At 55.7% G+C, this 57,671-nt stretch carries 44 protein-coding genes (1 of these 44 only partly in view); 15 read left to right on the forward strand and 29 right to left on the reverse strand.

The features are described 5' to 3' along the window. Window positions 1-273: 273 nt before the first annotated feature. The 3 genes from Mal52_RS11645 to Mal52_RS11655 form a co-directional block, all read right to left on the reverse strand. Window positions 274-1,320 (reverse strand): acetyl-CoA carboxylase carboxyltransferase subunit alpha, encoded by a 1,047-nt coding sequence (locus tag Mal52_RS11645; protein ID WP_145376245.1) that lies wholly within the window; start codon window positions 1,318-1,320, stop codon window positions 274-276. Window positions 1,321-1,497: 177 nt separating this feature from the next. After that, window positions 1,498-3,033, reverse strand: a complete 1,536-nt coding sequence (locus Mal52_RS11650) for a serine/threonine protein kinase (protein ID WP_145376246.1) — start codon at window positions 3,031-3,033, stop codon at window positions 1,498-1,500. A 233-nt stretch (window positions 3,034-3,266) separates the two neighbouring features. Further along, complete coding sequence (locus Mal52_RS11655) at window positions 3,267-4,415, reverse strand: efflux RND transporter periplasmic adaptor subunit (protein ID WP_197534842.1); 1,149 nt, start codon at window positions 4,413-4,415, stop codon at window positions 3,267-3,269. Between the two features lie 362 nt (window positions 4,416-4,777). On the opposite strand from Mal52_RS11655, the gene Mal52_RS11660 reads away from it, so the two are divergent. From Mal52_RS11660 to Mal52_RS11670, 3 genes are all read left to right on the forward strand, one after another. Next, window positions 4,778-6,142: a peroxiredoxin family protein gene (locus tag Mal52_RS11660; RefSeq protein WP_197534843.1), complete on the forward strand. Its 1,365-nt coding sequence runs from the start codon at window positions 4,778-4,780 to the stop codon at window positions 6,140-6,142. Between the two features lie 213 nt (window positions 6,143-6,355). Continuing rightward, window positions 6,356-7,555 (forward strand): acyltransferase family protein, encoded by a 1,200-nt coding sequence (locus Mal52_RS11665; protein ID WP_145376249.1) that lies wholly within the window; start codon window positions 6,356-6,358, stop codon window positions 7,553-7,555. A 60-nt stretch (window positions 7,556-7,615) separates the two neighbouring features. Beyond that, window positions 7,616-8,560 (forward strand): 2-hydroxyacid dehydrogenase, encoded by a 945-nt coding sequence (locus Mal52_RS11670; RefSeq protein WP_145376250.1) that lies wholly within the window; start codon window positions 7,616-7,618, stop codon window positions 8,558-8,560. Between the two features lie 146 nt (window positions 8,561-8,706). Here Mal52_RS11670 and Mal52_RS11675 read toward each other — a convergent pair whose 3' ends face one another. The 3 genes from Mal52_RS11675 to Mal52_RS11685 all read right to left on the reverse strand — a co-directional run bounded on the left by Mal52_RS11675 (window position 8,707) and on the right by Mal52_RS11685 (window position 11,196). Next, window positions 8,707-9,912, reverse strand: coding sequence for a lysylphosphatidylglycerol synthase transmembrane domain-containing protein (locus tag Mal52_RS11675; RefSeq protein WP_145376251.1), 1,206 nt, complete (start codon window positions 9,910-9,912; stop codon window positions 8,707-8,709). Between the two features lie 75 nt (window positions 9,913-9,987). Then, window positions 9,988-10,215 (reverse strand): hypothetical protein, encoded by a 228-nt coding sequence (locus tag Mal52_RS11680; protein WP_145376252.1) that lies wholly within the window; start codon window positions 10,213-10,215, stop codon window positions 9,988-9,990. Window positions 10,216-10,425: 210 nt separating this feature from the next. Next, on the reverse strand, window positions 10,426-11,196 hold the full coding sequence (locus tag Mal52_RS11685) for a PIG-L deacetylase family protein (RefSeq protein ID WP_145376253.1): 771 nt from the start codon (window positions 11,194-11,196) through the stop codon (window positions 10,426-10,428). A 406-nt stretch (window positions 11,197-11,602) separates the two neighbouring features. Here Mal52_RS11685 and nagB point away from each other — a divergent pair, with 406 nt between their 5' ends. Beyond that, a complete protein-coding gene (nagB, locus tag Mal52_RS11690) occupies window positions 11,603-13,498 on the forward strand; it encodes a glucosamine-6-phosphate deaminase (RefSeq protein ID WP_145376254.1) in 1,896 nt (631 codons plus the stop codon). A gap of 43 nt (window positions 13,499-13,541) precedes the next feature. Then, window positions 13,542-14,750, forward strand: coding sequence for a TolB-like translocation protein (locus Mal52_RS11695; RefSeq protein ID WP_145376255.1), 1,209 nt, complete (start codon window positions 13,542-13,544; stop codon window positions 14,748-14,750). On the opposite strand, the gene Mal52_RS11700 is transcribed toward Mal52_RS11695, so the two are convergent. Together Mal52_RS11700 and Mal52_RS11705 are read right to left on the reverse strand one after the other, a co-directional pair. Continuing rightward, window positions 14,740-15,114, reverse strand: a complete 375-nt coding sequence (locus Mal52_RS11700; RefSeq protein WP_145376256.1) for a hypothetical protein — start codon at window positions 15,112-15,114, stop codon at window positions 14,740-14,742. The two genes, Mal52_RS11695 and Mal52_RS11700, sit on opposite strands and share 11 nt — an antisense overlap. A gap of 106 nt (window positions 15,115-15,220) precedes the next feature. Then, window positions 15,221-15,742, reverse strand: coding sequence for a hypothetical protein (locus Mal52_RS11705; RefSeq protein ID WP_145376257.1), 522 nt, complete (start codon window positions 15,740-15,742; stop codon window positions 15,221-15,223). Between the two features lie 228 nt (window positions 15,743-15,970). On the opposite strand from Mal52_RS11705, the gene Mal52_RS11710 reads away from it, so the two are divergent. Together Mal52_RS11710 and Mal52_RS11715 are read left to right on the forward strand one after the other, a co-directional pair. Continuing rightward, window positions 15,971-17,116 carry a dienelactone hydrolase family protein gene (locus Mal52_RS11710; RefSeq protein WP_145376258.1) on the forward strand — a complete coding sequence of 382 codons (1,146 nt, stop codon included), beginning with the start codon at window positions 15,971-15,973 and terminating at the stop codon, window positions 17,114-17,116. 441 nt (window positions 17,117-17,557) lie between these two features. After that, the gene (locus Mal52_RS11715; protein ID WP_231962624.1) at window positions 17,558-18,673 is read left to right on the forward strand and encodes a citrate/2-methylcitrate synthase; all 1,116 of its coding nucleotides are present in this window, start codon (window positions 17,558-17,560) and stop codon (window positions 18,671-18,673) included. A gap of 106 nt (window positions 18,674-18,779) precedes the next feature. Here Mal52_RS11715 and Mal52_RS11720 read toward each other — a convergent pair whose 3' ends face one another. From Mal52_RS11720 to thiO, 13 genes are all read right to left on the reverse strand, one after another. Next, a complete protein-coding gene (locus Mal52_RS11720; protein WP_145376260.1) occupies window positions 18,780-19,457 on the reverse strand; it encodes a C40 family peptidase in 678 nt (225 codons plus the stop codon). A 119-nt stretch (window positions 19,458-19,576) separates the two neighbouring features. After that, a complete protein-coding gene (locus tag Mal52_RS11725) occupies window positions 19,577-20,677 on the reverse strand; it encodes a methyltransferase (RefSeq protein WP_145376261.1) in 1,101 nt (366 codons plus the stop codon). A 177-nt stretch (window positions 20,678-20,854) separates the two neighbouring features. Beyond that, a complete protein-coding gene (locus Mal52_RS11730; protein WP_145376262.1) occupies window positions 20,855-21,364 on the reverse strand; it encodes a DUF4184 family protein in 510 nt (169 codons plus the stop codon). Between the two features lie 39 nt (window positions 21,365-21,403). Then, window positions 21,404-26,056: a PVC-type heme-binding CxxCH protein gene (locus tag Mal52_RS11735; protein WP_145376263.1), complete on the reverse strand. Its 4,653-nt coding sequence runs from the start codon at window positions 26,054-26,056 to the stop codon at window positions 21,404-21,406. 702 nt (window positions 26,057-26,758) lie between these two features. Next, complete coding sequence (locus Mal52_RS11740; RefSeq protein ID WP_145376264.1) at window positions 26,759-27,718, reverse strand: SMP-30/gluconolactonase/LRE family protein; 960 nt, start codon at window positions 27,716-27,718, stop codon at window positions 26,759-26,761. A gap of 119 nt (window positions 27,719-27,837) precedes the next feature. Then, window positions 27,838-28,068: a helix-turn-helix domain-containing protein gene (locus Mal52_RS11745; protein ID WP_145376265.1), complete on the reverse strand. Its 231-nt coding sequence runs from the start codon at window positions 28,066-28,068 to the stop codon at window positions 27,838-27,840. Window positions 28,069-28,070: 2 nt separating this feature from the next. After that, window positions 28,071-28,328, reverse strand: a complete 258-nt coding sequence (locus Mal52_RS11750; RefSeq protein ID WP_145376266.1) for a helix-turn-helix domain-containing protein — start codon at window positions 28,326-28,328, stop codon at window positions 28,071-28,073. Between the two features lie 74 nt (window positions 28,329-28,402). Further along, on the reverse strand, window positions 28,403-29,356 hold the full coding sequence (locus Mal52_RS11755; RefSeq protein ID WP_145376268.1) for an alpha/beta hydrolase: 954 nt from the start codon (window positions 29,354-29,356) through the stop codon (window positions 28,403-28,405). A gap of 296 nt (window positions 29,357-29,652) precedes the next feature. Next, on the reverse strand, window positions 29,653-30,582 hold the full coding sequence (locus Mal52_RS11760; RefSeq protein ID WP_145376270.1) for a sugar phosphate isomerase/epimerase family protein: 930 nt from the start codon (window positions 30,580-30,582) through the stop codon (window positions 29,653-29,655). 116 nt (window positions 30,583-30,698) lie between these two features. Then, window positions 30,699-31,457, reverse strand: a complete 759-nt coding sequence (locus Mal52_RS11765; RefSeq protein WP_145376271.1) for an SDR family NAD(P)-dependent oxidoreductase — start codon at window positions 31,455-31,457, stop codon at window positions 30,699-30,701. A 250-nt stretch (window positions 31,458-31,707) separates the two neighbouring features. Continuing rightward, window positions 31,708-32,094, reverse strand: a complete 387-nt coding sequence (locus Mal52_RS11770; protein ID WP_145376273.1) for a hypothetical protein — start codon at window positions 32,092-32,094, stop codon at window positions 31,708-31,710. Between the two features lie 101 nt (window positions 32,095-32,195). Further along, entirely contained in the window at window positions 32,196-33,185 is a 990-nt protein-coding gene (locus Mal52_RS11775; RefSeq protein ID WP_145376275.1) for a Gfo/Idh/MocA family protein, read from the reverse strand. Then, window positions 33,182-34,309, reverse strand: a complete 1,128-nt coding sequence (gene thiO / locus Mal52_RS11780; RefSeq protein ID WP_145376277.1) for a glycine oxidase ThiO — start codon at window positions 34,307-34,309, stop codon at window positions 33,182-33,184. Before thiO ends, Mal52_RS11775 begins: the two co-directional genes overlap by 4 nt. A gap of 345 nt (window positions 34,310-34,654) precedes the next feature. Here thiO and Mal52_RS11785 point away from each other — a divergent pair, with 345 nt between their 5' ends. Then, window positions 34,655-34,942, forward strand: a complete 288-nt coding sequence (locus tag Mal52_RS11785) for a hypothetical protein (protein ID WP_145376279.1) — start codon at window positions 34,655-34,657, stop codon at window positions 34,940-34,942. 93 nt (window positions 34,943-35,035) lie between these two features. Here Mal52_RS11785 and Mal52_RS11790 read toward each other — a convergent pair whose 3' ends face one another. The 5 genes from Mal52_RS11790 to Mal52_RS11810 form a co-directional block, all read right to left on the reverse strand. Beyond that, window positions 35,036-35,794: a succinate dehydrogenase/fumarate reductase iron-sulfur subunit gene (locus Mal52_RS11790; RefSeq protein ID WP_145376281.1), complete on the reverse strand. Its 759-nt coding sequence runs from the start codon at window positions 35,792-35,794 to the stop codon at window positions 35,036-35,038. 2 nt (window positions 35,795-35,796) lie between these two features. Further along, the gene (locus tag Mal52_RS11795) at window positions 35,797-37,728 is read right to left on the reverse strand and encodes a fumarate reductase/succinate dehydrogenase flavoprotein subunit (RefSeq protein ID WP_145376283.1); all 1,932 of its coding nucleotides are present in this window, start codon (window positions 37,726-37,728) and stop codon (window positions 35,797-35,799) included. Window positions 37,729-37,841: 113 nt separating this feature from the next. Further along, a complete protein-coding gene (locus tag Mal52_RS11800) occupies window positions 37,842-38,582 on the reverse strand; it encodes a succinate dehydrogenase cytochrome b subunit (protein ID WP_145376284.1) in 741 nt (246 codons plus the stop codon). 343 nt (window positions 38,583-38,925) lie between these two features. Next, on the reverse strand, window positions 38,926-41,322 hold the full coding sequence (gene rnr, locus Mal52_RS11805; protein ID WP_145376285.1) for a ribonuclease R: 2,397 nt from the start codon (window positions 41,320-41,322) through the stop codon (window positions 38,926-38,928). Window positions 41,323-41,513: 191 nt separating this feature from the next. Next, the gene (locus tag Mal52_RS11810) at window positions 41,514-42,887 is read right to left on the reverse strand and encodes an FAD-binding oxidoreductase (protein ID WP_145376287.1); all 1,374 of its coding nucleotides are present in this window, start codon (window positions 42,885-42,887) and stop codon (window positions 41,514-41,516) included. 639 nt (window positions 42,888-43,526) lie between these two features. On the opposite strand from Mal52_RS11810, the gene sthA reads away from it, so the two are divergent. Beyond that, window positions 43,527-45,005, forward strand: coding sequence for a Si-specific NAD(P)(+) transhydrogenase (gene sthA, locus Mal52_RS11815; RefSeq protein WP_145376289.1), 1,479 nt, complete (start codon window positions 43,527-43,529; stop codon window positions 45,003-45,005). Between the two features lie 21 nt (window positions 45,006-45,026). On the opposite strand, the gene Mal52_RS11820 is transcribed toward sthA, so the two are convergent. Both Mal52_RS11820 and Mal52_RS11825 read right to left on the reverse strand, forming a co-directional pair. After that, window positions 45,027-45,515 (reverse strand): chemotaxis protein CheX, encoded by a 489-nt coding sequence (locus tag Mal52_RS11820; protein ID WP_145376291.1) that lies wholly within the window; start codon window positions 45,513-45,515, stop codon window positions 45,027-45,029. Between the two features lie 172 nt (window positions 45,516-45,687). Next, entirely contained in the window at window positions 45,688-46,683 is a 996-nt protein-coding gene (locus tag Mal52_RS11825; RefSeq protein ID WP_231962626.1) for an RluA family pseudouridine synthase, read from the reverse strand. Window positions 46,684-46,742: 59 nt separating this feature from the next. Between Mal52_RS11825 and Mal52_RS11830 the strand changes: the two genes are divergently transcribed. The 3 genes from Mal52_RS11830 to Mal52_RS11840 all read left to right on the forward strand — a co-directional run bounded on the left by Mal52_RS11830 (window position 46,743) and on the right by Mal52_RS11840 (window position 50,385). Then, on the forward strand, window positions 46,743-47,462 hold the full coding sequence (locus tag Mal52_RS11830) for an alpha/beta fold hydrolase (protein ID WP_145376293.1): 720 nt from the start codon (window positions 46,743-46,745) through the stop codon (window positions 47,460-47,462). 53 nt (window positions 47,463-47,515) lie between these two features. Further along, a complete protein-coding gene (locus Mal52_RS11835) occupies window positions 47,516-48,793 on the forward strand; it encodes a hydroxyacid-oxoacid transhydrogenase (RefSeq protein ID WP_145376295.1) in 1,278 nt (425 codons plus the stop codon). Between the two features lie 74 nt (window positions 48,794-48,867). Further along, window positions 48,868-50,385 (forward strand): cytochrome P450, encoded by a 1,518-nt coding sequence (locus tag Mal52_RS11840; protein WP_145380620.1) that lies wholly within the window; start codon window positions 48,868-48,870, stop codon window positions 50,383-50,385. A 200-nt stretch (window positions 50,386-50,585) separates the two neighbouring features. Here the strand turns inward: Mal52_RS11840 and Mal52_RS11845 are convergent, their stop codons facing one another. Beyond that, entirely contained in the window at window positions 50,586-52,076 is a 1,491-nt protein-coding gene (locus tag Mal52_RS11845; RefSeq protein WP_145376297.1) for a leucyl aminopeptidase, read from the reverse strand. Between the two features lie 242 nt (window positions 52,077-52,318). Between Mal52_RS11845 and Mal52_RS11850 the strand changes: the two genes are divergently transcribed. The 3 genes from Mal52_RS11850 to Mal52_RS11860 all read left to right on the forward strand — a co-directional run. After that, window positions 52,319-55,369, forward strand: coding sequence for a PVC-type heme-binding CxxCH protein (locus tag Mal52_RS11850; RefSeq protein WP_145376299.1), 3,051 nt, complete (start codon window positions 52,319-52,321; stop codon window positions 55,367-55,369). 138 nt (window positions 55,370-55,507) lie between these two features. Then, window positions 55,508-56,155, forward strand: a complete 648-nt coding sequence (locus Mal52_RS11855; protein ID WP_145376301.1) for a 3-keto-disaccharide hydrolase — start codon at window positions 55,508-55,510, stop codon at window positions 56,153-56,155. A 296-nt stretch (window positions 56,156-56,451) separates the two neighbouring features. Next, window positions 56,452-57,671, forward strand: partial view of a WD40 repeat domain-containing protein gene (locus Mal52_RS11860; RefSeq protein ID WP_197534845.1) — the 5' portion only. Its footprint extends 952 nt past the window's final position; only the first 1,220 of its 2,172 coding nucleotides appear in the window; its start codon is at window positions 56,452-56,454; its stop codon lies off the right edge, out of view.

Below are 57,671 nucleotides of genomic sequence, written 5' to 3' on the forward strand. Positions count from 1 at the left end.
AAAATGTTGCCAGCACATTTGGCAGGGGAGTTCGCCGCAAAAAACAACGTCCGCATTTGGCTGGCGAACGAAAGGCTATTCTCGTGAAACCCTTATAATACAGGGTTTTTAGGGTATTGTTAATGAAACATAACGGACATTATCGGACGTTGCGGATATGCTGAAATACTGGTGTTTCAGCAATGCGTACTTAGCTGTTGGGCTGCGACGTTCTCTGGCGACTGTTCGCGCACCGGGCCATCGAGATGATCACTTGCCACTCTGATCGACCGGTTAGCTATTGGCGTCGGGAGTCATCTCAGCATCCGTATCAGCATCAGCGGCGGGGTCGTTGTCGGTGGCCGCGAGCGTTTCCTCAATAGCGGTTTCTTCAAAGACTCCGATGCGGCGGAATTTCTCATAACGCCGATCGAGTAGTTCCTCTTTCGAAAGTCCATCCATCGATTTGAGGCTTTCGGTCAGACTGGCTTTGAGAGCCATCGCCATCCGCCGGTGGTTGCGGTGTGCGCCTCCCAACGGCTCGGGAATCACCTCGTCGACAATCCCCATTCTCAAAAGGTCGGCTGAGGTAAACTTGAGCGCCTGGGCCGCCTTGTCGGCATGTTTCACATGCTTCCATAAAATGCCCGCACAGCCTTCGGGGCTGATCACCGAATAGTAGGCGTGCTGCAAGACGGCAACGTGGTCGGCGATGCCGATTCCCAAAGCTCCACCTGACCCCCCTTCCCCCAGCACGACCGCCGTGATCGGTGTCGGGATGCGCGACATCTCGCGGAGGTTGTATGCGATCGTGTAGGCTTGACCGCGTTCTTCGGCACCGATCCCCGGATAGGCGCCGGGCGTGTCGATGAAGCAGATGATCGGCAGTCCATATTTGGCCGCCATTTGCATCCGTGACAGCGCCTTGCGATACCCTTCGGGATGAGCGCAGCCATAGTGGCAATCGCTTCGCTCCTGGATCGTCCGTCCTTTTTGCTGGCCGATCAGCATGATCTTGCGACCGTTGATTTTGGCCAGTCCGGTGAGAATGGCGCGGTCGTCTCCAATCGCTCGGTCGCCATGCAGCTCGACAAATTCGTCGAACACCAGTTCGATGTAGTCGGGCGTTTGTGGCCGACCGGTCTGTCGGGCCACCTGCACCGTTTCCCAGGCACCAAGATTGTCGAAAATTTCGCGCGTCAATCGCGTGATTTCCAACTTCAATTGGCGGATCTGTTCGGCGTGTTCAGGCGTCGAATTTTCTTGCGCATTGAGATCGGCCAGTTGCTTTTCGAGTTCTTGAATCGGCCGCTCGAACGGGAGCGGTTGATATGTCGCCATCGCTGATTCTTGTTCGCGGAGGGTGAATTGAGTGACATGCCGGATAGGGCGGTACGCCCCAGATGGTCGCGACTTCAACGCCCCAGGTCAAGCAAGCCGCGATTTTCTGTTCGCGCAGTTTTCGATTTGCAGGCTGCTGGCTGCAAACGGACCTGCGACATGAATGGCGATGGCCACTTAGACATCGGGGAGCGTCTTGAAGATATCCTCCATATCGTCGATGCTCATGATCGTTCCTTCAGATTCTTTTTCCGGAGGCTTTTGCTCTTGTGGAGGGGCTGGTTTGGGTTGGGGCGGTTGTGCTTGGCCTGGATCCGGCGCCGGAGGTTGCTGAGTGGCTTGGGGCGCAGTTGGTTGCGGAGGCTGTTGCTGCTGCGGCGGCATCGGTTGTGGCGGCATTTGCGGTGGCTGCATACCTGGAGGCTGCATACCCGGGGGTTGCTGCATACCCGGTTGCGGATACATTTGATTCTGCATGGCTTGCTGGTGCATCATCTGCTGGTAATACGCCTGTTGCTGTTGGAGCATTTGCTGATGCATGGCCATTTGTTCGGGGGTCATCGCCTGCAGCGGCATGCCTGGTTGCGGGAAGGGTTGCGGAGGCTGGCCTGTTGGTTGTTGGGGCGGCTGCTGGGCAGGTTGCTGCTGTGCTGGAGGCGCAGGAGCTTTCGGCTTTTCGATGGGCTCGGCTTTGATATTGACCTTCGATTTGGTTTTCTCAGGGGCTTTGACAGAGCCAGGATTCTTTTTGAGCGCCTCGGTTCGCATCGCGTCCAATCGACTGTCGATGCGTGACGCGATGCCCTCATCTTGATCTTTGAGTTTATCCTCGTTGATTTCTTGTTCCGTCCGTTGCGCCTGCTCGGGGAGAGATTCTTTGAAGATTTGGACGTTACGGAATTCGGACAAAAATTCATCGATGCCGCTTTGACGGTTCTTCGGCAATTTGGCGAGCATCTTCAAAACGATCTGGTCCATTTCCGCCGTAATGTTGTCGTTGAATTCCGAAGGGGGGGCGGGAGTGGTCTTCAGATGGTCCATCAATAGTTCGTCGGGGTGCGGCGAACGAAACGGGGGCCGCCCTGCCAAGATTTCATACACCGTAATGCCGAAGCCATAAATATCGGCGATGGGTGATAACGGCTGATTGCGAATTTGCTCAGGAGCCATGTAAGTCCGCGTACCTTGTACGGGCCCCTTCTTTTTGCGATTGACCATTTTGCCCAACGAACCGGCCGGCCGGCCTGACAATGAAAAGTCAATCAACCGCACCTCGGAGGATTTGTTAATGAGAATGTTCTCTGGCTTAACGTCCTTATGGATCCAACCGCGTTCGTGCATATGGGACAGCGCCATGGCTGTCTGTTCGATCAACTTGCGCGCTCGCCGCTGTATGGAGGCTTTATCGCTGACCAATTGCACCTTGGCGTTGGGAGCGCGAAATAACTCCATGGCGATATAGGCGTGGTTGCGGCTCACAATGCATTCGTAGACCCGGATAATATTGGGATGCTCCAGTGACTTGCCCACCTTGGCTTCCAACTTCAAGATCTGCTTTTGTTCCTTGTCTGCAAATGCCTCGGGGAGCAACACCTTCAGCGCAACGGTCCGCCCACTCCCGGAATCGTTCGCTTCCCAGACTTGGCTGTGTCTCCCTTGCGACAGACAGCTGGACAATTTGTAGTTGTCGATAGATGATTCATTTTCTGACACGGGATACTCTTCCTTCCTTAGTGCCTACTTCAGGCATATAAACTGAGCAACGCATTCCGACCTGCCCTACGGGGTGCGTCGTTGTGCGGAATACAACCTGGAATTCGCAATTGCCCCAACTGCTTGGGCAATTTTCAGCTGTGATGTCGAGTCAGGTTGCGTGAGCGCGAATCCCGCCGTGTTTTGTGCGGACATCGCAGTGAGCCACATGACTAGCACGCGTCGTGACGCTACTACAAACCTCTAGATTTTGTCTTACGCGGCTGCGACTGAAACTGCTTTTTACTCTTTTCGGTTTCTTCAGGTGCGTCGAACTCCTGAACCCACGGACGCAATTTTGTTCCATCGGTCAATTCCATCGACGCGTTGACGATCACTTCGTCGTTTGGTGAAAATTCTCCCGATACATAGATCCGCTCCGAATTGATTTGGGCCAACGGAGATATCTTGATGTCGCGAACGACATACTCTCGAACAACCTGGACCTTCCGCTGCCCGTTGTCAGAATTGGAAATCGCCAAGGCTGGGACCACAGCCACCGGTTCGGTCGGAATCAGATCGACATAGACCGCTTGGCCGGGGTGAAAATTTCCTTCGCTGTTTTGAATTTGAATCTTCGCCATCGAGAGCGAATCGATCAACGGGCGTAATGATTCAAATCGCGGTGGCGGTGCATGGATTGATTCCACGACAGCCGAAGCTGCTTGGTTTTCTACTGTGACCGACATTTTGTCGCCCGCTTTGTATTGTGCTCGACCTGCAGGAATCTCCGCGACCAGACTCGTCAAATCGGCCAATTCCGCCACTGCCTCCCCTGCTCTCACGAATTGGCCCGGGACAACATGCACTTGCAAAATGGTGCCCGCAAATGCGCCGCGAACAACCATTCGATCTTGATTTAGTTCAGCCAATTCGAACGCCGCCCGCGCTGCTTCCAAATTCGCGTCAGCCAAGGCGATTTCATCGGCCGCACCGCTTTTTGCCTCGGCAATTTTTCTTTCAATTTGCCGCGCTGTCACTTCAGCTTTGGCTTTGCGTGTTAATAGTTCCGCACGCGTATCATCCATGCGAACCACGTCAGCTTGCGACGGGATCACATCTCCCGGTTTGACGTGGACACTTCGTACAATGCCATCCACCGGCGCGATGACAGCGATGGAACGGACCGGCTCCAGCCGCATCGGAATTTGATAGGTGCGTGGATCTTCAAGCACCACAGCCCGGCGTTTGATCACCAAAGCCGCGGGGGCTTCTTCAGCGTCTGCCTGTTTCGTAGACCGCCGATTCGAATTCCGGTCTTGTGCAACACTAGCAACAAGTCCCAAACAGGAAATCGTGGCTGATATCGTGATGATTTTGAACGCCATACTTCTCGAATTCACGATATTTGACTCCTGGTTTACTGCGCATGCGCTTTCAGTCACTCCGCGCATGACGCGGAGCCCGGCTGATTAACTCCTTAAGCCGTCTACTTATAGGATACGGGTGCTGGTGAGGGTGTGTCAACATTTGTCACGGTGGCTGGGGCTTCTGGGCAGGGGGCCCCCCGCCCCACTTTGTCGTCAGTGTGTGACGTAGAAATTTCTTCCCCATTGCCCCCTGCTCTCTTTCGCTGGATGGCGAAATCTACTCAGAATATGCTATTCTGAATGGGTTTCGTGGAACTTGGACAAACCGCTATCAAGTGGCGATGTCCCAGGCATGATCTCTGTAATCGATGAATTCGCCTCGGGAGGCGCACGATATGACCGCTTTATTGTCCAACCTCGTCGTCCTGTCTGTTCTCGCGTCCCCCTTGGCCGATTCCAATGCCGTCGAGCTCCGCTATCGCGGTGCTTTGATCGAAACGGGACGAGAATCCAACGGCGACACCGTCAAACGGTTCAATCTCTACTGCCTCGTGAGCAAGGCCGAAGGAGATGGGCAGCGTTTAGCGTTTCTGGTTGATGAAAACGGCGGCGGTTCCTGGGCCTGGCCCGAACAATACGGCCAGATCGATCTCGATGCCGCGCTGCGGCCCACCAATCCGGCTCAAATCCGTCTGCTCTATACGCATGAAGGCGAACCGACTTCGATTCGCGTTCGGCGTCCACTATTTGAACATCACGATAAACTGGCCGAAAATGCCAACTGGACCGTCGGCAATTCCAAGTACTCAGTCGTCGGCTCCGCCAAGGTTCAGGATTGGGACTGCTGGCGCGTGGAGGCGGTCACGAATTTTGGCCTTCGCGAAGAACTTGCCGTAGAAAAACAAACTGGGCTGATCGTCAGTGCCCGTCGCGATTTAACGCGTGGCAAAGGGGTCCCCTTCTCTCTTTCCTTTGAGCTGCAATCGCACAAACCGCTCGAAAAAGCGGATCACGACAAATTGCAAAAGCCGATCAGCACGCTGGCCAAGTTGCAAGCGGACCTCAAGCGTCCGGAAAACGAAATGAATGCCGAATTGACCTCCGATCAACTCAAGGTCACCGAATTGATCGCCGAACAATTGCAGCAAGAAGCCGAGGACACCCCCTATGCCCGACTGGCCGCGTCCATTCGTCGTGATCTCAAGCGTCAGATGCGGCGTTATGATGAGGTCGAGAAACTCTCGGCAAATTTTGTCGGCAAAGCAGCTCCTGAATTTTCTCTGCAGCCACTACGCGGTGAGGCAATTGATGCCGCAGCCATGAAAGGCAACGTGGTCGTTCTGCATTTTTGGGACTACAAATACGACCCGCTCGTCGAACCATACGGCCAAGCCCCCTACCTCGACTATTCATATACCCGATATAAAAAACTCGGCGTGCAAGTTTACGGCGTGGCCGTCAACAGCCTGTTTTCCGACGCCAACACCCGTGGCGCTGCCTTGCAGAGTACGCGAAAATTCAAGTCCTTTATGAATCTCAGTTATCCATTGGCGATCGACGCTGGTGAACTGGTCGCAAAATTCGGTGATCCACGACGCGTGGGTGCGAAACTTCCCTTGTGGGTCGTCATCGGAGCCGATGGCAAGGTGGCGCACTACAGTATCGGGTTTTACGACATCAATCCCGACGAAGGCCTGCGTCCGCTTGATAAAGCAGTTGGCAAAGCAGTTCGAGCCAAACGCGAAGCGAAGAACGACTGACACGCCCACGATCCAGTCGTGAAATCCTAGCGGTTTGTTATGGTTTCTATTTTGCGTTGGGTGCCACTGGCTTTGCTCGTGGCACTTCAAATCAGTGCGATACTCGGGAACGCTGGTAGAGTCAGTGGCACCCTCTTTCTTCGATGAGACGATGCACGAGCCCGTGCGGCGGATGTGCCTGATTTCCCTTACCCAAGGATGACCGATCATCACATGACCACCACGCCAGCCGCCTCGCTGACACCCGCGCCGCGTTTAATCTCGCTCGATGCCTATCGCGGATTCACGATGTTGGCGATGGCGTCGGGCGGATTGGGATTGGCCGAGGTGGCCACGCATCATCCCGACAGTGCCGTGTGGCAGGAAATTGCCCGTCAGATGGAGCATCTGCCCTGGGTGGGCTGTGTGGCTTGGGATTTGATTCAACCCTCGTTCATGTTCATGGTCGGCGTCTCGATGGCTTATTCGTACGCCAGCCGGCAACGCCGTGGCGATTCTTACGGCCAGATGTTTCGCCATGCGTTGTTTCGCGGAATCATCTTAACGCTGTTGGGTGTCTTCCTGCGCTCGAACCACAAACCGGAAACCTACTGGACGTTCGAAGATGTCGTTTCGCAGATCGGGCTGGGGTATGTGTTTTTGTTTCTGCTCTGGGGCCGCTCCGCCAAAGTCCAATTCACCGTGGCCATGCTGGTGCTGATTGGGTATTGGGCGCTGTTTGCCTTCTGGCCGTTGCCCGGCACCGATTTCGACTACGCATCCGCCGGTGTCGATCCCGATTGGGAGTACAACCTCTCAGGATTCGCCGCACATTGGAATAAAAACACGAATGCCGCACATGCGTTTGACGTTTGGTTTTTGAATCTCTTCCCACGCAGCACCGTGTTTCAAAATAACGGCGGCGGGTATCACACGCTCAGTTTTATTCCCTCATTAGCCACGATGATCTTTGGATTGATGGCTGGGGAACTGCTCCGCAGCCCGCGCGGCGGCGGACGCAAGTTCTTGATTCTCGTCGGCACCGGTGCTCTGGCCATGGCGGTCGGTTACGCATTGGATTTCTACGACATCTGCCCAATCGTGAAGCGGATTTGGACGCCAAGTTGGACGATCTACAGCAGCGGGATTTGCTTATTGATCCTAGCGGCGTTCTACGGCGTCATCGACCTGGGTGGCATCCAGTTTTGGGCCTGGCCGGCAGTGGTTGTCGGCATGAATTCCATCGCCATTTATATCATGACTTGGTTGTTCAAAGGTTGGATTCGCGAGACATACCAAACACACCTTGGCCAAGAGATATTCAACATCTTTGGCGAACAGTATGCATCGCTCGTCGAGCATATGGCGATCCTGTTGGCCATGTGGTTGATTTGCCTGTGGATGTACCGCCGTAAGATTTTCCTCCGTATTTAAATCGCCGGCTTAAACGCCAATAACTTTTTGCGAAATAAATTGACAGAACTGGGAATAATAATGACTCAAATCCCCATTATGGGTGACGGATTGCCGCAACCGTTGTTGGAGATGCTCGGCGCGGAATTTGAAGTGCTCCCCTGGGACGACGCTCCTGACTCCCCTGCCCTGGCCCGTGCTGAAGCGGTCATCGCTTACGGACATCCTCCAGTCGATGGTTCCCTGATGGACCGGGCACCCCAACTGAAGGTGATTAGCAATCACGGTGTGGGCGTCGACCACATCGACGTAGCCGCTGCCCTTCAACGCGGTATTCCGGTCGGTAATACGCCCGGTTGTCTCGATGCTGCAACCGCCGATATGACGATGGCGCTGATGTTGGCGACGGCCCGGAACGTGGTGGTTGGCGACAAGTATGCGCGTAGCCCGGAGTTTCTCCACTACGATCCGGCCATTCTCATTGGACAGGAAGTGACCGGCAGCAAGCTGGGGATCATCGGCATGGGCCGTATCGGCAAACAGGTTGCCAAGCGCGCCACCGGTTTCGATATGCAGATCACATACCACAACCGGCACCGCGATTCCGAGGCGGAAAGCGAATACAAAGCGGAGTATCGCAGCTTAGATGATTTGTTGGCTGAGAGTGATTTCGTGGTGCTCAACTGCCCGCTGACTCCGGAAACGACGGGACTGATCTCCGGGCCACAGTTTGAAATCATGAAATCATCGGCCATCTTGATCAACATGGCTCGCGGTCCGGTCGTCGATCCGGCCGCACTCTTTACCGCGCTCTCAACTGGGCAAATTGCCGCGGCGGGAATCGATGTCACTGATCCGGAACCATTGCCGCGTGGACATGAACTGTTGACGCTGGAGAACCTGATCATCACGCCGCACTTGGGCAGCGCCTCGAACCGCACCCGCGAGCGAATGATGCGCATGACGGTGGAGAATCTTCACGCTGGATTGCAGGGGAAACCGCTTCCCTATTCTGTTGACAAGTAGTTTCAAAACCCTCTGACGTGTCCTAACGACACTGATCTGAAAGTCCGAGAACCAGCGCAACCCGGTTTTGAAACTGGTTCGAGCGAAACTACCCCCCTGCCCTGCTGCTGTTGAATCCTGCAATGGGTGCGGTCTTAAACGGGCAATTACGTGGCCGGAGACGGTTCTTGCGGCGGATCCAAGGTTTCGCTGGAGAGCAGGTCTGGCTCCGACTTTGGTTTGGTGAGCATGTAATAGCCGGCTCCCATCACCGCCGTCACGACGCTTGTGACCCGAAATACCAGCGCTGCCGCCACACCGGTGGCTTCCGCGGTTTGCTTGGCGACGTGTCCTACAGCTGTCAAACCATAGAAGAACGAGATCGCGCCTTCCAATGGTCCCACGCCGCCGGGGACCGGAATGACCGAGGCGAACAACTCTGCAGCAGGCATGAAGTAATAGTGTGCCCACAGATTGGGGACCCACACATTCAGCGACCGGGCACAGCAATAAAAGCCCGCCACCAGTCCCGCATGTCCGATGAGGCTGATCACCACAGCTAGGGCCACGACACGCCGTTTGGTTTGATAGAGGGCGATCCCGTTGAGCAGATCTGCCAACGTTTTTCCAACGTATTTCAGTCCGACCAGTTTTTGCAGAATCGGCCAGCGGGTTGAACCGGGCGTGAGCATGATCATCAGGCCCGCAACACCTGCAATTGAACCACCCCACAGACTCCAGCCCACCACCGACATCATGGGCACCGACGCTAAAAAGCCTTGTTCTTGGGACTTATCGGCCGCGGCAGCCGTCGCTGCCGCTTCGTTCAAGGCGGCGGTGTCGAAGTCGACGAAAAGCGTTGCCAAGGCGCCGACCATAAACAGCGCGAGCAAGCCTAAAATGCGATCCAAAACGACCGTAGCGGCAGCAACGGCGCGGCGTGACTGTTGATTGCGAGCGACCATGGCCGCTTTGAGTAAATCCCCACCGACAATGCCCGGTCCGCCGTAGTTGCAAAGCAGTCCAAATCCGCCCAACCGAAAAGCGTCTTTGAGCGTGAAGTCAAACTCCTGCGCCCAGACCAACAGGTACCAACGGACGAACGTTAAAGCAGCGCAGCCGGCGACCAGTGTGAATCCCAAAGCAAAAAAGCCCCAGTCCTTTTGGCCGTGACGTAGCTTTTCGAAATTATCCCAATGTTGAAACAGCAAATAGGCCAGCATGCCAATGGCAAATGGCCATTTGAGTTTACCGGCGATCGCAAAAAGCTTATCCAACGGTCGAGTCTCCTCAGCATCGTGGAATGTCGTCAACAATCCCCAACAAGCGCACATTCGATGCTGCGGTTGGATCTGCTCAATCGTTTCTTGCACGATCGCTCGCTTAAGTCAAGATGGCTTAAGGCGTAACAAGCAATGGAAACGAGTGTTGGTCGATGGAGAGACGGCCTAATTGCTGGTAGAAATCCACCAGGCCCAAAGCGTGACGCACATCATCGCCAACAACGAATAGAAGAAGAAGATCGTCAACATCTTCCCGATATTCGCTGTGACTTCAGTGTCGTCGGAGGAAAAATGAGCGAGTTCTTGGCGGTCGAATTCGCTGCCGGGGAATGTCGAGGCCTCCTCGGTTTCCGTCGAAACGCTCTGCTCTACAGTGGTCGCCTCATCTGACATGACGAAAAAACTCCTGACTTCTGAACTTTCAAAATCCACTGAGAGATGGCCGCGGTAGCGTCACCATTACGTAATACCGAATCCTCGAAGGACGCAGTTTAATTCTTTTGCCCCTATGACTCAATCGATTTTAGGCAGGATTGATCGTCATCGGACAAGAACTACAGCAATTATAGGGCAGTTTTTTAGAATGCGATGCCAGATTTTGCTCTAGGACGAGGAGTTCAGCAACTCCAACAGCCGATTGTCTCCGGGATAGGGATGCCCACTGTGCTGGCGAAACCCTTCGCCGTATGCGACTCCTGCTTGCTGACCGCGAGCAGCGCTCCAGCGACGGCTACTTTCCAAATATTCGTCGATTCCATGCTGACGGAGCAGCCAATTTCGTTGACTTGCATGACAAGCCAGCATCTCTTGCTTCAATTCGATCGTGCGGCTGATGTCGACGATGAAATCCGGCGGAATGTTGTTGCCGAACCAGTCAATTCCCTCCACCGAATCAGTGTAATACAGGTGGGGAATCGCGTCGATCGGAGGGGCGGGATCCCACTGTTCAGTCGAATAATTCGGGGCCGGGGCCATGAAACAGGCGTCCCGCACCAAGCGGCTGGTCATTTCGTGGTCGCTCATATAATCGACCGGCGGCGCCGTCAGTACAATATCGGGCCGCGCGCGACGGACGGCTTCGGTGGTTTTCCGCCGCCCTTCATGGTCGATGATGATGCAAAAGTCACGGAATTCCAGGCACATATAATCTGCGCCCAACAAATCCGCTGCGGCCTGGGCCTCGCCGCGACGGACGCGGGCGATTTCCTCCGGTCCCATCTCAGCGCTCCCACAATCCCCGGCCGTCATGGTGGCAATCGTGATATGGCAGCCCTGCTCTTTGAGCAACGCCAAGGTTCCCGCGCATTGAATTTCGACATCATCGGGGTGGGCATGAATGGCCAAAATACGAGGCGGTCGGTGTTCGTCTGACATCAGTAAACGGATTCCAGGTTGATTGAAGTAAAACGGGTCGACGCGGCCATTGTAGCGTATCGTTTCCGATTCGTCCGGTACGGGCGTAACGTTTGTGTCATTTGTACGGACTAGGTAAAGCTACGTTTATTTCAGGTTGTTTCATGAATTTTGAATAAAGTCTCAAGAAAATCCTTGCCGGTTTTGAGCAAAACACCGCTGTTTTTGGTAAAATCGACTTTCAAGTCAATTCGGAACCCCGGTTTCATCAATTGTGCGCTGCCAACACGATTTGTTATTACTGAGCGGAACGATCTGTCGCGACATCGTTTTCGGACTCGGTTTTCGTATGTCATTCACATACGCGTTGTCAGTTCGCGGCAAAACTGCCCCCCACCACCGTTTATATTGAAGAAGTCTTGATCACATGGACACCAACGTTGTCAAACGTCCGCGCTCAAATCAATCCGCCCAGTATCTACGTCAAACAAAGATTCCCACGTTGATGTTTGAGACGTCGGTTGAAGCCGACAAGCATGTCTCGCTCGTCATCGAGAGTCTCATCCGTGAAAACAATTCCGCGGGAACCCCCACAGTGCTGGGATTGCCGACCGGTTCGACGCCCATCGGTGTTTACCGAGAATTGATCCGGCTGCATAACGAAGAAGACCTCGATTTTTCGCGTGTGATCACGTTCAATCTCGACGAATACTACCCCATGGATCCAACGTCGATTCACAGTTATCGGCGGTGGATGAATGAAACCTTCTTCGACCACGTCAACATTCCCGAAGAGAACATCCATATCCCCAAAGGGGACATTCCTCGCGAAGAAGTGGAAGCGTTCTGCGACGATTACGAACGCCAAATCGAACGCGCCGGCGGCATCGACATTCAATTGTTGGGCATTGGCCGGACCGGGCACATCGGTTTTAATGAGCCGGGCAGTTCGCGGGAGAGTCTGACCCGTAAGGTCACACTCGATCCTGTCACGCGGGGCGATGCGGCTGATTCGTTTTTCGGACTCGAAAACGTCCCCATGGAAGCGATCACGATGGGGGTCGGCTCGATTTTGTCCGCTGGAAAAATCTTCATCATGGCCCTCGGCGAACACAAAGCGCCGGTCGTGAAGCGGGCCGTCGAAGGAGAAATCACCGAAGAAGTCTCCGCCAGTTTCTTGCAAAAACATCCTCAAGCTGTCTTCGTGGTGGATGTTGCCGCCGCGAGCAAACTGACCGCGGTCGAAACCCCGTGGATTGTCGGTCCGGTCGAATGGACACCGGAACTGACAAAACGCGCTGTCATCGGCTTGTCGGAAAAGATCGGCAAGCCGTTGCTGAAATTGAACCGCGATGATTTTATGGGAAACCACCTGCACGATTTGCTCCGCCACAACGGTGAAGCGGAAGCGATCTGCATGAAGATCTTTGATGAGTTCATGCAAGGGATCTGCACGCATCCGGCCGACAAGGAAAAACAAACCGTCATCGTCTTCAGCCCTCACCCGGACGACGACGTGATTTCCATGGGTGGCACGCTGATCACCATGGTCGACCAGGGACACGATGTCTACATCGCCTATATGACCAGCGGCAATATCGCCGTTTTTGATCACGATGCCTTGCGACACATTGACTATGTCGATGAATATGAGGCAACTTTCGGACTCGCCACCGAAGAGACACGCGCCTTCCATCAACGTTGCCGCGACAGCCTGGCGACCAAGCAGTCCGGCGATCCTGATACCGAAGAACTCTTGAACATCAAAGGCTTGATTCGCAAAACCGAAGCGACAACCGCTGCGATTGCGGCGGGTGTTCCGCGTGAAAAATTGCGGTTCCTGGATTTGCCGTTTTATCAAACCGGTAAGGTCACAAAACGGCCTATCGGCGAAGACGACGTGCACATTGTTGCCGATCTGTTGTCCGATTTGAATCCGGGACAAATCTACGTGGCGGGCGACCTGTCTGATCCGCACGGCACACACCGCATGTGCGCCAAAGCCATTCTTGCCGCTCTGGAAGAAGTCGGCGAAGCGGTCAAGCCGGAAGTCTGGTTGTACCGCGGTGCTTGGCAGGAATATGATCCGCACGAAATCGACCGCGTTGTGCCGCTCAGCTTCGAGTTGATGCATCGCAAGAAATTGGCAATCTTCCGGCACGAGTCACAAAAAGATGCCGCTCGTTTCCCCGGTTCGGACAAACGAGAATTTTGGTTGCGTGCCGAGGAACGGACGAAAAAGACCGCCGATGTTTACAACAACCTCGGGCTGCCTGAGTTCTACGGGCTGGAAGGTTTTGCCCGCTGGCGTGGGCAGCTTTAGTCTTAGACCATAGGCTGTAGACTTTAAGCCGTAGGAGTGGTTTGTGGAGCGTCTCTCTTTCGCTGGGCGATCGTTGCTTGCCGCTGCAGTTTTGCTCTGCGCCATTTCTTCGGCGGTCAGTGCCCAGGATGCGACTCCTGCAGATTCGCTGATTGGCTATACGCAATTGCGTGTGAATCTTCCCGGCGGCCGACACGCGAATGCTTCGACAATGCGAGCGCATGTCGTACGCGGCGACGGCAGCGCTCCGCGCGAGGTGGCTGCCGAATTAATTCCCAATGCCGACACCTGGACGCAGTTCGCCGGGTGGTCTCCCGACGGAGAGACAGCCATCATTGGCTGCGGCTGGCAAGATCCCGAAAATGCCGTCTGGGAAGAAGAACACAAGACCTTCCGCATGGCGAACGGTGGCTGGACGTACGACATGCATACGCTCGATCTGCCGACCGGCAAGATCGTCAACGTCACAGCCGTTGAGCGCGTCAGTCCCTACAATTCAGGCTTGTTCTACTGGCCCAACAATTCCGCTCAATTCGGCTTTCAAGCTTTGATCGACGGCGTTTCGCATCCCTACCGCATGGACCGGGATGGCCGCAATAAAGTCGATCTAAGCAGCGGAGCGGACGGCTTCACGTATGGGTTCAATGCCTCCTCCGATGGAAAGCGGATTGCCTATCACAAGAACTACCAGATCTATCTGGCCGATGCTGATGGCTCGAACGCGGTTCACGTCGAAACCGGGAATCCATTCAACTTCGCCCCCACCTGGTCCCCGGACGGTCAGTCGCTCGTGTTTGTCTCAGGCGAGCATTATGACTGTCATCCGCACATTGTGCGGCGGGATGGAAGTGGGCTGAAAAAAATCGGCGATCGCAACGGGTATCGCGGTGTAGTGACGATCTTCGATGTGTTCGATTTCCACGGCGGCAGCAGCGACTTGCCGGTCTGGAGCCCCGACAGCCAGTCGGTCATTTTTGCCAGACAAACCGGTAAAGCGGAAACACAATTATTCCGCACAACGCTGGATGGAAAAACCAAACAGCTCACGCATTCCAAGCCGGGTACGCTGAATTACCACCCTGTGGTCCACCCCAGTGGTGAACGGATTGTGTTTGGCTCAACGCGTAGCGGGACGCGGCAACTGTATGTCCTGGACTTGGAGAGCGGAAAAGTGCATGCGGTCACCGATGTCCCCGTCGGGCACGGGGCGATGTGGCCGCATTGGCAACCGCGCCCGTCGGTCACTCGCTAGCTTCGCGTGCTTTACGGCGTCGCCGGGCATCGATGAACGACTTGACGCACAGGGCGACAAAAATTGCGCTAATCACCGCCAAAGCCGATTGCTCCAGAGGCGCGGCATCCGTGTTCCCTTTAAGAACTTTAGGGATTCCCATTGCTCCTCCGCCAGCCAAGCCAATAAGGCCCAATAGCACTGCAACATGCATGGCGTGCATTTTCAAACTCTCCTTCATCTCAGCTAATATGCCACATAGTATTACTGGGATGCCAAGAAAAGTAGGAATCAGTGCAGTCACGCTTTTCGAGCCTGTTCCGATAAACCAGCCGATTCCCATTACGACAAGAATCAGCCCATATCCAATTGTGAGTTTGCCCACGGTGTTTTTCTCCTGGTAGTTATTCGTTTTTTCAGAAACGGCGCTTCACAAGCACCGCAATTGTTTTAGATATCCTCCTCTCCGGAGGCAAGGCGCACTTGCAAACTTAATTATGGCCAATCACGACCATCCGACGACTATTCGCCGTTTTGGCGATAAGTGTGCAGTGCTTCGTTCGCCCGTCGGCAAATAATCCGCGAATCGGACAATCCGCAGCTGCTATTGGGCAACGAAAATCGCAGTCTACCGAGCCGTCGCTACGAACCTTGCGAGCAGCGGGATGATCAACACAAATGTGAAACGTGCGGATCGTGGCTTCGGTGGGGATGATCATTTCCTCGTGATCGAGCAGATGCTGAAAAAACTCCAATTGCTGTTGTTTCGTTTCGTCCTCGTCGTCATCGGCAGGCCAAGGCTCGTCGGCTAGTGGCAAAGTCCGCCACTCCGCGACGCTCCCGTCCTCCGCCGCGGCGAAAACGAACGCTCGCGCATCCTGCCGGCGGTCCAACAACACGCAGACGGAATTTCGCGAATCATCGCGTAGTCCGCCCCACCACGATTGGACTTCGGCACGTTCATCGTCATTGCATTTTTCTAAAAACTCAGCCGGCAGATCAGGAGTGTGCATTGCCGATCCTCCGAAGGTAAATAGGTATCCACTTTCCCCTGGTTCCTATTTGGGAAAGTTAATTTCTCGAAGCTTCACTTCCAGTCCAGCGCTTGATTACCGCTGCGAGTTGCATACGTTATCATATCAGTGAAGCAGAGCTTCGCGAAGATGCGTTCCCACGCGGAGACTGGGAACGAGAAGAAATAGTCCGCCCCTCTTTGATTCGCCGTGGGAGAAAATCACAGAATGTTCGACCGACTCATCTGCCGATGCCTTTTCAGTGCTGCCCCCCTGCTCTGTTTAATTGGGACGCTGCATGCTGCCGAGGACGCCTCACCGGTCCGTAAACGCTCCGATCCGCCCGCCATTCACTCCTCCTGGGATGATCTCTTAGACGGAATTAAAACCCCGGAGCAATGGTTGGCGCACAAGAAGATATTGCGGCAACGTTATCTGGAACTACTCCGCGACGATCAAAAACCGGACAAACCGACGCTTGACTTGCAGGTCCATGAAACGGTGGAGGTGGATGGCAAGTACATCCGCAAATTGATCAGCTACAACGTCGAAGCGGACGAACGCGCACACGCCTATTTGGCAATCCCGCTCGGACTCAGCGAACCGTCAGCGGCGATAGTCGCCTTGCATGGCACATTTGCACAGGGGATGAAACGAGCGGCCGGGCTGGTCGACGATCCCGACAAGGCATACCTCGATCACCTCGCACGCCGCGGATACGTGGTCATCGCGCCGGAACATTTTGTCTCCGGTAAGAGGATTCCTGAGAAAGGGTCCTACGAGACCGAGGCATTTCACAAAAAACATCCTGAGTGGACAGCTGTCGGGAAATTCACCTACGAGCACTCGATCGCTGTTGACGTGTTGCAGTCGCTGCCCGAAGTCGACGACGATCGCATCGGAGCATTGGGGCATTCGCTGGGGGGGCATGGCACGTTTTTTCTAGCCGCCTACGACGAGCGCATCAAGGTCGCTGCTTGCAATTGCGGCGCAAGTTTTTTCCGCCACAATCCAGCCGTTGAAAAATGGTCCCGCAATAATTGGTACGTCTACTTTAAGCACCTGCGGCCCGAGTTGCTGAATGGGAACTTGCCGCCGATCGATTTTCACGAAATCATCGCCCTGATCGCCCCCCGCGCCTTTTTGGATGTCTCGGGGCTCAATGATGGCAGCCCGCCAGTTCAGCGGCAGCGTGTGTTGATGAACCTGAAGATCATGGAGGTGTTTGAGTTGGAAGGTGTTCCGCAGAATTTTGGGTTTTACGTACATGGCCAAAAGCATTCCGTGGAGCATGCCTCCCGTGCATTGATTTATGCCTGGATGGACAGCCATCTGCGCCCCGAAATCACAACCACACACCTCGTCCAAGAATGACCGGAACAGGGGCCGTTCAACTCTTGCGGTACATGAATTTCCGGCAATTTACCGGCTAGATTCTTGGACAATCCCACTGCGACTGCACCCCTTAGGCAATCGTTGAACTCCCTGCTCAGGTTGTTATAATGCGGACGCGTGTTGCGAACGCTTTTGCAGGTCCAACGTGTTGACACGGTAGACGAGCAGGTTGGGTCAAAAACCTGCAAAACAAGCGGGTTCAGCAGTTTTGACTCCTGCGGCCGTCCGCCACCGGCTGGATGATGCGAGTTCAATGGTCCAGTGTGGGATTGGCTGAGTGGCCCCCTGCGAAAAAGATTCCGGCGGTGTTGATGCGCTCCAGGCGACATCTTCGGAATACGTTGCAACCGAATCGTTGTCGGCAGCCGCGCAGAGTATCAAATGAATGGGTGTTTTATGGAAGTTCTGAAAGGGAAATCAGTGTCGACTAAAGGTCTTAAGGGCATCATTGCAGCCGACAGCTCCATTTGTAAGGTCAACGGCCTGGAAGGCCGATTGATGTATCGCGGTTATAACATCCACGAACTGGCTGAGCACAGCAGCTTTGAAGAGGTTTCCTACCTGCTGCTCAAAGGGGAACTCCCCAATACCGAACAACTGACCACCTTTTCCAAGATGTTGGCCGACAGCCGCGAAATCCCGGCCTCCACACTGGAACTGATCAAATCATTCCCCAATGACATTCCGCCGATGACGGCATTGCGCACTGCCATCTCAGCCCTGGGAATGGCCGATCACGATGCTGAAAATAACGATCCGGAAGCGAACTTTGAAAAATCAATTGGCCTGATCGCCCGCCTCTCTTCGGTCATCGCCGCCATTCACCGCGTTCGCCACGGCCAAGAACCGTTGGCGCCCAAACCGGAACTCAGTCATGCCGGGAACTACATGTGGCAACTCAACGGACGAGACCCCTCGGCCGACGAGACGAAAGCCATGGATATGATTTTGATTTTGCATGCCGAACACGGGCTCAACGCCAGTACGTTTGCCGCACGCGTGATCATTGCGACACTCACCGACATCTATTCCGCCGTCACCGGCGCCATTGGCGCATTGAAAGGTCCACTCCACGGCGGTGCCAATGTCGAGGTGCTCAAAGCCCTGCATAAAATTGACGACGTTGCCAATGTTGCCAAATTCGTGGAAGATGTCCGTGAGTCCAAAGGCAAATTCATGGGCTTCGGGCACGCCGTCTATCAGGTCGAAGACCCCCGCGCGGCGCATCTCAAGGAACTCTCCCGCCGCTTGGGCATCGAAAAGGGAGAGACGAAATGGTACGACATTTCGATCGAGCTCGAGAGCCAAGTCAAAGAAGCCATCAATAAAAATTGCAACGTCGATTTCTATTCGGCGAGCTTGCAACACTACATGGGAATCCCTGGTGATATCTTCACCTGTATCTTCGCCGCAAGCCGCATTTCTGGATGGTGCGCACACATTCTGGAACAATTGTCCAACAACAAAATCATCCGTCCTTCGGCCAATTACATCGGAAGCGAAGAACGCTCCTACGTGCCGATGAGCGAACGCTAACGGATGCACTCGTAGCTTAAACTGTGCATGACATTTTCATGGCAGGGTCAACTGCGCTTCGTCATGCACAGCATGACCTACGGGGAACAAATCGCCGCCGCGTCGCTCAATAACAGCAAAACCAGCCTCGCATTTTTAGATAGCAGCGCTTCGTGCAGCGTTTGGTGTCGAGCCAAGTTTGACTGCACCAGCTGTCCCCTTTCTCCGGGGTGACCTCACAGACTGTCACCGTCAGCTCCGGGACGTAGGTCTGCTTCTTGTGCGCGCCGGTATGCAGGCTAGCAGGAGAAACGCGGGGGGGATTCTTGGCCGTCATTACATTGGCCGCCATCAGGGCATCCATTACGTATTCCGCACAATGCAGACCCTCAGCCCGGTTGCCGGTGAGGTGATGTTTCACACTGTAGGGCCGTCCGAGTTGTTCTTCCAACTCCGCGCGAAATCGGCGGCATTGCAGTTTTGTGAATTGGCAACGCGGGCGAACGATATGGATCTCGCCGGGTGACTGCGATTTCAAATACGTGGCCAAATCTTGTCGTCGCACGCCTGCTCCGTTGTCACTGTCATAGACCGTCATCTTGCCTTGATCCGAGACAACGGCGGCGACGTGCGTGAAGCGACTTTGCGTATAGACCCGTACCGCCAAGCAATCGCCGGCACTAAAGATCAACGTACCGGTCGGCAACGCATCGATCCGTTCTGCGGCTTGCGTGGCGGTCAATTCTATAGCGGGCATCTCGGTCGGCTGCGCCGTCAGCAGCGCGGCGGCAAGGATCCAAGACATGCGTTTATCTCCCTAAAATTCTCGATCAAAGTAGGACCTGAGGAGACGGATTCTCCCACACGTAATTCGGTCCAACTTCCGGAATCTTAGCAGATATTTTCGTTTTTCGCGAAAATTCGCTATTTCTGCCGCCGTCGATTCACTGCGCCGGCAATGATGTAGTGCCCCGATTCGGCCGTTCCCACGTCGTCAAACAGCTCCGCCATGCGTTGTTTATACCAGGCGATACTTTTGCTCACGATCATGATTTCACCACCCGGCTTGAGCATCCGCACCGCGGTTTGTAGGAATAGCTCGGCGATCTGGTAGTTCGAAAAGTAAGGCGGGTTCCCTAAGAACAAGTCGTAACTCCCCTCCCCTTCGCAACTGCCGTCGGCGGTATGAACTGCGTTGAAGTTGGCCAGTTCGTTTGCGGCCGCTCCCTGCTCCGCACACCACACCGCGCGTGCATTGGAATCGACGCCGGTTACGGAAATCTTGGCGTTACGTGCCGCCAGCGCCAGTCCGACAGCACCGGCGCCGCAACCCATATCGAGAATCCGGTCGTTGTCGCGAACCTCCACAACTTTCAGCAGTGCTCGCGCACCGTCGTCTAAACGACGGTGGCAAAACACCCCCGGACGGCTGACAATCGTGATCAGGCGGTCATGATCGGGAAACGTGAAGCGGGCCTCGAAGGATTTGAGTTTTTTCAGCGGCGCGGTCTTACGAGCGATATACACCACGCCTCGTTTTTTTGTCGCAATCCGCGTGACTTTATGAAACATCGACTGCATCAGCTCGTGCAGCCAACTGTCTTTGGGGTCGTTGGTCGAGACCGCCAATCGTCCCCCTTCGACCAACGCTTGATGCGTGGATTGCAAACGATCCCGCGTCAATTCCGGTTCCACACCCGAATGCGTGGGAATCACTGCCAGATCGATCGCAGCCTCGGGAAATTCGGCCGAACATCCGGTCTCGAAGTTGAGCGAAGCCCCAGCAAATTCACGTGTCAACTCGGCGAGGTAGGCGTCCAAAAAATGACATGTGACCTGGGCCGCGGGACATGCCGCCGCAAGCGCCGCCGCTGCTTGTCCCCGGCTAAGCGTTGTGCACAGCACGCGTATCTCAGCCGTCTGGTCTTCGAGAAGCGGGCAAACCGCATCAATCAGCAGTTGTTCCTGCACCGGTGTGGGGAGAGTTTTGACATTTGTCGTCGACTTTTTACTGCGGCGGGGCATAGGCTGACATCAACTTCTCGTAGATCAGGCAGCTGCCTGACGGATATCGATCTTGAACCTGAACAATGGGAAAGAAGAGCGGCCACGACGATAACAACCCCTCTTGCGAGTTTCCATGACCCGACCGGGAAAATGCCGCGGATTCCGGGCAGCAAAGCGATCTCTTCGTAGACCCACTCATCGATCGGCTGCCAGATACTCCTGCAACCAGATACAACCGCCCAGCAGACCGAGTATCGCCAAGCTCAGATAGACGATTCGCCCAGAGACCAACCCCGCAAATTCGTTGCCTGCGGCGAACGGCCAAAACGGCTCGACTTCTGCATGCACCAGGCTGTCAAGAAAAATGTGAGTTAGACCGCCAATCAAACCGGCTGCGATGGATTGAAACAGCAGCATGGGCTTTGAGGATTTCGCCTTCGGCGGAATGGACCACCGTCTCGGCCAAACGCGTGCGGCAAGCATCGCAACGGCAAATGTGCCGGCACCCGCCAGCAAGCCTGCGACCATTCCTCCCAGGTACGAGTGAGCATAGCGGTGAAACGGTCGCGAACGAGTCCACAAATAATACAGCACCTCGACATCGATCAACACGTTCGCAGCGACAAACGAGGTTAACCAAAACATGCGGCCGGTCAGGGATTTGATCAGCAATCCCGGCCCAAAGTGAAACGGCGTAAACGGCATGCGGCGGTCCTTCGTAGGGTCAAACCATTGAAAAGCGAATCACGGCGTTTTCAACCGCACGAAATCCAACCCGACCATATACGCCTTGGCCGCTTTGGGATGCGCGCCGAGGATCTCGATCGTCAGCTTGTGATTACCGGGTGTCAATCCGCTGACTGGAAACGACAACACGCCGGTTGTCACCACATCGGGCGCGTTATAAAGATCAATCGGTGCGCCCAGCTTTTGACCGTCCCACAATAACTGCACGATGCCATAATCCCGCGCACGGGTCAGGACGATTTCTAACTCGGCCGCACCGGCCGTTTCAACGGGGATTTCTAGCTCCAATTTTTCGCCCGGGCCGGCGCCGGTCCACCAAAAGTGATCGTTGCCACTCCAGCGGTCGGCGTGAAAACCGCCCATCGGTTGGCTGCGGGCATTCCCGGCGGTTTTGCCAATGATCTTGAGCGATTCCCCTTCCAGCGCATCCGGCACGCGGCCGGTCTTCGCGTCGATCGGAGCACGAGGACCGCGGAGTGAGACTTGATGCGGACTGGCCAAGTAACCAATCAGGTCGCGGACTTCCTCCGGCTTGAGCGGATCCAACAAACCTTCGGGCATCATCGATTGATCAGACAGCATCCGCTCTTCAATATCCTGTTTCGCAACCACCACCGTGTCGTTGATGGTGCGAATCGTCACCGCACTGTCGGTCTCTTTTTTCACCAGGCCCGAAACGACTAGTCCATCCACCGTCACCAAGACTGTCAGACGGTAATCCTTGCCCATCACCGCACTGGGGTCGAGTACGTTTTCCAAAATGTAATCCAGATTCGCGCGGTTCGATCCTGTGATGTCGGGGCCAATTTTACCCCCTTCGCCAAACAACGTATGGCACGATGCACAGGTCTTGGCAAAGATCCGCCGTCCGTTGCTAGCATCGGACGCCTTCAACGTTTTCTTACTGAGCAGCTTCTTATGGCGAGCGATCAATGCCTTTTTATCCGCTGACGTATCGCGAATCTCACCCCAGACCTGTTTCAAGCGACTGTTCAGTTTTTCATTGTTGAACCGTAAAAGTTGCCGCACGTTATACGCATGCAAATCGGTACGCGGCACTTTTTGTTGTTCAACCGCATCTAACAGCACCATCGCAAAACCGGGCCGCGCGACCAATGTGTTGATCGCATCTCGCCTTTCCTCTTCAGTCAATTTGCCGTATTCAGCAAGTACGGATTTCGCGATCTTTGGATTGTCAAAAGCGACCAGCGCGCGAATCGCTGCGCCGCGCAGTTCCGGCTCGCCTAGCACTGCCTGAAACGCTTCCGCCGCTTGTTGATCGCGACCACGCACCAGAATCGCCAATGCCTGTTGGCGTTTTTCCATAGCCTCTTGGGGATCGACCAGTTGTTGACGCATCCGTGGGAAGATCCGCTGGTCCCCCAATACCACGGCCACCTGATCCGCTCGGTCACGGACGGTCCGATCAGAGCTATTCGACAACCGGTCATAGGCAGGCTTCCAAGATTCGGGCATGGGAATATTCACGCGCCCCTGAAACGCCTGCAGCATTTCCCCCAGAATCAATTTCTGGGTCGACGCATCTGCGGTTTTTGCTAGTAACTGGGTGACTGCTCCCAAACTCCCATTCTCCGACGCTGCCCGGCGAATGATGAAATGCTTGACGATCGGGATTTTCGTCGCTGCTGCCAATTCCATCGCCCGTTTCGTATCAGCAGTGACCAGCGGCTCGATGCCATACCAGTCCATGAGTGGCAGGTTGTGGTCGTCGCTATCCTCCGCATGCTGAACCAACTCGCGGGCAATAGGCCAGCGCTGCTCCAGCGGCAAACGTTGCAGTGCCGACGCCAAATACAACCGCACGACCGCCGACGGATCCGATTTCGCCATGTCGGCCATTTGATTGAGTCGGCGCGATGAGACCTGACGATTCTCCAGTCCCAATTGAATCGCCCAGCCGCGGATGTATTCGTCATCGTTTTGCATGAAGTTTTGCAAGTCGTCGTCGGTCAATCCGCCGATGACGTGCAGCGTCCAGATCGCCCGTAATTTGAGCGCCACATCATCCGTCGACTCTAGAATTGTAAACAGCGCCTTGCGGACGCCCGCGTCTAGTTTTCCCTCAGCGGCACGCTGTTGCAAAATTCGCCGGGCGGTGCGGGGGTACCATTCGTTCTCGCGGTTGTGTAACTCGACCAATTCCAGGTCGCTCAACGTGCGCAAATCGCGGTGATCCCATTCCGGCTTGCCGTAAGAAATGTTGTACACCCGGCCATTCGTGCGGTCCCAGATTTCGGGATTCGTGCGGTGGCAAGCGTTACGGTCGTACCAGTCGATCACATACACCGACCCGTCCGGTCCATATTTCATATTGATCCCGCGAAACCATTTGTCGTTGGCCAACATCAAATCGGGCGCGCGATCCCCCACGTAACCCGACCCGGCCCGCTGCAACGCGTCGTTGTTCATGCGATTGCCGTGGATGTTGTGCATGAAAATTTGGTTGCGGTATTTCTCGGGCCAATTGTCACCCAGATAAATCATCGCCCCACAATGCGCATGCCCACCGCCGGCGGCCAGCGTGTCCTGCGGCACATCGGGTTCTTTGCCCCACCAAGCATGGTCGCGGATATTGCCGACATAGTGCCGGTGCTTGGCAATTGTCTGGATGTCTGAGTAGATGTGTGGGTTGAAGTGCTGTCCCCCCTGTCGTTGGTAACGGCCCCCTTGAATCATGTGCCACAGGTGCGGAATCACACAAGCGGTGATGAACGCTTGCCCGCGGTCATTGAAATCAAGCCCCCACGGATTGCTCGTCCCCCAGGCAAAAACCTCGAATTCATGTCGCGTGGGATGATACCGCCACACGCCGGCGTTCAGCGGAACGCGATCGTCGTCAGCCGTCCCCGGCTTGCCGACATTGGAGTACGTAAACACACCGTGGCAACCATACAACCACCCATCCGGCCCCCAAATAAACGCGTTGAGCGTTTCATGCGTATCGCGATAGCCGAATCCATCCAGCAGGATTTGCGGTTCCCCGTCCGGTACGTCATCGCCATCTTTGTCGGGAATAAACATCAGGTACGGAGCAGCACCTACCCACACACCGCCAAAGCCGACTTCCATGCCGCTGACGAGATTCAGCCCTTCGATAAACACCTTCCGCGAATCGAGCACGCCGTCGCCGGTCGTATCTTCCAGGATGATGATCTTGTCTTTGCCCTGCCCTTCTGGAGCACGCACGGGATAGGTGTGCGCCTCGGCCACCCAAACCCGGCCCCGTGGATCGATCGCAAACGCCACCGGCTGATGCACCTGCGGTTCGCCCGCCGCCAATTTGACAGAAAACCCCTCGGGCACCGTCATATGCGCCGCTGCTTCCTCGGGACTCAATCCTGCGGCTAGCCGTTTGATTTCCCGTGGCTGCGCATCCAAATACGCTTGTTTGTCAACGGTCTGTTGCTCATGCAATAACGCATGCGCCCCCTGCATGCCGCCCACCACAATGTCGGGCAGGTTGTCATGATTCAGATCGCCGACAACCACCTGTCGCCCCACCCCTGTGTCATCGGCCGCTTTGTGTGGGATCCAATTCACCGTACCGTCGGGCTTGCGGACCAATTCAAACCAGTAGACCACCGCCCCGGCGTCCCACAGCGGGCTTTGCTCGTGATGCGACCAATAGGTCTTGCCGGTGACGATGTCCTTCAGCCCATCGCCGTTCATGTCAGCCAGATTCACCGTATGTAATTCGGTGAAGACCAAACCATAACGGTTCTCATCCGGCTCGCGGCCCATGATCAAATGCCGCTCAAACGTGATGCGTCCTTTTTCTTTGACCTGTTCAAACCACGCCAGTCCATAGGCGTGTGCTTCGAGGCTGGTAATCACATCGTTGTCACCATCACCGTCGACATCGTAGGCAAACATATCCGCCCCGCCCGGTCCGCTGAACTTGGCAGGATGAAACGTCCACAACGGATCGCCTTTCAGCTTCGGCGGCTGCGCGAACCAACCATCTTTGGTCATCACATCCGCGCGACCGTCGCCGTTGATGTCTCCCACTCCTAGCCCGTGTGAAAACGGTCCAGGCGCAACCTTTTCGGAGATCTTATGGAACGTCCATTTCTCAAACGGCCGCTGCCAATCAATCACGGCATAGCCAAAATGGCCGTCGCGGGTGCAGATCAACTCGGGACGTTCATCGCCGACAATATCGACGAATTGTGGGGATTCGTTGGAGACCTGGTCGAAGACTTCGTGTTTGGTCCACAACTGATCCAGATTCTGCGGGCCGGGATTTTCGTAGACAGAAGCCGGTGTGCCGGGAAAGCCCACGACGAACACATCAGGCTGTTTGTCCCCGTTGAAATCATGCACCCATGAAAAGAAATTGTCCGCGTAACGTTCGCGGGGTTGCGGCTGGGCGGGATAGATCTCGTGTTTGGTTTTGAAATCGGGACCGGCAAACCAATACGGGCCGTAGACGATATCGTTCGCACCGTCGCCGTCGATGTCTCCAAACGAGATGCCTTCGGAGAAATAGACATCGGTCAGCGGGACTGTTTGAAAACGATCTAACCGGTATTCATCCGCTGTGGCGAGGCTCACCATCGCTACGCACAACAACACCGCGCCAACAAGACTGTGAGACCGCAGGCCTAATCGCTCAAAACCCACCAACATGCCGCTCTCCCTGGATGATGCTGAATCGAAAATTCGATCTACGCATCATAACCCAGCAGCGACAACGATGAAACACGCAGCCCCCCTCAAAACTACTCCCTCTCCCTCTGCAACAAATTGCATCTATACAAGGGGAACCAAGCATCGGGTGGCAGCGATTGCCAACGGCAATCGGTGTGCCGTAGGCACAAGAAGCAGCAGTTTCAGCTGTCCCTGCCGATAAGACTTTGCTGGTTTCAGAGCGCGGGAATTGCGGCTTCGTGCGGGCTGCGCCCGCCCCGATTGCTGCCGCAATCGCGGCTACCCTGAACTCTTTATCATCCGAACACTTGCTTGATTACTTATCTCGTAGATGCAATTGATTGCTCTGGGAGAGGGCCGGGGTGAGGGTTTTCGCACAACGTACGACATCCCAACTCAAAAGAATTACCGCACGCAATGATTCGCGTTCGGTGCGTCGCGACGCATCCTACGGTTGCACTCACCACATAGCAATCACGGCCTGACGGCGGTCGCGGGTTTGGGCGGGTTCATCAGGCATGCCTCACACACCGGGCGCGGTGGCTTCGAGACGAACGCTTCCCATGCGCATCCGATCAGGATGATGCCGGCGAAGATCAAGAAGGCGCGATGGCGTGGCATGGGGGTTCGGTGAATTCTCGAAGGTAAGATGATGGCAACGGCCAACTTCTTAATTATACCCTATTCTCCCGCCTTGGGGGGTAAAATTACCAACCCTTTGACCCCCAACGGGATACGAAACAACCCGCCACCGCCGGCTTCCCCACCCAGTCCGCCGGTGATATACAGCGTATTGGTTTCGCTGCCGCCAAAGGCCACGTTGCTGGTGGTGAGGTTTCCGCCGTCATAACGAGCGATCAGTTTTCCGGTGGGGTCCAATACTTGGACCTGTTTCATGCCGTAGTGCGCGACGTATAAATTGCCGGCCGCATCCAAGCACATACCGTCGGGCTGGTTATCGATTTGCCCTGCCGCCTCGTCTTTAGCCGGCAAATCGGCGAACACTCGGCGTTTGCCCACCTTGCCTTGCCCCAGGACTTCATATTCCAAAATACGATTCTTTTTGCTCTCCGCCACTAACAAAATCTTTCCGCCCGGCCGCAAGACAATGCCGTTGGGGAACGCCAATCCCTCGTCGATCAAATGCGTCTTGCCAGCCGTATCAACATAGTGCACGGTGCCGATCGGGTTGGTGTCGCTCGATCCTCCCGGATCGGTGAAATAAAACCCGCCATGCGGATCGAGTGAGAGGTCATTCGGCCCGCGAAGCGGTTTGCCCTCGCACTGCCAGGAAACAGCGCCGAGAATTTTGCCGTTGGCATCCAGATGCAACATCGCATGCTGAGAAGCGTCGCACACTATGTGCGTCCCGTCGGCCAATACCTTGTGCCCGTTGGGAGCACCGGTCTTCGCCCAATCCCGATGTTCGCCATCGGGCGTGAATTGCGTGATCGTGTCGCCCCAGGAAATGTAACCGTACCCCTGGTGGTCAAACACCACACCTTCGCAGTACTTGGGAACAACCAGCACCTTTTCGGTCGTGACGTCCGCAGGCGCAGGCAATTCGTCGGCGCCGTGTGCAAGGCTGCAAATCCCAACAAAACCAACCGTAAAAACCATCCAGCGCAAGGTGTCGTTCATCGATCATTTCTCCCATTTATACGTAGGGCAGGCTCCTGCCTGCCGGAGTTGTTTTTAAGGACGGTCTCTATTAGACGTAATTCGCTGTAACATTTCCATGCCCACGCCGTGATCACCCGCTACCCCGGCCCATGCCCATAAATATGCTGAATCGGCGTTTTGTGACCCCAAGCGATGTCATCAGGGGTGAGTTGGAACACGTCAGCAATTTTTTTCCGCTCCGTCGGACTGGGGGTCCAGCGTCCCATGACAATGGCCAAGACCCGCGACTCCTCCAGTTCGCTACGCTTTGTCAACTCGGCGACGGTGAGCTGGTGTTGTTGGCAAAGATCGGCGACGTTGGCGGCCATGGCTAAAAGTCCTCCTTCAATCCGTAGCGACGATAACGGACGTTGCGGGGATCCATCGTATGCCCCCAACTGATCCTCGCAACGTCGACACCGAAAGCGGCGGCGATTTTTTCACGTTCCGCGGGAGAGGGAGTCCACCGTCCCAGGGCGATCGCCTCGACACGCTCGGGAGGTAGTCCCGATTTTGCAGCGACATCCTCGATGCCCAGGCCCGTCTCCTCAAAAAACAAATCGATGGTTCTTGTCGAGGGTTGGCTCACTGTCGTTTCTCAAATGTGCGTTCCCAAATTCGTCCCGGCCCGTTTGAGCAGAGACACAAGGATGAGGACTGAGATTACTTCGAATCGCCCGAATTGTTTATTCCGGAGACGAACTCCTCAATCGTAGCCTCTCCGTCTAAATAATTTAGCGACACCAGAAACTGATCGACCCGGTTCATGGTTTCGACGAAGTGCCGATTTTTGCTGCGGCCGTAATTGAAAAAACCATGCCCCGCATCCGCGTAACCAGCCAATTCACAGCGGTTGCCCGACTCCTGCATCGCATCGGTAAACCACTGCACCGTCTGAAATTTCACCGTGTCATCCGCTTCGCCATGCAAAATCAAAGTCGGTGGCACGCCCACGCGGATGTGGTGATAGGGAGAGATCCGTTTTGGCTCCACGCCGGTCCGCTTGGGAAGTTGTTCGGGATTTCGCACCGGGAATTCGCCGTTCACCGGTGCCAAAACGACGGCAGGATTGAACAGGATCATCGCATTGGGCTGTGAGCTCACGGCGGCGTCTTCGTTTGGCTCATCCAATTCGTTGATCGTCCCGGTGCAGGCCGCAATATGCCCACCGGCGGACCCACCCGACGCCACAATCCGCTCAGGATCAACGCCCAACCGCTCGGCGTTTTCGCGAATCCAACGGACGGCCGACTTTGCATCAGCGACGCAACGATCCGCCTTTACCTTTTGCCGCGACAGCACGCGATAATCGGCCGCCATGGCGACCATGCCCCGCGAGGCGAGGTATTGGCATTGCTTTTCAAATTGCTTCGGTGAACCGCCCCGCCAGCCGCCGCCGAAGAAAAACACAATTGCCGGCCGCCGGTCAGTCGGTTTGTGTCCCTCGGGGAAATACTCGTACATGTTGAGCGACACGTCGCCGACCGTCTTGTAGACTTCAACAGTCGCCCCCTCGAGCGTGGGGGGATACGCCTGTTTTTTGCGGTCTCGTTGTGCAACCGCAGTATTTGCCACAACTAAACAAATGACGGTCGCTAAGAAGTAAGTCCGAAGCATCGGTCTCTCCTTTTCGATTCGGCGTGCCTCACAATACCCAGACAAGGCATATTTCTTATGGGTGGCACGGATTGCCAACGGCAATCCGTGTGCTTTAGGCACAAGAAGCTGCAGTTTCGACCGTCCTTGCCAATGAAACTTCCCTGGTCTAAGTAGGCGAAAATCGCAGCTTCTTGCGGGCTCCGCCCGCCCCGATAGCAAAGCTATCGCGGCCACCCATTCATCTTTTCAAAACAGCCTCTATTCCTTGAGCAGAACCTCATCCAAAACCAAAACGCACTTCGGCCAAATACGAATTACGCAAGTTCGCTGCGGACACGTTCCAACAATTTCTTGGTCGCTATGATCCCTTCCGGCTCGCTCAGTTTGCTGCCTTCATACTCGATGCCGACGTATCCATGATAACCGGCGTCTAGCACGATCTGCATCATGCGAAGGTAGTCAGTGTGAATCTCATTTCCCTGTTCATCGAAATCGTGTGACTTGGCGCTGACCGCCTTGGCATAGGGCATCAACTCCGCCACGCCCTGGTACCGGTCGTACATGTTGCCGTCGCCGATTCGGAAATTGCCGAAGTCGGGCAGCGTGCCGCAATTCGGGTTGTCGACCGTCTTCATCACGCCCGCCAACCAAGCCCCGTCGGAGGAGAGCCCGCCGTGATTTTCAACAATGATGCCGATCTTTTTCTCAGCACCAAATTCAGACAACCGCCGCAAGCCATCAGCCGCTAAAACCATTTGTTCGCCATACGACAACTTGTGGTCGCTACGGGCGTTGACGCGAATCGAATGGCAGCCAAGAAACTTGGCCGCATCGACCCATTTGTAATGATTCTCCACAGCCTTGATCCGTGCCGCTTCGTCGGGATCGCCCAAGTTGCCTTCGCCGTCGATCATGATCAACACATTCGCCACGCCCAGGTCGCTGGCCCGTTTTTTCATCTCTCCCAGATAGGCCATGTCCTTGGCCTTATCCTTGAAGAATTGATTCACGTACTCGACGGCATTGATGCCGAATTTCTCTTTGGTCGTTTTGGCAAAATCGAGATTGTCGAGTTTTCCGTCGAACAGCATCTTGTGGAGCGACCACTGTGCCAATGAGATTTCGTACAGCGGTTTTTTGTTTGCAGCGTTGAGTTTCAAACCGGTCAAGTGTGCGATCCCCATAGCAGAAGTAACGGAAGCGGAAACGGCCAAAAACTGCCGCCGCGTGGTGGACTGTGACATGTTGCGTATCCTCGGTGTGCGAGTGGATGTTTGAGTGTAACCAAGTTCTATAATACGGTTAGCGAAACTCGGGCGAAAGTCTGGCGAGTTCGTTTAGGCGTCCGGTCGCCCCGCGCTCACGGCAACATCACCCGTCCGCCATCCGCAACGATCGTCTGGCCGTTGATAAAACTCGACTGATCCGACAGCAGATAAAACACAGCGTCAGCAATTTCCCGAGGTTGTCCCATGCGGGGTATCGGGGTGCCGGCAACCATGTTGTCCAGCAGCGTCTCATCGACGTCGTCTAATATCTCGGTGCCGACCAAACCGGGAGCAACCGCATTGATACGGATTCCGTGTTTCACCAACGCTTCGCCGGCGCTCTTCGTGAATTCAATCACGCCCGCTTTGCTCACCGAATAGGCGATCGCCATCGGCCGTCCGCGGATTCCAGCAATCGAGGCCACGTTGACAATTCGCCCGTAACCCCGCTCGATCATGCGATCCTTCACAGCCCAGGTCACGAGGTACAGCCCGGTGAGATTCACGTCCATCGTGCGCCGCCAATGCGCGGCTGTTGTTTGTTCGTGCGGCAATAATTCAAAAATGCCGGCGTTATTCACCAATAACTCCACTGGCCCGAACCGCTCTTCAATTGCGGAGACCATCTTTTCCACAGCGGTTTCATCCGAAACATCCGCCGCCAAAATCTGCGCCTGTCCACCGGCCGCTTCGACCAGCCGCGCCGTTTCTTCAGCGTCCTCTTTGCGAGAACGGTAATTCACAACCACATTGGCCCCCGCCTGCCCCAAACGAACACAACAAGCCCGTCCAATCCCCCGCGACCCACCGGTCACCAACGCCGTCGCCCCATCAAAACATTTTTCGCTCATCACAAAACCTTCAAAAATCAAATGTAGGGTGCGTCGCGACGCACCTTTCTACGTAGGACGAAAGACTCACAGTTGCTAAAAAATCTCACGCCAAGCCGCAAAGCCCGCAATGAAATTCAAATGCACACCCATTTCCTTCTCTGCGCCTTGGCGTCTCTGCGCGAGGCTTTTTTTGTTTGAGAAATTTGGGACGAAAGATGTTCGCATTTATTACCGTTCGCTGTTACACGTCAGATTAATGGACCTTTGATTAAACTGTGCGATCAATCAAGGCAAGTGTCATAAAAGCAGCAACACAAGCAATGGCATTGACCGTCATCGAATATTTCACAATCTCAATCACAACCTCTGCCTCTATACTATTCGCCTTAGCGTAGGCAGCGCACAGCAACCAAAAAACTAGAAATACCGCCGACACCACCCCAAAGCACCAATGCGGCGCATATTTGGCCGCCCACCACCACTTCGCCAAAATCCATCCCGACAATGGCACTAAAGTCGACAACCATATTATGAGGCCTGCTCCGATCGTCTCCGGATCAATAAGGATACTTGCAAGAACGACCGCCAGGATCGATGTTAGGCACGCCATGCAAGGTGCAAATAAAATTGTGCTCTTTTCGATATTCTTCCGCATCGCATCTCTCCGTGAATCGTCGGTAACCCAATTCCCAATACGGCTTCTGGGACGTCTTGGGGCGACAAACATCACGGTTTAATGGCCGCTATTCCCACCAATCATGCAAATTCCACCACACGTCCCGTCTGCGACGCTGTCTGTGCCGCTTCAATAATCCGCGTTGCCCACGCCCCTTGTTCCGCGGGAAACTCCGGGGGACGATTCTCGATGTCCGCGCGGGCGAAATCATGGACCACGCCGAAGTGTGCGTTGTCGGGATAGGTCGATTCAAACACCGGGAAGTCATCGCGGCCCAAGATGGTGAGCGGCTCCGCATTCCAAGGATCGCTCACAATGCTGCCCTGCGTGCCATGTAATTCCCAGGCAGGGACCCCATGCGGCGTGTTCCAGTTGCAGACCAGCGTCAGGTGTGTTCCCGATGCGTAGCGGACAAAGACGGTTTCTGTGTCGGGGGATTGCCAATCGGGGTGTGTCGTCTTATCGCAGGCCGCCCAAACAGCTACCGGTGGGCCGAGCAAGTAGTGCAACAGATCCAAGCGATGGCTGCCGACATCGGCTAACGCCCCACCCCCTGCCCTGCCCCGTACGCGCCAGATCTTGGGATCATCGGCAGCCGGGTTGAATTCGCTCAACTGCGCCACATGCGCGCGAACGACCGTTCCGAGGGCCTGTTCGTCGAGCAACCGTTTCATCTCCCGCACCTTAGGCAACCAGCGGGCGTAATAGGCGACCGCACAATGGACGCTGTTTGCCTGCGCGGCAGCGATCATCGCATCGCATTGGGCGGCGGTGAGCGCCATCGGTTTCTCAACCAGCACATGCTTGCCCGCATTGGCAGCGGCAATCGTTTCAGGGGCATGCCGCTCCACCGGCGAAGCAACATAAACGATCGACACATCCTCGTCGGCCAATAATGCATCGAGATTCGTGTAACCGCGTCCGCCATAACGTGCGGCATGTTCATCGGCCAGTGCAGAGCTATGTGAAAAAAACGCGGCGATATGACTGTCGGGTTGTGCGAGAATCGCATCCGCGGCACGTCGACGAACAATGTCACTGCACCCCACAATTCCCCAACCCACAGTCATAACTTGCTCCCCGCATCCATGGTTGGTTGCTGCCGATCACAGGCATAATCATCTAAACACAGCGCCGGTTTTTCCCCCAGCACCAACGACGCCATCAGCGTTCCGGTAATCGGGGAGAGTTGCAGGCCATCACGAAAATGCCCGGTGGCGACGAATAGGTTCTCCGTCCCAGGCGCGCGTCCCAAATAAGGCAACCCATCCGCCGAACGCGGCCGCAACCCCGCCCAGGCGCGTTCGAATGTTGCTTCCGCCAAACAAGGCACAAGGCCCGTGGCAAAATCCAAGAGTCCGCTCAACCCCTCAGCGGTGTTGGTTTTATTGAAGCCAACCGATTCAACCGTTGCACCCACCAAAATCCGGCCATCAGGTCGCGGCACGAGATACTTTCTACCGGACAAGAGTATGTGACCGAAGGGCAGCGGCTGCGCGCTCAGTAAAACAATTTGCCCACGCACCGGCTGTGTCGTCACGCTGCAACCAACGGTCTGTAAAATATGTTGCGACCAACTGCCGGCGGAGACCAAGAACTGGCCAGCGTTCAACACGCCGTCACTAGTATTGACGCCGATGATTTTCTCACCGCTGCGTTCAAATCCGTAAACGGGCGTCCCGGCAATCATCCGCACACCGCGCGCCGTGCAAGCGGCCAATAAGGCTTTGACGTGTCGTGGATTGCGAATCTGTGCCATCTCTGGAATTCGATAGGCGGAAGAAATATTGTCCGCCAGATTCGGTTCGTAGCGGCGTGCAGCTTGAGGGGTTAAAGCTTCGACCTCGACGCCGCGTTGCTGGGCGAATTCGATGTCGTTGTGCAATGCGTCCGGCGGTCCACCGTAGCGAATCTCCAGTCCACCGGAGCGTCGATATCCATTGTCGATACCTGTCTCGGCTTGCAACGACTCACTGAATTGCGGCCACAATTCCTGGCTAGCAGATTGCAAACGTAAAGCGGGTTCGGCGGTTCCCGCCTCAGCGGTCGGCGGTAACATCCCGGCACCGGCCCACGACGCTTCACGACCCAGCGGACCCTGATCGACAACCGTCACCGAGGCGCCCCGCCCGGATAGCTCATAGGCAATCGATAAACCGATCACCCCGCCGCCAATCACAATCACGTCCGACATCAGCGTTTCCGGTCTTCCTTTATGATTCTTCGCATCGCTCCCTGTACTTCAACCACTTGATTCTAACGCATCCAGCGCGCCTTTTTGTAGGGTGCATCGCGACGCACCTTTATAAATAGTACGAGCGATCAACAATTAAAATAAATCGCTCAGCACCAGTAGCATCGCCCAGTAATACTTAATGTCCCGATCAGCCGATCGTGTTACCCGCAGCGAAATTTAGATATCGGTTGTTGTTGTCTGTAGTTCACTGTGGCATACTAGTGACGACTACGCTGCTGGGCCAACGACAACGATTTCGTGAATTCTGATTTAAGAACACGTGAACTAGCGAGGGACAGCGCGATGAAAGACATCCCGGAATTTGTATGGGTCATCATCAAGGGAGTCGTCTGGATGATCCCCTTAGCGATCCTCACCCTGCGGAGTATTCTGGACCTGCGAAACAGTGACGGTCCCAGCCATGCCGGCAGCGCCTTCATTTTCCCCGTGCTGCTGGTCGCCATGATCCTGCCGTTTATCGCCGGAGTCACCCACCGTTCGCGCGCCGTCGCCCTGGTGGCCGGAGCCGTCTGGGGAATTTTGATGCTGTCGTACTACGTCTTCACTCCCGAGCTCTCATCAAAATTCTGAGCGCGGGGGGTGAAGAACGACACCGGCATCCGGCGATGGCGGGAGCGAACTTGCAGCTCTTGACTCAACGCGCCCCAATTCGGGCAGCATCGCTCAGCGTGATGATGTGAGCGATGCCTTGAAGTACTCGCGATTGAGGCGGGCGATGTTTTCCAGTGAAATGCCCGCCGGACAAGCCGCTTCGCATTCCGCCGTGTTGGTGCAGGCCCCAAAGCCTTCTTCATCCATTTGGGCCACCATATTCAGCACGCGGTCAGCGCGTTCCGGCTTGCCTTGCGGCAACAACGCCATTTGCGAGACCTTGGCTCCGACAAACAACATGGCCGAAGCATTCTTACAAGCAGCAACACAGGCTCCGCAGCCGATGCAGGATGCGGCGTCCATGGCACGGTCGGCATCCTGTTTAGGAACAGGCAGGGCATTAGCGTCTTGAGCACTGCCGCAATTGACCGATACGTAACCGCCGACGGAAATCACACGGTCCAGTGCGCTGCGGTCGACGACCAAATCTCGCACAACCGGAAAGGCTCGTGCCCGCCATGGCTCGATCACAATCGTATCGCCATCGCGAAACCGCCGCATGTGCAATTGGCAGGTCGTGGTTTCGTTGTCCGGACCATGGGCTTGGCCGTTGATCATAAGACTGCACATGCCGCAAATTCCTTCACGGCAATCGTGGTCGAACGCAACCGGCTCTTCATTTTCAGAAATCAACTGTTCGTTCAGCACGTCCAGCATTTCCAAAAACGACATTTCGGTCGAAACACCGCGCAGTTGATACAGTTTGAACTCACCTTGTGCGTCGCCCGCGGCCTGTCGCCAAACCTTGAGCGTCAAATTCAGTTCACTCATCGCTATTTGTAACTCCTCTGGGTGAGTTTCACGGTTTCAAAGCTGAGCGGCTCGGTATGACGTGTCGGCTCTGAGGCCTCACCATTGTATTGCCAAGCGGCGACGTGGCAGAAGTTTTCGTCATCCCGGCGGGCTTCATTCTCACCGGTTTGATATTCCTCGCGGAAGTGCCCGCCGCACGATTCCTCACGCTCCAATGCATCCTTGGCGAGCAATTCGCCGAACTCCAGAAAGTCGGCCAACCGGCCAGCATATTCCAGATTTTGATTTAGCGTTTCTCCCGCACCGAGCACTTTGAGGTTTTGCCAGAACTCCTCGCGTAATGTACGGATTTTTTCGATCGCTTCTCGCAAACCCGCATCACTGCGCGACATGCCGCAATGGTCCCACATGATGTGTCCCAATTCGCGATGAATGCTATCCACTGAGCGATTGCCATTAATTTTCAGCATCGCTTCGGTGTGATTGCGGGCATCGACGACCGCTTCTTGGAACGCCGGATGGTGAGTCGTAACCCGCGGCAATTTGACGCTGGCTAAGTGGTTGCCGACCGTGTAAGGAGCGACGAAGTATCCGTCCGCCAGTCCTTGCATCAGGGCACTGGCCCCTAAACGGTTGGCCCCATGGTCTGAGAAATTGGCTTCGCCCAACACAAACATGCCCGGGATCGTGCTTTGCAGATTATAGTCCACCCACAATCCACCCATCGTGTAGTGCACGGCCGGATAGATCCGCATCGGCGCGTGGTACGGGTCCTCGTCGGTGATCTTTTGATACATATGAAACAGATTGCCGTACTTCTGACGAATCACATCTTCGCCGTCGCGGGCAATTGCATCCTTGAAGTCCAGATAGACCGACTTGCCGGTGGACCCGACTCCATAACCCGCATCACATCGTTCCTTAGCGGCGCGTGAGGCGACGTCGCGGGGGACCATATTTCCGAAGGCGGGATAACGCCGTTCCAGATAGTAATCCCGGTCCTCTTCGGGAATTTCCCGCGGTTTGCGTTGGTCGTCTGCATCCTTGGGGACCCACACCCGGCCGTCATTCCGCAAGCTTTCGCTCATCAGTGTCAGTTTCGATTGATAATCGCCCGACACCGGAATGCAGGTGGGATGAATCTGTGTGTAACAAGGATTGGCGAAATACGCACCTCGTTTATAAGCCCGCCATGCTGCTGTGACATTACAGCCCTTGGCGTTCGTCGAGAGGTAATAGGCGTTGCCATATCCGCCCGTGCAGAGCAGAACCGCATGACCGGCGTACGATTCGATCTCGCCGGTGACCAAATTCCGGGCGACCACTCCGCGAGCGACACCATCCACGACCACCACGTCGAGCATTTCTCGGCGGGGGAACATTTTGACTTTGCCATGCCCCACTTGACGCATCAACGAGCCATAGGCACCCAGCAAAAGTTGTTGTCCGGTTTGGCCGCGGGCGTAAAACGTCCGCGAGACTTGTGCTCCGCCGAAGGTGCGGTTGGCCAGCAACCCGCCGTATTCACGCGCAAAAGGGACACCCTGTGCGACGCATTGATCGATGATCGAACCGCTGACCTGCGCCAAGCGATAGACATTGGCCTCGCGGCTACGGTAATCGCCCCCTTTGACGGTGTCATAAAACAACCGTTTCACGCTATCGCCGTCGTTGGGATAGTTTTTGGCGGCGTTGATGCCCCCTTGGGCGGCAATACTATGTGCCCGTCGTGGGGAGTCCTGAATGCACAGGCTTGTAACGTTGTAGCCTAGCTCCGCCAATGACGCCGCCGCCGATGCACCCGCCAGGCCGGTGCCCACAACGACGATGTCGAATTTGCGTTTGTTATTGGGCGCCACCAACTTCATATCGAAGCGGTGTTTCTCCCATTTGTCTTCGATCGGTCCCGAGGGAACTTTCGCATCCAAAGTCGTTTCCGAGACGACGCTCATCGGCCAATCCTCTTCAGCACCCGCCGTGCGGGTTGGTGTCTCCCGCAGTGCGGGCTCGTATTATCCGTTTTCGGTCGCAATGTCTAACCAACTGTCCGCTTGCTTTTAGCAATTCATTCGGGGGCTGCCGTGGCTGGGCTTTCCGGTGCCTCTGCTACCGGAGGTGTGCTCTCTCCCGAAAAATACCCAAAGATCCCCATCAGCGGAAAAGACGCAAATCCCAAGCTGATTGTCATCGCGAAGAGAATCCCCAAAATCTTAATCGGCTTGGTGTATTTCGGGTGATTGATTCCCAAAGATTGAAACGCGCTTTGAAATCCGTGCAACAGGTGAAAGCCCAGGACCAAGGTCCCGACCAAATACACGATGTGGGTGAAGCCTTGACTGAGAATTCGCGAGGCATTGGCGAATTCTGTTAACCCTTCTGGGCTGGGGGAGATCACGTCGAACTTAAAATGCCCCAAATGCACCAACAGGAACATCAGTACAACGAGCCCGGTGACGAACATGTATTTGCTGGCAAAATTCGGTGCCCCTTTGGAGGTCGTTTCGACGACCTTGGAGCGTTGCATGTCGTACCGCACTGCGCGGGCGGCCCAGTTTTCGCGGGCTGTGATGATTCCCAGCGCGATATGCAAAATCAACAGGATGAACAACCCCGTTTCAGCGATGGGCAGCAAAATCTTTTGCGAATGCAGAGCATGGGCATAGGCGTCGTACTGCTCAGCACCGACGTACAACAAAAAGTTTCCCGATAGGTGTACGACCAAAAATCCGCAAAGTGCCAGACCGGTGATGCCCATCAAGAGCTTCTTGCCGATCGATGACGACAAGGCTCGAATCAGCGAGGTCAATGTCCGTCTCCCCGAAGGTGTTTCGCCCGAGTTTGTTTACTAGGGCGTCAAGTAGTGAAACTGATCAGCAATTGAGCCGGAAGCGCGTGACCGACGTGATTGCCGCCAAATCAGAAGTTCCTCAGGATTATAGGACAACCGGGTACACTTTCAATCGTACCGGCAATTGTTCTTGTCACGCGAAGCAAACAGCAGCCACGATCTGTGCGTTTTGCCAGAATTTGCCAAACACATTGTCGCGGCGGGGCCCAGGCAGGGGAATTCAATCCACGTCCAATGCCGCTCCTTGCAAGCACAACGTTACTGCCGATGATTGGCGCTGCAGCAGTCCGCACCCCACGCGTTATGCCCCGCCCCGCTTGTTACGACGGCGTTTGCTTGGTTTTCCGCCTGCGGAAGAACGTTTTTTGTGGGCTCCCTTTTTCGGCGCAGTCATCTGTTTCTTTGCTTTTTTCTTTCGTTTCGCTTTTTCCCGGCTCGCAGCTGCCTTTTTCTTATTCGACTTTTTGCGGGGCTGTTTGCCTGCTTTTTTTGCGGATGGCTTGCTGCTTTGGGTGGGGGGCTGCCGTTTTTTGCTTTGCTTTTTCTTGGCAGACGAATTTTTTGTCGCCGACGAATTCGTTGTTGTTGCCAAGACCCGGAAGTTCAATTCGCGGCGATCGACATCGACGTGCGTAACCACCACCCGCACCGTGCCTCCCAAGCGATATTCCTGTCCCGAACGGCGTCCAACAATCCGATGCGATTCCTGTTCGTAGTCGTAGAAATCCTCGGCCAAGGTCGAGATATGCACCAATCCTTCGGCGGGTAACTCCAGCCCCTGGCAGAAAAATCCAAATTTCTGCACACCGGTGATCACCGCATCGAATTCCAATCCGATTTGATCAGACAGGTACGTCAGCAGCTTGACCTTGATCAGTTCCCGCTCTGCCTGTTCGGCACGGCGTTCATTGAACGAGCAGTGCTGCCCCAGCGCCACCAATTCCAAAGCGTCCTCATGCCGTTTGTCCCCCTTGATCAAACGGTCCACAATGCGGTGGATGGTCAAGTCGGGGTAACGCCGAATCGGACTGGTGAAGTGGCAATAATTCTCCTCAGATAAGGCATAGTGCCCCAGTTCGTCCGGGGAGTAAACCGCCTGCTTCATGCTGCGCAACAGTGCATAATTCACCGCCCGCATCAGCGGTTGGTCACGAACTGCATTGAGCAAATCTTGCACATGCGACTTGCTTTGATATTGCTTCAGTTCAAAGCCGAGTGAAGTCACAAACTCGCCGAAGGATTTGAGTTTGGCTTCGTCCGGCGCATCATGCACGCGGCGGAGGAAAGCGATCCCCTTTTCAGCCAACTTATCGGCGACGGCAATATTCGCCGCCAACATGAATTCCTCGATGATTTGATGGCTCGCGTCATGTTCGACCGACTTGGCTCCGATCACCTCGCCATCTTTGCCGAGCACAATCTTGGTTTCCGGCATCGAGAGTTCCAGCGCCCCACGGGCGAAACGCCGCGCTCGCAACAACATTGCCAGTTCGTACATCCGCGCCAATAAATCCCGCACCCGGGCCGGCGCTCGCGATTTGTGCTCCTCAGGATGAAAAATGATCGGCAAAACTTGCTCATAAGCAAATCGCCGTACGACTTTAATGGCGGTATTCTTGAGTTCGACATGAATCGGCATCCCTTCGGGGGAAAACTCGATCATTGCCGATTTTGTAAAGCGGACTTTGCCCTGTTGCAGGCTCGCCAGCGAATTGGAAATCACTTCCGGGATCATCGGCAACACGCGGTCGGGCAGATAGACGCTCGTTGACCGCTGTTGCGCCTCTTGATCCAGCCGTGTCCCAGGCTGAACGAAGTGTGAAACATCGGCAATGTGCACGCCCAGATGCCAATGTCCGTCGTCGCTCCGCGAGAGGGAAATCGCATCGTCAAAATCTCGCGCGGTCTTGGGATCGATGGTCACGATCGTCTCGCCGGTCAAATCCACGCGATCTCCCAGTTCGGACTCATCGAATTGCTGCGCTTGGATCCGCGCTTCTTCCAACACGTCTTCTGGGAATGCGTCGGGTAATCCATATTCGTGAATGACAGCCGCCGTATCGACTCCCGGTGCTCCCCGCGCCCCGAGCACTTCGGTAATGACCCCTTCTCCTTGCCGGAAATGGCTGGGAAAACGGACCATTTCGAACACGATTTTATCGTCCGGTTGCGCCCCCTTGGCACCGGGATCCCCCACGAAAATGGGGTCGCTGAAGTTCGTGCCGTCGACCTGCACGTAGCTGCGGCCGCCGCTTTCGAAGTAGGTTCCCACAAACGCGTTGGTCGCCCGCTGCAGAATCTGTTCCACGCGTCCCCGCACGCGATCCCCGTCCCGGCCCTTTCCTTTGAGCAATTTGACGATCGCTTCATCGCCGGTCAGCGCATTGCCCAAGTTTTTGGGGGCAATGTAGATGTCTTCCTTGAACTGGGCCGTCTCGGCGTGCTGGATTAGAAATCCAAACCCCCCTGCAGCCTTTTTGATCACGCCCGTCACGAAACCGTGCGGAGGAGTCGCCCGCAACAGTCCATTGCGGGTGGCAAAAACCGCCCCCGATTCCACTAAGGCGTCCAACGCCTCCCGAAATGCGGGTAGATTTTTCTTGGGTACTTTGAGGAGTTTGGCCAGCGGAACCGCTTTAACGGGCTTGTACTCGGGTTTGGCCAGAAGTTCGAGTATCTGTTGTTCAATTTTCGGCATAGAAGTCTCGGTCGGTTGGACACGGCCATTTCAAATCAGGTTCGCGGAATCCATCAACAGAAAAGACGGAGCGTTGACTATACAGATTATCACGGTGACCCATGCAATGGGGGAAGAAACAGCGATGATCGCCCATAAACCGCAAAAATCCCGCCTTGCCGCCATGATATCTCCGCCGAGTACCGCGCAATTCAATCCGCAAACACCTTTCCCGGATTCATCACGTTCTGCGGATCAAGTGTCGCCTTGATCGACCGCATCACGTCCCAGGCGGCACCATGTTCCTGTTGTAGGAATTCCCGTTTGCCCAACCCGATACCATGTTCGCCGCTACAGGTGCCCTCCATGTCGAGCGCGCGTTGGACCATGCGGCTGTTGAAATGTTCCGCTTCGGCTAATTCCTCAAGGCGATTCGGATCGACCAAAAACAGCACATGAAAATTCCCGTCTCCCACGTGCCCCAGCATCGGACAAGGCAACGAGCATTCCTGCAAATCCCGCCGTGTTTCCGCAATGCATTCGGCCAACCGCGAGATGGGAACGCAGACATCCGTCGTAACGCTCCGGCTGCCCGGTCGCGATTCGATGATGGCGTAATACGCATCGTGCCGCGCTTGCCACAGCTTGTTGCGTTGAGCCGCATCCGTCGCCCATTGAAAGTCGGTCCCCCCCTGCTCTGCCGCAATCCGCGCAACCCGCTGGGACTGTTCGACCACCCCCTGCTCCGTCCCTTGGAATTCGAGGAACAACGTAGGCGCCGGTGCGTAGTCGAGGCCGGAATAAGCATTCACCGCCTGTAGCGCCGCCTCGTCCAGTAATTCCATTCGAGCCAAGGGGATTCCCGCTTGGATTGTCTGGATCACAGTCTTCACCGCCGCAGCAACATCCGGAAACGGGCAGACGGCTGATGACAACGCCTCGGGAACACGATGCAGCCGGACCGTCACGGCTGTGATAATTCCCAACGTCCCTTCTGAGCCGACAAACAGCCGCGTGAGGTCATATCCCGCCGCCGATTTGCGAGCACGGCGCGATGTGTGAATCACCCGTCCGTCGGCCAAGACGACTTCCAGTCCCAGCACATTTTCACGCATCGTGCCGTAACGAAATGCATTGGACCCCGACGCCCGCGTGGCCGCCATGCCGCCGATTGTAGCTGCGGCACCAGGATCGACCGAAAAGAACAGCTGGCTGCCTTCGAGTCGCTCATTCAACGCAACGTGCGTCACACCCGCATCGACGACCGCGTCCAGATCTTCGGGATGAATCGCGCGAATCTCATGCATCCCGCTCAGATCAATGCACAGCCCGCCCCGTGTGGCCACGATTCCTCCTTCGACGGCGGAACCAATGCCGTAGGGAATCATCGGCACCCCACGCGCGGAACAGATTTTAACGATTTCCGCAACTTCGGCGGTGGTTTCAGGAAACGCAACCGCCTCAGGTGCCACAGCAGGCTGCCAAGACTCGTCACTGCCATGCACGTCGCGGACACCATCGGCCAGCGTCAGCCGATCGCCGAGCAAGGCCGTCAATTCAGATTGTGCTTGTGAGAATTTCGTCATCCGCAAATTCTAACCGCTGAATCGAGACTTCGCATCCCGTCGCAACGGACATCGCATCCAAAAGCTCGCGCACCTGGCCAGCACCCAACGTCTTCGTCTTCTGGTAAAAGCGAATCACGAAGCGCCGCTGAATTCGTCAATAATGGAATATTCCGCCCAGACCTCCTGAGCTGATCAACTCTTACAGTTCCGATGCTCCTTGAAATTCGTGCAGACACCCAACTCCGCATAACCCTGATGATCGCGCATTGGAGACATCCGTTGGCTCAGCGTGCGATCTTCTCCGGTTCGTTCATGCACTCAAGATCCTATGTCCCTTTTCCTAAAGGGTTTATATCGCTTTGGCTTCATTCGCGGTGATCGGCGCGTGAACGTCAGGACCTCAATAATCGGCATGGTTGTTGCCACGCGTTTTAAAGCATTGATCCTTACATCTTGCAGATTCTACGTCGATGACTCAGTGCGGAGAAATTTCGCAACCAATAACTACTGGTCAGCTTCTCCAAAGTACGATCTACCTAGTGCGAACGTGAGACATGAATGTGCGTTGCAAATGATTTGCAACCTGAGTGCCAACGGAGGGGCCGCCCTACGAGTCCGCTTTGGACGGACTTCCCCCAAGACTGTTGGTCACAAGTGATGAAATACGATCTGGTTGTTATTGGCAGCGGACCTGCCGGACAAAAAGGCGCGATAGCTGCCGCCAAACTCAACAAGCGCGTCGCCATTGTCGAACGCGACTTCAATCAGTTTGGCGGCGTCTGCCTGCACTCCGGCACGATCCCCTCCAAGACGATGCGAGAAGCCATTTTGCATCTCAGTGGCTATAGTCATCGCGACGTATACGGCGAGCAGTACCGTCAAAAACGTCGGATCACGATGGACGATCTGCGACGGCAGGTCGCGCACGTCGTCGAGCACGAACGTGATGTTGTTCAAGACCAGTTGGAGCGCAACGGGATCGACAGTTACGTCGGTGACGCGAGTTTCGTCGGCCCGCACGAGATCGCTGTCACCCGCGCCGGCGGAGAATCGGTGACCCTGCAGACTGAAAAAGTCTTGATCGCCAGTGGCACAAAGCCGGCACGGCCCGAGAGCATCCCGTTCGATGGCGAAACCGTATTCGATTCCGACGAGATCCTGAAGTTGTCGGAAATTCCACGGTCCTTGATCGTCATCGGCGGCGGCGTGATTGGCATCGAGTACGGCATCATGTTTGCCACACTGGGGGTGCGGGTAACCGTTGTTGATGGCCGGCGACGGCTGTTGGAATTTGCCGACGCCGAAATCGTCGACTCACTGATGTTCCACGCCCGTTCGCTGGGCATGGTCTTTCGCTTGGGTGAGGACGTGGTGGGGATTGATCGCCTTCAGGAAAACCGGATCGCTTTGCATTTGGAAAGCGGCAAAAAGCTGATCGGCGAAAGCGTTCTCTATGCTGCCGGTCGCGCCGGCGACACGGAACGTCTGAATCTGGAAGCCGCCGGTCTGACTCCCGATGATCGGGGCCGCTTGTGGTGTAACGAGCATCAACAGACCTGGGTGCCGCATATCTACGGTGTGGGCGATGTCGTCGGTTTTCCCGCTCTGGCCAGCGTTTCGATGGAACAAGGCCGCCGCGCCGTTTGCCACGCGTTCGATCAACCGTTTCACGGCTGTGAGGTGTTGCCCTACGGCCTGTATACGATTCCCGAAATTTCGATGGTCGGGAAGAACGAAGACGAACTAACCAAGGAACGCGTGCCCTACGAAGTCGGTGTCGCTCGTTTTCGCGAAATCGCCCGCGGTAAGATTCTGGGGGACGACACGGGACTGCTCAAGATGTTGTTCCACCGCGAAACGCGCGAAATTCTCGGCGTGCACTGCATCGGCGCCACCGCCACGGAGATTATTCACATCGGGCAAACGGTGATGGCCTTGGGAGGCACCATCGACTATTTCCGCGACACGGTCTTCAATTATCCCACCATGGCCGAATGCTACAAAGTCGCCGCCTTTGATGGATTGAATAAGCTGTCGCTGGAAGGCGAATTCGCCGCATCAGCGCCGTCCACATCGGAGAAGGAAGAGAAAACACCCCTGCCGCGTGAAGCCAATATCGATGTCATGGCTGTATAAGGGTGGCATCACCTCGGCTAGCTACGACTTGGGAATATCAAACCCCACGTCGACCGAGCATTCGGAAAAGTCGGTGGTCATGGGCAACCAATAATGTTGCGCCCAGCGTGGCGAATAGATGGTGTAGTCACCCCCGACAATCACTTGCGGCAAGCTGATGTTCAGGCCCAATGTTTCCATATGACGTTTGCCGAAACCGGCGATCATATTGGCCATTTCTCCGATCGCATCCAGCACATCTGCATCGACCTCGGTGGGCTGAATCCCTGTCATCCGCTCCAAAATCGCCATGGCTCCTTCAGCGGGAATGCTGAATGAAATCGCCCCGGTCATTCCACCACTGATACCAATCACCGACGTGACTTCATGCATCCGATGGCCTACGGAAACCGGCTGAATTTCCCCCATCGTGCAGCCACTATCCAGCATCATTTCCACGACTGAAATCGTCGATTCCGCGAACGGCTTGATCAATTGCAATGCTGGATCTTGTTCAGTCGATGTCGTCATGAAACTGTTTTCCCAATGGGGGCGCGTCGATCACGATAAGTCTGTCCATTTCTTAAATCGACCGTACTGCGCCACAGATTCAACACGACATCCGTGCGTCCGACTTCCCACTAAAACCGGTCAGGTCGTTGGCTCCATTGGGCGGAAAAATCGGAACAGCACGCAAACTCACTCAACTGCAATTCCGCCGCAATTGCTCAACAGCCTGCTGGAAATCGGCCGGCAGCGGTGCTGAAATGACCAATGGGGCGCCCGTCAGCGGATGCGAAAACGCAATTTCCGCCGCATGTAACGCCTGTCGATCCAGCAAATGCTCGTCGTCGGAAACTCCGTAAAACTCGTCCGCCACGATCGCATGCCCCATGCTGGCTAGATGCACGCGGATCTGATGCAGCCGCCCCGTCAGCGGTTTGGCCTCGACCAACGAATACGGTAATTCAAATCGCTCCAACACTTGAAACCGTGTGACAGCGGCTTTGCTGCCTGTTGCCGTTGGGGCAACGCTCATCAGCCCACCGTCGGACGCCCGCCCGATTGCCGCATCGATCTCGCCCGTATTGTCAGCGATGTGACCGTGCACCAGCGCAAGATACGTCTTGGCCACCCGCCCCGACTGAAAGTCGATCGACAAATTGCGATGCGCATGGTGGTCTTTACAAACCACGATCACTCCGCTGGTCAGCCGATCCAAGCGATGCACAATCCCCGGCCGCAACAGACCCGGCAGCGGCGTTTGCCGGTCGAGGTAATACTGCAACGCATTGGCCAACGTTCCGTCATGATAATTCCCACCCGGATGCGCGCTTTGCCGCGGCGGTTTATTCACGGCAATCACATGCTCATCTTCGTACAGGACTTCCAACGGCAGATCTTGGGCTTCGATCAGCTTGTCGGGCGGCTCAATCAACCTGACGCGCACTTGTTGGCCCGCTCGCACCCGAAACCGCGGTTCAGCCGGCACATCATCAATCCACACGCACCCCCCGCGAATCAACCGCTGCATCCGCTGCGGCGTATAATTCCGAAAATGCCGCGTCAAAAACCGATCGATTTTCTCGCGATCCAAGTAGTTTTCGACCGTGACCACGGTGGTGTAGGGATATGGTGTTGTTGGCCGGGCGTTTTGCATATGATGTCGGAACAATGTACGAAGACGAATCCAAATCATTCAATCGCCCTGCTTTGTAACTGCACTCGCATGACGTGGAAAGCCCGACAGCGCCGCCAATGACCGAGTCCCACGAAAATCTCTTGTTGCTTCCTGGCCTACACGGCGTTGGCTCGTTGTTTCCTCCCTTCATCTCCGCCATGCCGTCGCACTGGACGACGCATACGTTCGAGTATCCTCTCGATGCGGTGCGTTCCTATGAAGAGTGGACAGCGATAATCCGTGAGACTCTTCCCGAGCGCGAACCGTTCGTCTTAGTCGCAGAGTCTTTCTCCGGTCCAATCGCTGTCAAAATTGCCGCAACGCCACCACCCAATCTGCGAGCATTGGTTTTGACGGGAACATTCCTCTCCAACCCGGTGGCTCCCCTGCCGAAGTGGCTGGTCCGCGTCGCTAAACCGTTGTTGAAAATCGCGCCCGTTCCTCGCTTTATACTGCGGCGATTTTTATTGTCCCCAGATTCTTCGCCCCAGTTGGTGCAAGGAGTGTTTCAGGCGGTCGATTCACTCCCCAAAACGACAATGGTCGATCGGATCGTGTCCACGTGCATGGTCGACGTGCGCGAGGATTATCGCCGGTTAACGGTGCCGACGCTGGTCCTCATCGGACGACGGGAGCGACTCATTCGCCCTCGGGCGGTTGCGGAATTCAGCCGTTTGCGTCCTGATGTGCAGATCGCCGAATTCGATGCGCCTCACCTGATTGTAGAGTCCAAGCCGCAAGAATCCGTTACCGCTATCGCACAGTTTTTGCAGCAACTGTCGACATCCGAAGCGTGAATGCTTGATGCGCCGAAAAAACACTGTTTGAAAATTCATTGAGAACCCCCAACATGCAACACGATACAGCTTTTCAAATGGCGGCTTCCAATATCCGTTTCGGTGCTGGAATCACCGGCGAAGTCGGCATGGACCTCGTCGACATGGGGTTGCGACGGGTGATGTTGGTCATCGATCCCGCCCTCGTCGCTTTACCAACCGGCAAGACGGTGATTGCCTCGCTGGACGATAACGGGATCGATTACGAACTGTTCGACCGCGTTCGCGTTGAGCCGACCGATGCCAGTTTTCAAGACGCAGCCCAGTTTGCCACCGCAGGCAACTTCGATGCATTTGTCGCTGTCGGCGGCGGCAGCACGATCGATACCGCGAAAGCGGCCAATCTGTACTCCTCGCACCCGGCTGATTTTTTGGAATACGTCAACGCACCCATCGGCCGCGGCCGTCCCGTCCCCGGCCCCTGCAAACCGCTTATTGCCATCCCCACCACAGCAGGCACGGGGAGCGAAACGACCGGCGTCGCCATCTTTGACTTTGTCGAACATCATGCCAAGACCGGCATCGCTCATCGCTTTTTGAAACCGACACTCGGCATCGTCGATCCTGAAAATACCCGCACGCTCCCAGCGGCGGTGGCAGCGGCGGCTGGGTTGGATGTGCTGTGTCACGCGATGGAATCCTACACTGCGATTCCCTACACAGCGCGCCCTAAACCGGCGCGGCCGATCGAGCGGCCGGCCTATCAAGGCAATAACCCCATCAGCGACCTCTGGTCAATGCGCGCACTGGAAATGTGCCGTGAATCGTTATTACAAGCCGTCGCGCATCCCGAAGATGATCATGCCCGTGGACAAATGATTCTCGCATCGGCGCTGGCCGGCATCGGCTTTGGCAACGCTGGCGTCCACCTGCCACACGGCATGTCCTACCCGGTGGCCGGCATGGTCCGCGAATTTATGCCCGCTGGTTATGTGACCGATCACCCGATCGTCCCGCACGGCATGTCGGTCATTCTCAATGCTCCCGCCGTCGTCCGCTTCACCGCTTCCGCCTGTCCGGAAAGGCATCTGCAGGTCGCCGCAGCTTTGGGAGCGGACATCAACGATGTTGACGAACGCGACGCCGGCGACATTCTTGCTGACACGATTATCGACTACATGCAAAAACTAAACATGCCGTCCGGTCTCGCCGCTGTCGGGTATACAGATGCCGACATCCCCGCCCTGGTTCAAGGCACGCTGCCCCAACACCGTGTGACGAAACTTGCCCCCAAACCGGCCGGCGAAAAAGAGTTGGCGTCGCTGTTCGCCGATTCGTTAGAGATTTGGTGATTGGAGCAGAGGAGTTATTCGACTTCGCAAACAATTTAAGGAGAGCCGCCGTGCCAGGAAAGCTATCGGCATTTATGAACGACCATGTCCCCGGCTATCGGCGTATGACGCGCCTGCCTGGTCAAGTCTTTGGCGTCAATCCTTTCGGTGGCGATATTCGACCAACGCGGGTTCCGGTTCTCCAGCCCGGTTCCGGCCGCCCCGCATTGCCGTTTCCTCATCCTTGGAATTTTGACGAACCAATTCGGATTCTCGAAACCTACTTTTGGGGTGCCGATGACGAACAGGGAGCGGGAAGACACAACCGCTACTTAGATTGTCCCGGCTTTTCCCCCATTTTGGTCACACGCGATCCCGGTGTGATTCGGGCGATTACGACCAACACCGGCGACCGCGCGGGACAATTCGATCGCGACACTCTTCCCTCCACCGGCATTGCGCGGGCCACGGGAAAGGATACGCTGCTCTTTGCGAACGGAGCGATCTGGAAACGACAACGCAAGCTCGCCGCCTCGCCGTTTGGCAAGACGACGCTGTTTCAGCCGGAGATGTTCCATGAATTCGCCGAAACATTCCGCAGCACCATCACGCTCCGTTTGGACGCGCTGCGCAACCACTTCGAACAAACCGGTCAGAAGACGTTAAGCATCTCGTTGGAACCGGAAATCAAAGTGGTGATGTTGGAGATGATCGTCAATAATTTCTTTGGCGCCGAAGTCGCTTATGAAGAGTTGCGCGATCGGTTCGTCCCGGCGCTGGAGCGAGTCATCGACCACATCGTCCGTGACACGGTCATCAATCAGATCGGTATTTCGATCGCAAAAATGCCAAGCCTCAACGCCCGCATTGCACAAACCAAACAGGACTACGCCAGCTTCGAAGAACTGACCGCACGGGTCCTCGCCGTACGAAAAAAGGCGACCGGACTTTGGAAGCAATTTCGGTCCGACGCGCCCGACGAAGCCTTGCGGAGCAACATCAAGGTGTTTTTAGCCGGTGCTTTGGAAGCGACGACCTCCTATGCGACGTGGACGCTCTCGCATCTCGCGCGAAATTTACCGGCACAGGAAAAAGTTTATCAAGCGGTCCAGGAAATCGAGGACTACACACCCGAAAACCTAGAATCCGCCAACTACCTGACGCATGCCTTGGATGAATCGTTGCGCCTCACGCCGTCTCTATACTTTCTTCCCCGCAGAGCCACAGCGGACACTCGGATTGAAACAGCCGACGGCCGCAGCCTGCTCATTCCCCAGGGAACGCATATTCTGTTAGACGTCTGGCATGCGAACCGGCACGACGACTTCTGGGGTATTGAAGCCACCGGTTATCCCGCCCACGAATTCGTCCCTGAGCGCTGGGCGGAATTGGCCGCAGCGGGGCGGGCGTCGAAAGAAACCCTGCACTTCGGTTTCGGCCACGGCCCCCGCGTTTGCCCGGGCAAACACCTCGGCCAACTCGAAGTCGCTCTCGTCGTGGGCGCCTTCGTCAAAGTCTTCCAATTCAAAGCCCTCCATCCAGAAAACCCCGCCAAGGCAGGCGTCTCCACCAAACCCCTGGACGGGACGCTGGTTGAATTGGAACTACGCTGACAGATGTTAGATGACATCAGGGGTGGCCGCGATAGCTCCGCTATCGGGGCGGGCGTAGCCCGTAAGAGGCCGCAATTACCGCGAACATCTTGCTGTTAGAAGCTACCGAAGAAACCATGGCCCGTCGAATTGCGGCTTCCTGTGCCTGACGGCACACCGATTGCTGCGCAATCGCTGCCACCCTTTGGTTGTTCGAGCGATTAGCTAAACCGTCCCGCCACCTCCACCAACGTCCGCACCATCACCCCCGTCGCACCCCCCTCTTGGTGAGGTTGGTTTTTGTCCGAAAACGCCGGGCCGGCGATGTCCAGATGGACCCATTTGGTGTCCCCCACAAACTGCTCTAAAAACTTAGCGGCCGTGATCGCGCCGCCCCATTTGCCGCCGACGTTTTTGATGTCCGCCACGTCGCTTTTGATCAATTCGTCATACAGCTCGTACATCGGCATCTGCCACAACAATTCTCCGCGGTCTCGCGAAGCGGCCAGAACGGTGTCGCACCATGGTTGATCATTCGTAAACGCTCCGACAACATCGTTGCCCAGCGCCACCATGCAGGCGCCGGTGAGCGTGGCCAGATCGATGATGCAATCCGCCTTCTGATCGACGGCATAACTCAGCACGTCGGCCAGAACCAAACGGCCTTCGGCGTCGGTGTTGTGCACTTCGATCGTCACACCATTGCGAGCGGTGAGTACGTCGCCCAACTTGTATGACGATCCGTTGACCATGTTTTCGGTCAGTCCCATCAACGCGACGACGTTTACGGGAAGTTCCAATCGCGCAATCGCAATCATCGCTCCCAACACCGTCGCGGCGCCGGCCATGTCCATTTTCATATCCAACATGCCGGCGCTCGGCTTGAGGGACAGTCCCCCACTATCAAACGTGACCCCCTTGCCGCACAAGTACAACGTTGGAGCGTCCTCCGCACTGCCGTTGTGTTTGAGACTCACCATTCGCGGTGGTTGATCGCTACCACGGGCGACGCCGAGTAGGGCTTCCATTTTCTCTTCACGCAAACGGTCCTCGTCAAAGATTTCGCAGCCCAGTCCGTATTGATTTGCCAAGCCTTCAGCAACGGCGGCAAAGCTGATTGGATTGATGTCCTGTGCCGGGCGATTCACCAGGTCACGTGTGAGGTTGACCGCTTCGCCAAAAATCTGTCCGCGATCAATTGCCGATTGCAGCTCCGTTTCGTCATCCGCCGGAGCAATGACGACGGTCGCGTTTTCGAACGCGAAACGTTTTGGCTCCCGATGATAAATCCCCTGCCCCATACAGCCGATTTCCAATGCGGCAACCGCCGTTTCCAATTGGTCAGCCTGCGAACAACCGTCGCGCGACAAATCCGGCAGCGCGATGGCAATCGTCGTCGTTTCCTTCGAAGAGACCAGCCGTGCTGCGGTCATTACCGCTTTGTGCAACGACGCGCGCGTGATTTCCTCCGGTTTTCCGACCCCCAGCAGTAGGACACGCTTGGCGGCGATATTCGCCGCATCCAGCAACGCCACGGTTTCAGCGTTTTCCCCAGTCAGATCCTTCGCCTCTCGGACCCGAGAAATCGATCCTCCCAGTGATTCGTCCAGTGCCGACACGGTCGCCGGAAATCCGTCCGCTGCGGGGATTCCCACAATGAGCCAATCCGCTGGTACAGAATCATAATTTTGCGTGACCAATTGAAAATTCATGGCAGATTCGTCCTTGGTTATCTTCGAGTGTGCAAGATGGGATTTTCGGGAGCCGTCAATTCGAGCGAATCGATTGTCGAAAAGCAAGGGCGGTCGGCGGACGATTCTGTCGTCCGCTGCGGTGGCGATTCCGCGGAGCCGCGGTTAAACTATATGTCTCCCGCCCCTTTTGCTTCGCCGACTCCAACAATGTCATCTGCCGGCGCATTCCTCGCACGAAGGCCACAAGGAAATCTGTCTTTATGAACACCCGGACTTGCCACTTGCCGTTAATTGCTTCCCTCGTCCTGCTCGCGTTAGCTTCAGCCCCGCTGTCTGTCTTCTCGGCTGACGACGAGGAAAAACCACTCGCCGACCGCCTGCCCCGTATCCCAGCCACCGAATCGGATAAGGCTTTAGACACGTTTGAGGTCCAACGCGGCTTCTCGCTGGAAACAGTCGCCCACGAACCAAACGTTGCCGACCCCGTCAGCGCTTGTTTCGATGAAAACGGACGCATGTTCGTCGCTGAAATGCATGGTTATCCCTACTCGCAGGAACCGACCAAACTGAATCCTAAAGGGGGCGGCAAACAGGATGCAGGCATCGTGCGGATGTTGGAAGACACCAATGGCGACGGCATCTATGACCGCAGTGTGGTTTTTGCTGACAAGATCAGTTGGTGCACGTCGGTGCTGTGTTATCGCGGCGGCGTGTTTGTGATTTCACCGCCCCATATTTACTACTTCAAAGACACCAACGGCGACGACGTGGCAGATATTCGTGAAATCGTCTATTCCGGATTTGGCCGCGGCAACGTACAAGCCTTGCCCAACAATTTGAAGTGGGGCTTGGATAACAGAATCTACGGCGCCGGCGCCAGTCTGGGGGCGGAAATCACCAATCGCGGTGAGAAGATGGCCAAAATTGGCCAACAAGACTTTCGCTTCGACCCGGTCAGCGAAAAACTGGAACCGCAGTCAGGCGGCGCACAATTCGGGATGTCGTTCGACGATTGGGGCAATCGCTTTTTGGCCACCAACAGCAATCACATGATTCACGTGGTCTATCCCTATGAATATTTGGTGCGAAATCCGTATCTGCCGGTCCCCGGTGTGACGCGGAGCATCGCCAAAGAAGGGGGAGCGGCTCCGGTCTTTCGCCGCAGCCCACCCGAGCCGTGGCGGGTTGTACGGACGAAGCGGCGGATGGAAAATCCCAAGTTCGCGAAGAATGCGGGAACCGAACGTTTTGCCATTGGATTTTTCACATCGGCCACCAGCCCCACGATTTATCAAGGCAACGCCTACCCACCCGAGTATCGCGGAAACGCCTTCATTGGCGATGTCGGCGGCAATCTGGTTCATCGGAAAACTGTGGAATCCGACGGCGCAAGTTTCGTTGCCACCCGTGCCGATGAAAATGTGGAATTTATCGCCTCGACCGACAACTGGTTCCGCCCGGTCAATTTCGTCAACGCCCCGGACGGCACGTTGTATGTGCTCGATATGTATCGCGAAACCATTGAACACCCCTATTCGATCCCCGAAGACATCAAGGCGCACCTCGACCTGGAAAGCGGCCACGATCGCGGGCGGATCTATCGCCTCGTCAGCCCCGACATGCAGCGCATCAAGCCGCCCAAACTCGGAAAAGCCTCGGTCGAGGAACTGGTCAAAAACCTGGAATCGCCGAACATCTGGAACCGCGAAACAGCGCAGCGTCTCATCTGGGAACGCCAAGACAAATCGGCCGTTGCCCCGTTACGAAAACTTTTACGCGAATCCTCATCCGAATTGGGCCGCCTGCACGCGCTCTGCACGTTGGACGGCATCAAGTCACTCAAAGCCGACGATGTGCTGATTGGACTGTCTGATCCGCATGCCGGTGTCCGTCAACATGCGGTCCGCCTCTCCTCGACTGTGGCTGACAAGTCGTCGGAGGTGATGTCCCAACTCGTCGAACTGGTCGACGACCCCGACTATCGCGTCCGTCTGCAATTGGCATTCACCTTAGGAGACATCGCCCAGGAAGAAGCGGCTGAGGCGCTCGCACAAATGGCGATCCAATACTCCGACGACAAGGAAATGCGGATTGCCATCCTGTCCTCAATGACCGCCAATGCCCCCGCTGTGGCGCTGCGATTGTTGGCGAACGATAAATTCCGCAATACCGCTCGATCAGCAGAAATCTTATCGCTACTGGCCGGAATCGTGGCCTCAGGCAAAAACCCCACGGAGACGGTCAAGCTCTTAGCCGCCATCAGCACGCTTCCCGAGGATTCGCTCAACGTGCAGCGGCGGATGCTCAAAGCCATTGGCGAAGGCTTGGCTCGCAACAAATCCTCGATCGGCAAATTGCTGGCCGGCGATAAAAAACACAAAGTCCCAGACGACGTGAAACAAAGCGTCGCCGCTTTATTCACACGAGCCGGTGAAACAGCGATTGATGAGAAAGCGCCCCCGGCCAATCGCAGTGCGGCTGTCGAAATCTTGGCCTATGCCGACTTCGATACGGTGGCGGACACGCTGACTGAATTGATCACGCCGCAAACGCCGACTGCACTGCAAATCGCCGCTGTCAATGCGCTCTCCACGCAAAACGACGCGCAAGTCGCCGGTGTCTTACTCGAGGGTTGGCGCGGTTATTTCCCCGCAGTCAGAGCCGCCGTGATCGAAGCCTTGATTCGCAGCGACGACCGGACTCAGCAACTGCTCGTTGCGATGGGAGATGGTGAAGTCACCTCGGCCGAGTTACCGCGCGATAAAAAACAGTTACTGCTGAACCATCAAAACGACAAGATTCGCGCCGCTGCTCGCAAATTGTTTGGCGGCGAAGTCTCCGGAGATCGTGGTAAGGTCGTCGCTGAGTATCAAGCAGCACTTGAATTGGAAGGCAATGCCGAGCGCGGCAAAAAAGTCTTCGAGAAGACCTGCTCCGTCTGCCATAAGGTAGGTGAACTTGGCGTGCAAGTGGGACCCGATTTGGCCTCTACGCAAAATAAAACGCCACAAGATCTACTGGTCAATATCCTGGACCCCAACCGCGAAGCCTTGCCGCAATACACGACCTATAGCGTGGTGACCTCGGCGGGCAAAACCCTCTCGGGCATCGTCACCGGCGAAAGCGCCAACAGCATCACCCTGCTCCGTGCCGAAGGCAAACAGGACGTCGTGCTGCGGGCGGAAATTGATGTCTTAGCGTCGAATGGCGTCTCGCTGATGCCCGAAGGCCTCGAAAAAGACATTCCGCCCCAAGCGATGGCGGATCTGTTGGCGTTCATACGTCAGATTAAACCCGCCAAAGCCAAATAACGGCGGCGCACTTTTTTTCGCGACCAATTGCCGCCGCTGCGCGCTTTGATTATTGTCAGAACAGAATGCTCAAGCGCGAACCGCGCTAATGCGTACCTGCACACCATTTTCCAAATGTACACTTGGGAGAAGATACCGATGTTGAAAGCCGTGAGTTTGACTGCTGTTGCCGTTATGTGCCTGTTGCTCGTGGTCCCGATGGACTCCGGCGCCGCTGAAAAGGCGGACGAGCAAGGCTGGATTAGCCTGTTCAATGGAAAAGACTTTACCGGTTGGCGGATCAGTGAAGATGGAGACTGGAAAGTCGAAGACGGCGTGATCGTCGGCGGCGGCAATCGTTCGCACGTCTTCAGCGACAAGAAATTCAAGGATTTTGAATTCAAGACCGAATGCCAACTCGAGCCGGGCAGTAACTCGGGTGTCTATTTCCACTCCGATTACGTCGAAACCTGGCCGGTGGTGGGCTTGGAAGTCCAACTCAACAACACACACGGCGACCCGCGTAAAACCGGCAGCCTGTGGGGCGTGACCCATGCTTTCGAATCAGCCGCTAAAGACAACGAATGGTTCGAACTGCACGTCAAAGTTGTCGGCAATCACGTGCAAACATTCGTCAATGGAAAAATGATCATCGACTACATTCAGCCCAATGGAGTCACCGACGATCGCCGCGTCCGCGAAGAAGGGGGCAGTTTCGCCCTGCAGGCGCACGATCCGAAAAGCGTGATGAAGTTCCGCAACATCCGCGTGAAGCCGTTGGATAGCAAAAAATCGAAAGATAAATAATCATCGTGAAACGATGAAAATGGCACAAGCTAAACAGCCCTCGGACACACCCCGAGGGCTGTTTTCGTTTCCCAACCAATAGACTGCACAAAAATACGACATGCTGGTCATTCACATTTTGTTGGATACCGCGCACGCTCAATCGGTCTGCCGGGCGAAAAAATTAGACTTGCCATTTCCAGAAACCAGCGAATCCCAGTACAGTGCATACCGTCGACTCGGCGACTGTGCGTTGGTCACTTGCACCGACAGTTTTGGGAAAAAACACCATGCATCCGCTCTGCAGCTCAAGGATCATGACAACCGTACTGCTCACGCTGTTGTCATACGCAATCACTTCTCCTGCCAGTGGTGAACCACCACAGCGTTGGCAGCCGGGCGATCCGGCTCAGGTATTACCGGGACTCATTCCTGCTCCGGCTGAAATTCCCGGCATCGGACGCTGGCAGGCGATGCCGTTGCCAATCCGCAGCTATGTCAAATCAATCAAGTTCAGCCCTAACGGCAAATCGTTCGCATTCGGAGATGGGCATTATGTGCGGATTCATGACACAAACTCCATGCAACTGACCGGCGTGCTTGTCGGTCATACCGGCAACGTCACCTCGCTCGACTGGAGTCCCGATGGCCAGTGGTTAGCCTCTGCTGCTACTGACAACACCATCCGACTGTGGCAGGCCGACGGTGTTCCTGGACCGGTTTTGGAGGGACATACCGACACGGTTACCGGTGTCGCCTGGCAGCCGCAGGGCACGCTGCTCGCATCAACTTCGCTCGATGGCACCATTCGCTTTTGGCAACCCGATGGGAGTCCGGGACAGATCATTCGCGGGCACGAATCCCCCGTGCGCATGCTGGATTGGCATCCCGGCGGAAAACAACTCGCCGCCGGCGATGAGAATCAACAGGTCCGCATCTGGACTGTCGACGGACAACCGGGACCGGTCCTCAATGGCCACGTCGGCCCAATCACCGCCGTGCGATATAGCCCCGATGGCAATTGGCTCGCGTCAGGAAGTTCCGGCGTGGTTGCGGGTGAAGAGCCGCAAACCGTCGCACCAGCCGTCCGATTGTGGACCCCCGATGGAAAAGCGGGACCGGTCATGCAGGGGCATTCCCGGAAAATCAATGCCCTGGCCTGGAGCCCCGATAGTCAGCAGTTGGTCAGCGCCGCCGAAGACCGATCGGCCTTGATCTGGAATCTTGACGGAACACGAACGGGACGCGTCGAAGAAGAGGACGAAACCACGAATTTAATCTTTGCCATCGACTGGCATCCGGTGCATAACTATTTCATCGTCGGCGGCCGGTGTGTTGTCCGTTATCTCACGCTCAACGGTCAAATCGGCCCGAGTAAATTGATCCGCCCGCGCGGCTCGAAACTGATGTTCGTCGATTGGAATCCCCAGGAGGATAAAATCGCTGTCGCCGGCCGCGACGGAACAATCGACATCTGGTCATCCGATTTCGAAGTCCGCCAAACGATCGAAGCCTTTCGAACCCCCGTCACTTGCGT

The sequence above is a fragment of the Symmachiella dynata genome, from assembly GCF_007747995.1.
Taxonomy (GTDB): domain Bacteria; phylum Planctomycetota; class Planctomycetia; order Planctomycetales; family Planctomycetaceae; genus Symmachiella; species Symmachiella dynata.

Bases quoted from the DNA above. Each gene is read 5' to 3' on its own strand.
- Mal52_RS11830 (WP_145376293.1), top strand. From the start codon at position 46,743: ATGACCGAGTCCCACGAAAATCTCTTGTTGCTTCCTGGCCTACACGGC.
- Mal52_RS11645 (WP_145376245.1), bottom strand. From the start codon at position 1,320: ATGGCGACATATCAACCGCTCCCGTTCGAGCGGCCGATTCAAGAACTC.
- Mal52_RS11765 (WP_145376271.1), bottom strand. From the start codon at position 31,457: ATGAGCGAAAAATGTTTTGATGGGGCGACGGCGTTGGTGACCGGTGGG.
- Mal52_RS11670 (WP_145376250.1), top strand. From the start codon at position 7,616: ATGACTCAAATCCCCATTATGGGTGACGGATTGCCGCAACCGTTGTTG.
- thiO (WP_145376277.1), bottom strand. From the start codon at position 34,309: ATGTCGGACGTGATTGTGATTGGCGGCGGGGTGATCGGTTTATCGATT.
- Mal52_RS11725 (WP_145376261.1), bottom strand. From the start codon at position 20,677: ATGCCCCGCCGCAGTAAAAAGTCGACGACAAATGTCAAAACTCTCCCC.
- Mal52_RS11685 (WP_145376253.1), bottom strand. From the start codon at position 11,196: ATGTCAGACGAACACCGACCGCCTCGTATTTTGGCCATTCATGCCCAC.
- Mal52_RS11835 (WP_145376295.1), top strand. From the start codon at position 47,516: ATGCAACACGATACAGCTTTTCAAATGGCGGCTTCCAATATCCGTTTC.
- Mal52_RS11825 (WP_231962626.1), bottom strand. From the start codon at position 46,683: ATGATTTGGATTCGTCTTCGTACATTGTTCCGACATCATATGCAAAAC.
- Mal52_RS11665 (WP_145376249.1), top strand. From the start codon at position 6,356: ATGACCACCACGCCAGCCGCCTCGCTGACACCCGCGCCGCGTTTAATC.
- nagB (WP_145376254.1), top strand. From the start codon at position 11,603: ATGGACACCAACGTTGTCAAACGTCCGCGCTCAAATCAATCCGCCCAG.
- Mal52_RS11810 (WP_145376287.1), bottom strand. From the start codon at position 42,887: ATGACGAAATTCTCACAAGCACAATCTGAATTGACGGCCTTGCTCGGC.
- Mal52_RS11775 (WP_145376275.1), bottom strand. From the start codon at position 33,185: ATGACTGTGGGTTGGGGAATTGTGGGGTGCAGTGACATTGTTCGTCGA.
- Mal52_RS11850 (WP_145376299.1), top strand. From the start codon at position 52,319: ATGAACACCCGGACTTGCCACTTGCCGTTAATTGCTTCCCTCGTCCTG.
- Mal52_RS11790 (WP_145376281.1), bottom strand. From the start codon at position 35,794: ATGAGTGAACTGAATTTGACGCTCAAGGTTTGGCGACAGGCCGCGGGC.
- Mal52_RS11740 (WP_145376264.1), bottom strand. From the start codon at position 27,718: ATGAACGACACCTTGCGCTGGATGGTTTTTACGGTTGGTTTTGTTGGG.
- Mal52_RS11760 (WP_145376270.1), bottom strand. From the start codon at position 30,582: ATGTCACAGTCCACCACGCGGCGGCAGTTTTTGGCCGTTTCCGCTTCC.
- Mal52_RS11770 (WP_145376273.1), bottom strand. From the start codon at position 32,094: ATGCGGAAGAATATCGAAAAGAGCACAATTTTATTTGCACCTTGCATG.
- Mal52_RS11720 (WP_145376260.1), bottom strand. From the start codon at position 19,457: ATGTCTTGGATCCTTGCCGCCGCGCTGCTGACGGCGCAGCCGACCGAG.
- Mal52_RS11730 (WP_145376262.1), bottom strand. From the start codon at position 21,364: ATGCCGTTTACGCCGTTTCACTTTGGGCCGGGATTGCTGATCAAATCC.
- Mal52_RS11840 (WP_145380620.1), top strand. From the start codon at position 48,868: ATGAACGACCATGTCCCCGGCTATCGGCGTATGACGCGCCTGCCTGGT.
- Mal52_RS11710 (WP_145376258.1), top strand. From the start codon at position 15,971: ATGTTCGACCGACTCATCTGCCGATGCCTTTTCAGTGCTGCCCCCCTG.
- Mal52_RS11855 (WP_145376301.1), top strand. From the start codon at position 55,508: ATGTTGAAAGCCGTGAGTTTGACTGCTGTTGCCGTTATGTGCCTGTTG.
- rnr (WP_145376285.1), bottom strand. From the start codon at position 41,322: ATGCCGAAAATTGAACAACAGATACTCGAACTTCTGGCCAAACCCGAG.
- Mal52_RS11735 (WP_145376263.1), bottom strand. From the start codon at position 26,056: ATGTTGGTGGGTTTTGAGCGATTAGGCCTGCGGTCTCACAGTCTTGTT.
- Mal52_RS11660 (WP_197534843.1), top strand. From the start codon at position 4,778: ATGACCGCTTTATTGTCCAACCTCGTCGTCCTGTCTGTTCTCGCGTCC.
- Mal52_RS11705 (WP_145376257.1), bottom strand. From the start codon at position 15,742: ATGCACACTCCTGATCTGCCGGCTGAGTTTTTAGAAAAATGCAATGAC.
- Mal52_RS11755 (WP_145376268.1), bottom strand. From the start codon at position 29,356: ATGCTTCGGACTTACTTCTTAGCGACCGTCATTTGTTTAGTTGTGGCA.
- Mal52_RS11745 (WP_145376265.1), bottom strand. From the start codon at position 28,068: ATGGCCGCCAACGTCGCCGATCTTTGCCAACAACACCAGCTCACCGTC.
- Mal52_RS11820 (WP_145376291.1), bottom strand. From the start codon at position 45,515: ATGACGACATCGACTGAACAAGATCCAGCATTGCAATTGATCAAGCCG.
- Mal52_RS11680 (WP_145376252.1), bottom strand. From the start codon at position 10,215: ATGTCAGATGAGGCGACCACTGTAGAGCAGAGCGTTTCGACGGAAACC.
- Mal52_RS11785 (WP_145376279.1), top strand. From the start codon at position 34,655: ATGAAAGACATCCCGGAATTTGTATGGGTCATCATCAAGGGAGTCGTC.
- Mal52_RS11845 (WP_145376297.1), bottom strand. From the start codon at position 52,076: ATGAATTTTCAATTGGTCACGCAAAATTATGATTCTGTACCAGCGGAT.
- Mal52_RS11795 (WP_145376283.1), bottom strand. From the start codon at position 37,728: ATGAGCGTCGTCTCGGAAACGACTTTGGATGCGAAAGTTCCCTCGGGA.
- sthA (WP_145376289.1), top strand. From the start codon at position 43,527: ATGAAATACGATCTGGTTGTTATTGGCAGCGGACCTGCCGGACAAAAA.